Source organism: Pseudomonas sp. LBUM1649 (assembly GCF_059716155.1).
In genome coordinates this window covers 3,935,795-3,993,465 of the sequence record NZ_CP166807.1, presented here as the reverse complement: position 1 = coordinate 3,993,465, position 57,671 = coordinate 3,935,795, and the positions used below count along the sequence as shown (strand labels likewise).

At 60.9% G+C, this 57,671-nt stretch carries 38 protein-coding genes and 3 pseudogenes (2 of these 41 running past the window's edge); 17 read left to right on the top strand and 24 right to left on the bottom strand.

The window, feature by feature from the left end; translation table 11 throughout:
* The 4 genes in view from lexA to ACA058_RS18415 are tightly spaced (at most 7 nt apart) and all read left to right on the top strand, a layout consistent with a single transcriptional unit that may run on beyond the window.
* On the top strand, positions 1-264 hold the final stretch of the coding sequence (lexA, locus tag ACA058_RS18430; RefSeq protein ID WP_497635309.1) for a transcriptional repressor LexA. It extends 354 nt beyond the left edge of the window; 264 of the gene's 618 nt are visible here — the last part of the coding sequence; its start codon lies beyond the left edge, outside the window; the stop codon is at positions 262-264.
* On the top strand, positions 264-881 hold the full coding sequence (imuA, locus tag ACA058_RS18425) for a translesion DNA synthesis-associated protein ImuA (RefSeq protein WP_497635308.1): 618 nt from the start codon (positions 264-266) through the stop codon (positions 879-881). The genes lexA and imuA overlap by 1 nt, the downstream gene beginning before the upstream one ends.
* Before the next feature lie 7 nt (positions 882-888).
* Complete coding sequence (locus ACA058_RS18420) at positions 889-2,304, top strand: Y-family DNA polymerase (protein WP_497635307.1); 1,416 nt, start codon at positions 889-891, stop codon at positions 2,302-2,304.
* Positions 2,280-5,378: an error-prone DNA polymerase gene (locus ACA058_RS18415; RefSeq protein WP_497635306.1), complete on the top strand. Its 3,099-nt coding sequence runs from the start codon at positions 2,280-2,282 to the stop codon at positions 5,376-5,378. Before ACA058_RS18420 ends, ACA058_RS18415 begins: the two co-directional genes overlap by 25 nt.
* Positions 5,379-5,583: 205 nt before the next feature.
* On the opposite strand, the gene ACA058_RS18410 is transcribed toward ACA058_RS18415, so the two are convergent.
* The 7 genes from ACA058_RS18410 to ACA058_RS18380 form a co-directional block, all read right to left on the bottom strand.
* Positions 5,584-6,246, bottom strand: coding sequence for a flavin reductase family protein (locus ACA058_RS18410; RefSeq protein WP_497635305.1), 663 nt, complete (start codon positions 6,244-6,246; stop codon positions 5,584-5,586).
* A gap of 12 nt (positions 6,247-6,258) precedes the next feature.
* Positions 6,259-7,746, bottom strand: a complete 1,488-nt coding sequence (locus tag ACA058_RS18405; RefSeq protein WP_497635304.1) for an amidohydrolase family protein — start codon at positions 7,744-7,746, stop codon at positions 6,259-6,261.
* Positions 7,743-8,939: an amidohydrolase family protein gene (locus ACA058_RS18400; protein ID WP_497635303.1), complete on the bottom strand. Its 1,197-nt coding sequence runs from the start codon at positions 8,937-8,939 to the stop codon at positions 7,743-7,745. Before ACA058_RS18400 ends, ACA058_RS18405 begins: the two co-directional genes overlap by 4 nt.
* A gap of 131 nt (positions 8,940-9,070) precedes the next feature.
* On the bottom strand, positions 9,071-10,132 hold the full coding sequence (locus ACA058_RS18395; RefSeq protein WP_497635302.1) for an extracellular solute-binding protein: 1,062 nt from the start codon (positions 10,130-10,132) through the stop codon (positions 9,071-9,073).
* Between the two features lie 17 nt (positions 10,133-10,149).
* Positions 10,150-10,938, bottom strand: coding sequence for an ABC transporter permease (locus tag ACA058_RS18390; protein WP_020795454.1), 789 nt, complete (start codon positions 10,936-10,938; stop codon positions 10,150-10,152).
* Positions 10,935-11,852, bottom strand: a complete 918-nt coding sequence (locus ACA058_RS18385; protein WP_497635301.1) for an ABC transporter permease — start codon at positions 11,850-11,852, stop codon at positions 10,935-10,937. The genes ACA058_RS18390 and ACA058_RS18385 overlap by 4 nt, the downstream gene beginning before the upstream one ends.
* 1 nt (position 11,853) lies before the next feature.
* A complete protein-coding gene (locus ACA058_RS18380) occupies positions 11,854-12,939 on the bottom strand; it encodes an ABC transporter ATP-binding protein (RefSeq protein WP_497635300.1) in 1,086 nt (361 codons plus the stop codon).
* A 140-nt stretch (positions 12,940-13,079) separates the two neighbouring features.
* Between ACA058_RS18380 and ACA058_RS18375 the strand changes: the two genes are divergently transcribed.
* The 3 genes from ACA058_RS18375 to ACA058_RS18365 all read left to right on the top strand — a co-directional run bounded on the left by ACA058_RS18375 (position 13,080) and on the right by ACA058_RS18365 (position 18,949).
* Positions 13,080-13,769, top strand: a complete 690-nt coding sequence (locus ACA058_RS18375; protein ID WP_497635299.1) for a GntR family transcriptional regulator — start codon at positions 13,080-13,082, stop codon at positions 13,767-13,769.
* A gap of 277 nt (positions 13,770-14,046) precedes the next feature.
* Positions 14,047-16,158 (top strand): hybrid sensor histidine kinase/response regulator, encoded by a 2,112-nt coding sequence (locus ACA058_RS18370; RefSeq protein WP_497635296.1) that lies wholly within the window; start codon positions 14,047-14,049, stop codon positions 16,156-16,158.
* A 145-nt stretch (positions 16,159-16,303) separates the two neighbouring features.
* Complete coding sequence (locus tag ACA058_RS18365) at positions 16,304-18,949, top strand: excinuclease ABC subunit UvrA (RefSeq protein ID WP_497635295.1); 2,646 nt, start codon at positions 16,304-16,306, stop codon at positions 18,947-18,949.
* Positions 18,950-19,052: 103 nt separating this feature from the next.
* Here ACA058_RS18365 and ACA058_RS18360 read toward each other — a convergent pair whose 3' ends face one another.
* The 6 genes and pseudogenes from ACA058_RS18360 to ACA058_RS18335 all read right to left on the bottom strand — a co-directional run bounded on the left by ACA058_RS18360 (position 19,053) and on the right by ACA058_RS18335 (position 24,476).
* Positions 19,053-20,993: a PAS domain-containing hybrid sensor histidine kinase/response regulator gene (locus ACA058_RS18360; RefSeq protein ID WP_497635293.1), complete on the bottom strand. Its 1,941-nt coding sequence runs from the start codon at positions 20,991-20,993 to the stop codon at positions 19,053-19,055.
* Positions 20,983-21,858, bottom strand: coding sequence for a sensor histidine kinase (locus tag ACA058_RS18355; protein WP_497635292.1), 876 nt, complete (start codon positions 21,856-21,858; stop codon positions 20,983-20,985). The genes ACA058_RS18360 and ACA058_RS18355 overlap by 11 nt, the downstream gene beginning before the upstream one ends.
* Positions 21,851-22,861 (bottom strand): ATP-binding protein, encoded by a 1,011-nt coding sequence (locus tag ACA058_RS18350; RefSeq protein ID WP_497639961.1) that lies wholly within the window; start codon positions 22,859-22,861, stop codon positions 21,851-21,853. Before ACA058_RS18350 ends, ACA058_RS18355 begins: the two co-directional genes overlap by 8 nt.
* Positions 22,858-23,262 carry an anti-sigma regulatory factor gene (locus ACA058_RS18345; protein WP_497635291.1) on the bottom strand — a complete coding sequence of 135 codons (405 nt, stop codon included), beginning with the start codon at positions 23,260-23,262 and terminating at the stop codon, positions 22,858-22,860. The genes ACA058_RS18350 and ACA058_RS18345 overlap by 4 nt, the downstream gene beginning before the upstream one ends.
* Positions 23,259-23,621, bottom strand: coding sequence for an STAS domain-containing protein (locus ACA058_RS18340; protein WP_497635290.1), 363 nt, complete (start codon positions 23,619-23,621; stop codon positions 23,259-23,261). The genes ACA058_RS18345 and ACA058_RS18340 overlap by 4 nt, the downstream gene beginning before the upstream one ends.
* A gap of 4 nt (positions 23,622-23,625) precedes the next feature.
* A pseudogene (locus ACA058_RS18335) lies at positions 23,626-24,476 on the bottom strand (STAS domain-containing protein).
* 289 nt (positions 24,477-24,765) lie between these two features.
* Here ACA058_RS18335 and ACA058_RS18330 point away from each other — a divergent pair.
* Positions 24,766-24,960 (top strand): hypothetical protein, encoded by a 195-nt coding sequence (locus ACA058_RS18330; RefSeq protein WP_497635289.1) that lies wholly within the window; start codon positions 24,766-24,768, stop codon positions 24,958-24,960.
* A gap of 57 nt (positions 24,961-25,017) precedes the next feature.
* Here ACA058_RS18330 and ACA058_RS18325 read toward each other — a convergent pair whose 3' ends face one another.
* Positions 25,018-25,539, bottom strand: a complete 522-nt coding sequence (locus ACA058_RS18325; protein ID WP_497635288.1) for a DUF4142 domain-containing protein — start codon at positions 25,537-25,539, stop codon at positions 25,018-25,020.
* Positions 25,540-25,756: 217 nt separating this feature from the next.
* Between ACA058_RS18325 and ACA058_RS18320 the strand changes: the two genes are divergently transcribed.
* A complete protein-coding gene (locus tag ACA058_RS18320) occupies positions 25,757-25,990 on the top strand; it encodes a DUF465 domain-containing protein (RefSeq protein WP_497635287.1) in 234 nt (77 codons plus the stop codon).
* 110 nt (positions 25,991-26,100) lie between these two features.
* On the top strand, positions 26,101-26,343 hold the full coding sequence (locus ACA058_RS18315) for a hypothetical protein (protein WP_497635286.1): 243 nt from the start codon (positions 26,101-26,103) through the stop codon (positions 26,341-26,343).
* A 121-nt stretch (positions 26,344-26,464) separates the two neighbouring features.
* On the opposite strand, the gene ACA058_RS18310 is transcribed toward ACA058_RS18315, so the two are convergent.
* The 7 genes and pseudogenes from ACA058_RS18310 to ACA058_RS18280 all read right to left on the bottom strand — a co-directional run bounded on the left by ACA058_RS18310 (position 26,465) and on the right by ACA058_RS18280 (position 33,495).
* A complete protein-coding gene (locus tag ACA058_RS18310; RefSeq protein ID WP_497635284.1) occupies positions 26,465-27,556 on the bottom strand; it encodes an SMP-30/gluconolactonase/LRE family protein in 1,092 nt (363 codons plus the stop codon).
* A complete protein-coding gene (locus ACA058_RS18305) occupies positions 27,553-28,704 on the bottom strand; it encodes a sterol desaturase/SRPBCC family protein (RefSeq protein WP_497635283.1) in 1,152 nt (383 codons plus the stop codon). The genes ACA058_RS18310 and ACA058_RS18305 overlap by 4 nt, the downstream gene beginning before the upstream one ends.
* A gap of 285 nt (positions 28,705-28,989) precedes the next feature.
* Positions 28,990-29,082, bottom strand: a pseudogene (locus ACA058_RS18300) (outer membrane lipoprotein carrier protein LolA); the annotation flags it as partial.
* 214 nt (positions 29,083-29,296) lie between these two features.
* Positions 29,297-30,160 carry a LysR family transcriptional regulator gene (locus ACA058_RS18295; RefSeq protein ID WP_497635281.1) on the bottom strand — a complete coding sequence of 288 codons (864 nt, stop codon included), beginning with the start codon at positions 30,158-30,160 and terminating at the stop codon, positions 29,297-29,299.
* A gap of 95 nt (positions 30,161-30,255) precedes the next feature.
* Entirely contained in the window at positions 30,256-32,103 is a 1,848-nt protein-coding gene (locus tag ACA058_RS18290) for an amidohydrolase (RefSeq protein WP_497639960.1), read from the bottom strand.
* 294 nt (positions 32,104-32,397) lie between these two features.
* The gene (locus tag ACA058_RS18285) at positions 32,398-32,712 is read right to left on the bottom strand and encodes an SCP2 sterol-binding domain-containing protein (RefSeq protein WP_497635280.1); all 315 of its coding nucleotides are present in this window, start codon (positions 32,710-32,712) and stop codon (positions 32,398-32,400) included.
* Positions 32,713-32,784: 72 nt separating this feature from the next.
* Positions 32,785-33,495, bottom strand: coding sequence for a histidine phosphatase family protein (locus tag ACA058_RS18280; RefSeq protein WP_497635279.1), 711 nt, complete (start codon positions 33,493-33,495; stop codon positions 32,785-32,787).
* A 201-nt stretch (positions 33,496-33,696) separates the two neighbouring features.
* On the opposite strand from ACA058_RS18280, the gene sohB reads away from it, so the two are divergent.
* The 3 genes from sohB (at position 33,697) to ACA058_RS18265 (ending at position 43,577) form a co-directional block, all read left to right on the top strand.
* Complete coding sequence (gene sohB, locus ACA058_RS18275) at positions 33,697-34,719, top strand: protease SohB (RefSeq protein ID WP_497635278.1); 1,023 nt, start codon at positions 33,697-33,699, stop codon at positions 34,717-34,719.
* A 309-nt stretch (positions 34,720-35,028) separates the two neighbouring features.
* Positions 35,029-39,723, top strand: coding sequence for an NEL-type E3 ubiquitin ligase domain-containing protein (locus ACA058_RS18270; RefSeq protein ID WP_497635277.1), 4,695 nt, complete (start codon positions 35,029-35,031; stop codon positions 39,721-39,723).
* Positions 39,720-43,577, top strand: a complete 3,858-nt coding sequence (locus ACA058_RS18265) for a dermonecrotic toxin domain-containing protein (RefSeq protein WP_497635276.1) — start codon at positions 39,720-39,722, stop codon at positions 43,575-43,577. Before ACA058_RS18270 ends, ACA058_RS18265 begins: the two co-directional genes overlap by 4 nt.
* A gap of 35 nt (positions 43,578-43,612) precedes the next feature.
* Here the strand turns inward: ACA058_RS18265 and ACA058_RS18260 are convergent, their stop codons facing one another.
* Positions 43,613-44,107, bottom strand: coding sequence for a DUF934 domain-containing protein (locus tag ACA058_RS18260; RefSeq protein ID WP_497635275.1), 495 nt, complete (start codon positions 44,105-44,107; stop codon positions 43,613-43,615).
* Positions 44,091-45,749, bottom strand: coding sequence for a nitrite/sulfite reductase (locus ACA058_RS18255; protein WP_497635274.1), 1,659 nt, complete (start codon positions 45,747-45,749; stop codon positions 44,091-44,093). Before ACA058_RS18255 ends, ACA058_RS18260 begins: the two co-directional genes overlap by 17 nt.
* Before the next feature lie 428 nt (positions 45,750-46,177).
* On the opposite strand from ACA058_RS18255, the pseudogene ACA058_RS18250 reads away from it, so the two are divergent.
* A pseudogene (locus ACA058_RS18250) lies at positions 46,178-46,344 on the top strand (LacI family transcriptional regulator); the annotation flags it as partial.
* 6 nt (positions 46,345-46,350) lie between these two features.
* Here ACA058_RS18250 and ACA058_RS18245 read toward each other — a convergent pair.
* Positions 46,351-46,572 (bottom strand): DUF2970 domain-containing protein, encoded by a 222-nt coding sequence (locus tag ACA058_RS18245; protein WP_497635272.1) that lies wholly within the window; start codon positions 46,570-46,572, stop codon positions 46,351-46,353.
* Positions 46,573-46,743: 171 nt separating this feature from the next.
* On the opposite strand from ACA058_RS18245, the gene ACA058_RS18240 reads away from it, so the two are divergent.
* From ACA058_RS18240 to ACA058_RS18230, 3 genes are all read left to right on the top strand, one after another.
* Positions 46,744-53,718, top strand: coding sequence for an NEL-type E3 ubiquitin ligase domain-containing protein (locus tag ACA058_RS18240; RefSeq protein WP_497635270.1), 6,975 nt, complete (start codon positions 46,744-46,746; stop codon positions 53,716-53,718).
* Between the two features lie 200 nt (positions 53,719-53,918).
* The gene (locus tag ACA058_RS18235; RefSeq protein ID WP_497635269.1) at positions 53,919-57,284 is read left to right on the top strand and encodes a dermonecrotic toxin domain-containing protein; all 3,366 of its coding nucleotides are present in this window, start codon (positions 53,919-53,921) and stop codon (positions 57,282-57,284) included.
* Positions 57,285-57,307: 23 nt separating this feature from the next.
* Positions 57,308-57,671, top strand: the beginning of a protein-coding gene (locus tag ACA058_RS18230; protein ID WP_497635268.1) for an NEL-type E3 ubiquitin ligase domain-containing protein. It continues 1,838 nt past the right edge of the window; only the first 364 of its 2,202 coding nucleotides appear in the window; its start codon is at positions 57,308-57,310; the stop codon falls past the right edge of the window.

Genomic DNA, 57,671 nt, shown 5'->3' with positions numbered 1-57,671 from the left:
ATGCTGCGGGTTCGCGGCGACTCGATGATCGAGGACGGGATTCTCGACGGCGACCTGGTGGGTGTGCACCGCAGCCCCGAGGCCGTCAACGGCCAGATTGTCGTGGCGCGACTCGACGGCGAAGTCACCATCAAGCGCTTTGAGCGGGGCGGCGAGACGGTCCGCCTGTTACCGCGCAACCCGGCGTACCAGCCGATCATCGTCGAAGCCGATCAAGACCTGGCCATCGAAGGGGTGTTCTGCGGTCTGGTGAGGCAAGGCTGATGGGTGCCGTCGTTGCGCTGGATACGCTGTTCAATGGCGGCCAGGTCTGGAAGGGCCGGCCTGCGCCCCCGGCCGTCAGCCCGCAACCCACCGGGCATGCCGCACTGGATGCGGCGCTGCCCACGGGCGGCTGGCCTGAGGCGGCGCTGACGGAAATCCTCCTGGCCGGGCAGGGCGTGGGCGAGTTGCAACTGGTGTGGCCGGCGCTGGCGCGGCTGTCGTCGGCGGGCGAGCGCATCGTGCTGGTGGCACCGCCCTACGTGCCATACCCCCAGGCCTGGCAGAACGCCGGGGTCGATCTGCGCCAGTTGTCGATCATCCAGGCCAGCGAGCGCGATGCGTTGTGGGCGGCGGAGCAATGCCTGCGTTCGGGCAGTTGTGGCGCGGTGTTGTGCTGGCCGCACAAGGCAGATGACCGCGCCTTGCGCCGCTTGCAGGTGGCGGCGGAAACCGGCTCGACCCTGGCGTTCGCCTATCGTTCGCTTAGCGAAGCGATCAACCCGTCGCCGGCGGCCCTGCGCATCGCCATCGATGCCAAGCCTGCGCAACTGCGGATACTCAAGTGCCGCGGCGGCTTGGCCCGCTCGGGGCCGATTGCCTTCGCCGTGGGGCATTGAGGTTGCCATGCGCTGGGTCTGTATTCTGTTCCCACAATTGGCGCTGGACGCGGTACTGCGTCAGCGCGCCGACCCCGAAGAGCCGCTGGCGCTGCTGACCGGCCCGGCCCAGCGTCGGGTGCTGCAGGCGGTCAACGGCCCGGCGCGGGCGCTGGGTCTGCGTCGCGGCCAGTCCATGAGCGCCGCCCAGGCCTTGAGCAAGGGCTTTGCCACCGCCGAGTACGACGTCACCGACATCGAACACTGGCAGCAATTCCTGGCCGCCTGGGCCTATCGCTTCAGTTCCCAGGTCAGCGTGCATTACCCGCGGGCGCTGGTGTTTGAAATCGAGTCCAGCCTGGGCTTGTTCGGTGCCTGGCCGCAATTTGAGGCGCGACTGCGCAACGAACTCGGCGAACTGGGCTTTCGTCACCGCATCGTCGCCGCGCCCAATCCGGTGGCAGCGCGGATGCTGGCCAACGCCTATGACGGCCTGGTGGTGCCCGACGAGCAAGCCTTGCAGCATCACCTCGGGCAATTGCCCGTCGACCGCATCGGGCTGCAGGCCAGCGTCGCCACGGCATTGTCGCGCATGGGCCTGCGCACCTTGAATCAAGTGCAGGCGTTGCCCCGGAATAGCCTGGCCCGGCGTTTCGAGGCCCAAGTGCTCAAGCACCTGGATGCCTTGCTGGGTACACGACGTCTGGCGCTGGCGTTCTACCTGCCGCCGGACCGTTTCGATGTACGCATCGAGCTCAATTTCGATGTGCAATCTCATCAGGCCTTGCTGTTTCCGTTGCGTCGATTGACGGGGGATCTGTCGGCGTTCCTGTGCGGCCGGGACAGCGGTGTGCAGCGTTTCGACCTGCACCTGGAGCACGCCGGATTGCCGGATACGGTTATCAAGGTCGGCCTGCTCAGCGCCGAGCGTGACCCGGCGATGCTGTTCGAACTGGCTCGGGGGCGGCTGGAGCAAGTCCAGGTCGAGGCCCCGGTGCGCGGTTTTCGTCTGCGCGCCGAAGACTTGCCGAGCTTCGTGCCGCAGTTCCAGGAGCTGTTCGACGATCGCCCGCAGCAGACCTTGCCCTGGGAGCAACTGCGCGAGCGCCTGCGCGCACGGCTGGGGGATGACGCGGTGCATGGCCTGCGCTTTCAGGCCGATCACCGGCCCGAGTGCGCGTGGCAGGCCAGTGCCGACAATCAGCCCTGCGCGCGATTGCCGACCGTGCAGCGCCCGGGCTGGCTGCTGACCGAGCCGCTGGCGGTGCACGAAGGCTCGACGCGCATCCTCATGGGACCGGAACGCATCGAGTCCGGCTGGTGGGACGGCGATGACGTGCGTCGTGATTACTACCTGATCGAAACCCGTGCCGGCCAGCAGGGTTGGGCCTACCGGGTGGTGGGCGATGGTGGTCCGTTGTGGCTGCAGGGCTGGTTCGCATGAACGCCGAATATGCCGAGCTGCACTGCCTGTCGAACTTCAGTTTCCAGCGCGGTGCTTCCAGTGCCCTCGAGTTGTTTCAACGGGCGAAAAAACAGGGCTATCAGGCCCTGGCGATCACCGATGAATGCACCCTGGCCGGTATCGTCCGCGCCTGGCAAGCGGCGAAGTCCGTGGAGCTGCCACTGATCATCGGCAGTGAAGTGCGCATCGAGAATGGCCCAAAACTGGTGTTGCTGGTGGAAAACCTCGAGGGTTACCAGACGCTGTGCCGACTGATCACCCGGGCCCGACGCCGTACGCAGAAAGGTCAGTATCAAGTGCTGCGCGAAGACTTCGGCGAACCGTTGCCAGGGCTGTTGGCGCTGTGGGTGCCGGACGCGGTCAATGACGTTGAACAGGGCCATTGGTTGAAGCACGCCTTTGCCGAACGGCTGTGGCTGACGGTCCAGCTGCATCGCGGTCAGGACGATACCCGGCGACTGGACGATCTCCTGGGGTTGGCCAGGGAACTGCGAATTCCTGCGGTGGCCAGCGGCGATGTGCACATGCATGCGCGCGGGCGCCGTGCCCTGCAGGACACCATGACCGCGATCCGTCATCACTTGCCGGTGGCCGATGCCGGGTTGCGCCTGCACCCCAACGGCGAACGGCACCTGCGCAGCCTCGATGTGTTGCGCGAGCTCTATCCGCCAGCCTTGCTCGACGAAACCCTGAACATAGCCCGGCGCTGCACCTTTGATCTTGGTCAGTTGCGTTATCAGTATCCGCGGGAGCTGGTGCCCGATGGACACAGCGCAGCGTCCTGGCTGAGGGAATTGACCGAGCGTGGCATTCGCGAGCGATGGCCCCAGGGTGCAAGCGAGAAGGTGCGCGGGCTGATCGACAAGGAACTGGGGCTGATCGCCGAGCTGGGCTATGAGAGTTATTTCCTTACCGTTCAGGACATCGTCGCCTTCGCCCGGCGCGAGAAAATTCTCTGTCAGGGCCGAGGTTCGGCGGCGAACTCGGCGGTGTGTTTCGCCTTGGGCATCACCGAGATCGACCCCGACCGGATGAACATGCTGTTCGAGCGCTTTCTTTCCAGGGAGCGCGACGAACCGCCGGATATTGATGTGGACTTCGAGCACGAACGCCGCGAAGAAGTCTTGCAGTACGTGTTCCAGCGCTATGGGCGGACCCGCGCGGCGTTGACCGCCGTGGTCAGCACCTACCACGCAGCCGGTGCCGTGCGCGATGTGGCCAAGGCGTTGGGTTTACCGCCGGACCAGATCAATGCCCTGGCCGATTGCTGTGGTCACTGGAGTGATGAAGCACCGCCCGTGGAGCGCCTGCGTGAAGGCGGTTTCGATCCCGAGAGCCCGGTGCTGCGCCGGTTGTTGAGTTTGACCCGACAACTGATCGGTTTCCCCCGGCACTTGTCCCAGCACCCCGGCGGTTTCGTGATTTCCGAGCATCCCCTGGACAGTCTGGTGCCGGTGGAAAATGCCGCCATGGCCGAGCGCACCATCATCCAGTGGGACAAGGACGATCTGGACGCGGTCGGCCTGCTCAAGGTCGATATCCTCGCGCTGGGCATGCTCAGCGCGATTCGTCGTTGTCTCGATTTGCTGCGTCGTCATCGCAACCTGGACTTGAGTCTGGCGACGATCCCCTCCGAAGACTCGCTGACCTACGACATGATTGGCCGCGCCGACACCATCGGCGTGTTCCAGATCGAGTCCCGGGCACAAATGTCGATGCTGCCCAGGCTCAAACCCCGCGAGTTCTATGACCTGGTGATCGAGGTGGCCATTGTTCGCCCCGGTCCGATTCAGGGCGGCATGGTGCACCCGTACCTGCGGCGCCGAAACAAGGAAGAACTCGAAAGCTATCCCTCCGAAGAGTTGCGCGAGGTGTTGAAACGTACCCTCGGCGTCCCGCTATTCCAGGAGCAAGTGATGCAGATCGCCATCGTCGCCGCCGACTACAGCCCCGGCGAAGCCGATCAGTTGCGCCGCTCCATGGCTGCCTGGAAACGCCATGGTGGACTGGAACCCCATAAGGATCGCCTGGCCGCCGGGATGAAGAAAAAAGGCTACAGCGCGGAATTCGCCGCGCAGATTTTTGAGCAGATCAAAGGCTTTGGCAGCTACGGTTTTCCCGAATCCCATGCCGCCAGTTTTGCCTTGCTGACCTACGCCAGTTGCTGGTTGAAATGCCACGAACCGGCGGCCTTCGCCTGTGCCCTGATCAACAGTTGGCCCATGGGTTTCTACAGCCCGGACCAGATTCTGCAGGACGCGCGCCGTCACCATTTGCAGATTCGCCCGGTAGACGTGCGGGCCAGCGACTGGGATTGCAGCCTCGAACCGATTGCCGGTGCGCAACCGGCGATTCGCATGGGTTTGCGCATGATCAAGGGCTTTCGCGAGGACGATGCCCGGCGCATCGAGGCGGCGCGTTCGAAAGGCGCGTTTGCCGACATCGCCGACCTTGGCGAACGGGCATGCCTGGATGCTCGCGCCCAGGAACAACTGGCCGATGCCGGTGCATTGCGGGGGCTGGCCGGTGACCGGCATCGAGCGCGCTGGGAAGTGGCGGGGGTGCAAAAGCAGCTCGGCCTGTTTGCCGGCCTGCCCCGTCAGGAGGAGAGCGCGGTGGCGCTGCCCAAACCCACGGTCGGTGAGGACCTGCTGGCCGATTACAACAGCCTCGGCACCACTCTCGGGCCGCATCCGCTGGCCTTGTTGCGCGGTGAGTTGAAAGCCCGGCGCTGCCGCAGTTCGAAGGAGTTGCTGGATGTGGAGCATGGGCGACCGGTCAGCGTCGCCGGGCTGGTGACCGGGCGACAACGCCCGAGCACCGCCAGTGGCGTGACCTTCGTCACCCTGGAAGACGAGTTCGGCAACGTCAACGTGGTGGTCTGGCGCGACCTGGCGGAGCGCCAGCGCCAGGTGCTGGTGGGCTCGCAGTTGCTCAAGGTGGATGGGCGCTGGGAGAAGGAGGGGGAGGTGCGGCATTTGATTGCCGGGCGCTTGAGCGACCTGAGCCCGCTACTGGACGGCATCAGTGTGCGCAGTCGCGATTTCCGCTGACCTGTGGCGATGGTGCTATGTGGTGGTGGAGCTTTTTGTGGCGAGGGGATTTATCCCCGCTCGGCGGCGAAGCCGTCGTAAAACCAGTGAATGCAGTTTTTCTGAAACTACTGCGGTAGCAGGTTTTGGGGCCGCTTCGCAGCCCAACGGGGATAAATCCCCTCGCCACATAAGCCCGCTCCCACAGGTTATGTGTGAAGGCGGATTACTTGGCGATTGGCCAAAACCGTTCCCCACCGCCCGGTGCATCCGTCCACGCCTGCAAGGAGCGGGTCGGCAGGTCGAAGTAATCCCGCGTGCGCGCATACCCATGCCCACCCATCCGCCCGATCGCATCAAGCCCCAGCTGATCGATGTACAAAGTCTTCGGGTCGATCAGCTCATCCCGCACATGGGCCATCAACACTTCGCCAAAGATGATCTCCCGCGACTGGCCGATGGACAGCGCCATCATCCGCCGGCATTCCAGGGCCACCGGAGCCTCGCCGATTCGCGGGCATTTTACCGTGGTGCCGGGGATGGCGGTGAGGCCGGCGGCGGTCAGTTCGTCGAAACCCGGGGCGAAGGGTACGGCGCAAACATTCATGGCTTCCACCAGGGCATCGCTGACGATGTTCACCGTGAACTCCTGGTTGAGCTGGATGTTGCGCGTGGTGTCCTTGGGACTCTGGTCGCCGTAGTTCTCCACGCCCAGCGCAAGGATCGGTGGATCGGCCGACAGCGCGTTGAAAAAGCTGAACGGCGCGGCGTTGACGCGGCCTTCAGCGTCGACGGTGGTGACCAGGGCAATCGGCCGTGGCACCACGCTGCCGATCAGAATCTTGTACTTGTCCCGTGGGCTCAGTTGGCTGAAGTCGAAGCTTTGCATGGGCAGAATTCTCTAAAGGAGTGGATCAATGGCGCAGAGCGGCGCTTGTGCGCTGTAGTCGTCGGCGAACGGGATGGCCGGTTGGAACAGGGTCTTCCAGTCCGGTTGGCCGAAGGTCCGGTCGCTGTGGCTGCGCATCAGTTTTTCGAATTGCTGTTGGGCCTGGCGTTGCAGGGCGGGGTAGTCGACCCCCTGAACCTGACCGTCCTGCATCACGCAGCAGCCATCGATGTAACTGGCGATGCAATCGTCACCGCGCCCGGCCAGGACCAGGTTTTTCAGCGGGTCGAACAGCGGCCCCAGGTGCAGGCCGCGCAGGCTGAACACGGTGATGTCGGCTTTGGCCCCCGGCGCCAGGCGCCCGAGATCGTCGCGGCCCAAGGCCTTGGCGCCGCCCAGGGTGGCAGCGTTATACATATCCAATGTGCTGGTGAGTGAATTGCCGCCCTCCATCAAGCGCGCGATGTTCAAACCCTGGCGCATGTTGTCGAGCAAATCCGCCGGCCAGGTGTCGGTGCCCAGGGCGAAGTTGATGCCCTTGGCGCGATAGCGTCCAAACGAATTCAGCGCCTCGCCATCCCGGGCAAACACCACCGGGCAATGCACCAGGCTGGCGCCGCCATCCACCACCCGTTGCAGGTCGTCATCGCCCCGAGTGTAGATGCCATGGGGCAACAGGCTGCGCGGGGTCAGCAGGCCCATATCCTCCAGCCAGCCCAGCGGCGAAAAACCGCGAAGTTGTTCAACCATTGCCACTTCGCCGAGCCCTTGGCAGCAATGCAAGCGCATCGGGGCGTTGAGTTCCCGGCTGAGTGCGGCGGTGCGTTGCAGCAACGCTGGCGTGCAAGTCTGGATGCGATCCGGCAGCAGCGCTCCGCGAATCAACCCTTCATGAGCACCCTCGAAATCCTGGAAAAACCGCTCGGCCGCATCGAGCCCGGCCATGCCCCGGGCTTCGTCCCAGTGATGGGCCAGCGTGCCGTCGGCCCGCCAGTAACTCATGCCGCTCATGTAGCAGGGGCCGAGGTAGGTGCGCAGCCCCAACTCGGCTGCCACATCCGCCACCGCGGCAAATTCATCATAGGTTTCGGCCCACTCGCGGTAGTACATCGAAGTGATCGGTATGGCCGTGGTGATGCCGTTGCGGATCAATTGGGTGAAGGCGTAGCGGTATTTGAAAACTTCTTCTTCGGGGCTGTAACTTTCCCGTGGGCCGCGCGCCAGATACTGCGCCGACCACATCCGGCCCATGTCGCGTTCGTCGCCGTTGTCCAGGGTCAGCACCGTGGAATCGAGATCGCCCAAGGCATCCAGATCGATGAAGCCAGGACCGATCAGCGCATTGCCGTAGTCGATCCACTGATCCACCGGTCCAGCGTAATCACGCCCGACAAACACAATGCGTGAGCCTTCGAACACCACTTCGCCGTCGCGCCAAAGCACGTGCTGCGAGCCGTCGAACCCGACCACGCAGCTGGCCCGCAAGCCGATGCGTTTCACAGGCGGCTTTCCAACAGGCGACCGCCTGCAGCGATCAACCGCCCACCGCGATAAACCTGCCGCACCGGTCTCGAAACCACGGCTTCGCCCAGGGTCTGCACTGGCATCAGCAGGAAGTCCGCTGGCCGGCCAAGTTCCACGCCATAGCTTTCACAACCCAACGCCCGAGCGCCATTGACCGTTGCCGCCTCAAACGCCGCCGCCAGTTCTTCGTCCTTGTTCAAGTCGAAACGAAACGCCAGCAACATCGCCCGTTCCAGCATGTCGCCGTTGCCCATGGGCGACCAGGCGTCGCGGATGCCGTCCGAGCCCAGGCATACATTCACCCCGGCCTCGCGCAGGGCGAGGAACGGCGGCACCGCGCAATCGGCCGGCGCCGAACTCATCAGCGAAATGCCCAGCGCCGCCAGCCGTTCGGCCAGCGGTTTGACCTGGCTCCACGGCAACATGCCCAGGCAATAGGCATGACTGATCATCACCCGGCCTTGAAGCCCGAAGCGCTGGGTGTAGTCGGCGATCAGGGCGATCTGCCACAGGCCCAACTCGCCCTTGTCGTGCAGGTGAATGTCGACGCCACGGTCGAATTCGCTGGCCAGTTTGAACACGAAGTCGAGTTGCGCGATCGGGTCGTTGTCGATGCCGCACGGATCAAGACCACCGACGTTCTCCACGCCCAGGGCCATGGCTTCGCGCATCAGCTCGGCGGTACCGGGGCGGCTGATCAGGCCGGTTTGCGGGAATACCACCAGTTGCAGGTCGATCAGGTCGCGGTAGGTTTCCCGCAGTTGTTGCATGGCTTCGACATGGCGCAGGCCGAATTCCGGGTCGATATCGACGTGACAGCGCAGGGTCAGCGAGCCACGGGCGATGCAGTTTTCCAGCAGGGCACCGGCCCGTTGCGCGATCGGTGCGGTGACTTCACGCAGGATGCGCCGTTCGTTGGCGATGTAGTCCTTGAGGGTTGGCCCGGCACTGTTCGGGCGCCAGGGTTGGCCCCAGAGGGTTTTGTCCAGGTGCACGTGGCTTTCCACCATTGTGCCGGTGAGCAATTGGTTCTGGCCGTCGATGTCGGTGGCCAGCAGCTCGGTGGTCGAGGCGGGGCGACGTTGGGTGAACCGGCCGTTTTCGATCAGCAGGTCTTCGGCGGGGGCGCCGTAGGGGCGCACGTTGCGTAGCCAGCGGGGTTGGGTCATTGCATACCTCAGATTCTGTGTTGTGTGGAAGGGCCTCATCGCGAGCAAGCTTTGCTCCTACAGGATTAACCCAATACCTGTAGGACCAATGCTTGCTCGCGATGGCCGCGACTCGGTTTCAAGTCAGACGATCAGCCCTTGAGCTTCGCCCAGATCCGGTCCTGCAGTTCCCGCGCCTTGTTGCTGCATTCCTTCTCCGGGCGCAGGCGCGAGGCGAATTCGTCGGGCATGTTGATGGCGTCCATCACTCGCCATTTCGCATCGATCAGCTTGTCGCTCTGGATGCCGTTCGCGTAGGCGATGGCGTTGGACACGGCGGCGGCGTTTTCCGGCTTCATCATCCAGTCGATGAAAATCTTCGCGTTGCCGGGGTGCGGCGCACTTTTCGGCACGGCGAAGTTGTCCTGGAACATCGCCAGGCCTTCTTTCGGATACACGTACTTGATGGTGCTCTTCTGCAACGTGGCCCGCGCTGTAGAACCGTTCCAGTTCTGCATCATGATCACTTCACCGGAAGCCATGCGGTCGACGGTGTTGTCCGAGCTGTACATCTTCAGGAAGGGTTTCTGTTTTTGCAGCAGTTCGAGGATGCGCTTGGCGTCCTGTGGGTTTTCCGTACATTCGTCGACGTTCAGGTAATGGCTGGCGGCGTTGATCACGCTGCTGGAGGTGTCGAGCGCCGCCAGTTGGCCTTGCAGTTCCTTGCGCGGTTCGAAGAACTCTTTCCACGAATCGTCCAGTTTGCCGCCGGGTACCCGCGCGCTGTCATAGGAGAACCCGGTGCTACCCCACAGGTACGGCGCCGAGAATTTGCGGCCGGGGTCGAAGCTCGGGTCGCGAAACGCCGGTTTGACGTACTGGAAGTTGGGCAGGGTCGAGGCATCGATTCGCAGCAGCAGGTTCTGGTTGATCAAGGTGCGCATGATCGATTGCGACGGCACGATCACGTCGTACGCCGCGCCACCGGCCTGCAATTTGGCCAGCAGCGTTTCGTTGCTGTCGTAGCCGTCCATGGTGACCTTGATCCCGGTCTCCTTTTCGAACTTGGCCAGCAGGTCGACCGGGTAGTAATCGGTCCAGTTGTAGAAGAACAGTTCCTTGGGCTCGGCGGCTTGTGCGCCGAACGCAGTGAGTGCGGTGAAGCAACTCAAGGCCAGACCGGCAAAGGCGAAACGCAGGCTTTTCACTTTCATGGACGAACACTCCAGGCTCATTGTTGTTTGCCGCGCTGTCCTAGCCAGAAGGCCAGCACCACCAGCACGATGGAAATCACCAGCATCAGGGTCGAGATCGCGTTGATCTCAGGCGTCACGCCGGCCTTGATCGCGGAGAAGATGTACACCGGCAAGGTGGTCGAACCGGGACCGGCGACGAAGAAGGTCATGATGAAATCGTCGAGGCTGACCACGAATGCCAGTACCGAACCGGACAGCACCGCCGGCCACAACAGCGGCAGCGTCACCCGGCGGAACACCTGCCATGGATTGGCGTACAGGTCGTTCGCCGCTTCCAGCAGGCTCTTGTCCAGGTCATTGAGCCGTGCGCGGATCGGCAGGTAAGCGAAAGGAATGCAAAAGCCGATGTGCGCGACGATCACCGTCAGCAATCCAAGCTTGATCCCCAGCGCCATGAACAACAGCAGGGTGGCCACGGCGGTGACGATCTCCGGCAGGATCAGCGGCAGGTTGATCCCGCCTTCGACCATCTTCTGGCCATAGAACGGACGGTAGGTCGCCAGTGCCGCGAGCAGCGCAATCGCCGTGGCGCAGACCGTGGCGATGCCGGCGACGATGATCGAGTTCAGCGCCGCGGTCTGGATCGACGGGTTGGCCAGGATCCGCCCGTACCAGGCGAACGAGAACTCGGTCCACACCGTCGCCGAGCGGTTGGCGTTGAAGCTGTAGGCGATCAGTACGAAGATCGGCAGGTACAGATAGGCCAGGATCAGCAGGCTGACTTCCCGGGTCATTGGCAGCTTTTTCAGGTGCAGGGCGATCATGCGGTGGCTCCCCGACGAAGAGTGTTGGCGGCGCTGCGGCTATAGAGGGCGTAAAGCACCAAGGACAGCAGCAGAATCCCCAGCAACAGGAACGACAGCGAACTACCCAGGGGCCAGTTGCGCGCGGTGCCGAACTGTTGCTGGATCAGGTTGCCGATCATCAGGGTCTTGCCGCCGCCGAGAATCGCCGGAGTGATAAAGGCACCCAGGCTCGGCACGAACACCAGCAGGGAACCGGCAATCACCCCAGGCATCGACAACGGCAGGATGATCCGCCGCAGCGCGTGCCAGCGATTGGCGCCAAGGTCATAGGCGGCCTCTACAAGACGCCAATCGAGTTTTTCCAGGGTCGAGTAGATCGGCAGGATCATGAACGGCAGGAAGCTGTAGACCAGCCCGACGCTGACCGCGAAGTCGTTGTAGAGCAGGGTGATGCCGCCGGACTGGGGAAACAGCGCGTTGAGGCTCTGGGCGACCCAGCCCTGTTCGCGCAGGATGATCAGCCAGGCGTAGTTGCGGATCAGCAGGTTGGTCCAGAACGGGATGGTGATCAGCAACACCATCAGGTTGCGCCGACGCGGGGTCAGGCTCGACATCCACAACGCCACCGGAAAGCCAAACAGGAAACACAGGACCGTGGTGCCACCGGCCTGGAACACCGAGCGGAGCAGCGCCTGGGCGTAGACCCAGTTCAGCTCCATTTCGCCATCGAAACCTTCCTGGAAAAACAGCTGCACGTAGCTTTGCAATTGCCAGTCGGCCTGCCAGTCGACGCCGCCATAGACGTTGCGCGGCAACAGGCTGATGTAGCCCATGATGCCCAGCGGAATGGCGATCAGGGCCAGCAGGGTCAGAACCACCGGGCTGAGCAACAGCGCGCGGGTGAGGGCTGGGGAAGTGCTGCTGACGCTCATCTCAGGCCTCCATCAACAGGCAGGCGTGGGGTGGCAGGTTGACCGCGACACGGTCACCGACCCCGCGATTGCGGTTAAGACCTTCGTTGTTTTCGCGCAGCATGACTTTGATGTCGTTATTCAAGCGGCACTGGTAGAGGGTCGCGGTGCCGACATACAGCACTGCCTCGATCACCCCGCGCAGGTGATGCGGTTGCGCCGGGTCGACCAGTTGCGATCGTTCCGGGCGGAACGCCAGTTGCACCCGCGAGCCCTCGAAGCCTTGGGCCGGGCAGGGGATTTCCACCGGCATGCCGTTGGGCACGAAGAACTTTTCGTTCTGCTGGCCGCGCTTGAGGTGGCCGGGGAGGAAGTTGATGTCGCCGATGAACTGGGCGACGAACTGATGCTGCGGGCGTTCATAGATATCGTTCGGTGTGCCGATCTGCAGGATCTTGCCGGCGGACATCACCGCGATGCGGTCGGACAACGTCAGGGCTTCTTCCTGATCGTGGGTGACGAAAATGAAGGTAATCCCGGCTTCCTTCTGCACGCGCTTGAGTTCGACCTGCATTTCCTTGCGCAGTTTGAGGTCCAGTGCCGACAGCGGTTCGTCGAGCAACAGCACTTTGGGCTTCGGCGCCAGGGCCCGGGCCAGTGCCACGCGCTGTTGCTGGCCACCGGACAACTCCGCCGGTTTGCGCTTGGCCAGGTGTTGCATTTGCACCAGCGCCAGCATCTCATCGACCCGTTGCGCGATCTGCTTGCGATCAAGACCCTGCATCTCGAGGCCGAAGGCGATATTCTGCGCGACACTCATGTGCGGAAACAGCGCGTAGCTCTGGAACACCGTGTTGACCCGACGCTTGAACGGCGGCAGATCGTTGACCGGTTCACCGGCCAGGCGAATCTCGCCCTCGCTGACATGCTCGAAACCGGCGATGGTGCGTAGCAGGGTGGTTTTGCCGCAGCCGGAGGGGCCGAGCAGGGTGAAAAACTCGTTGTCGGCAATGTCGACAGAAACGTTGTCCAGAGCTGGAGCCAGCCCCGGATCGTCGGAATACCGTTTGGAGACGTTAAGCACTTCGATTGCAACTGGACGACCCATAATGGTGCATTCCTCTAATTATTGTATGCAAAATCTGGATGCAATTTAGAAATACCCGGATTAATCTGTTCATGCAACTCCCTTTTGCAAGGCTGTTCATTCGCCTGGGGCGGGTTGCGTAGCGCTGAAGGAGTCATCGAATGGCGGAAAAGAAGCTGGAAACAACGGTCGACCGCGTCTACCAAGGGGTTTACGAGGCGATCAGCAAACGCTCGCTGCGTCCCGGGATGAAGCTGGGCGAGGCTTCGCTGGCTGAACTTTTCAATGTCAGCCGCACGTCGGTTCGTGCCGCCCTCAAGCAATTGGAAGCCGATGGACTGGTCACCACCGAGCCCAATAAAGGTGCGTCGGTGTCGCTGCCGAGCGATGAAGAGATCCGTTCGTTGTTCGAAACCCGGCGCCTGGTTGAGATCGGCATCGTCAGCGAACTGTGTCGCCGGCGCGATACGGCGGTGACCCGGGATTTGCGCGATCACTTGCTGCTTGAGGATGAGGCGCATCGCAGCGGTGACCACGAACGGTTGATTCACCTGCTCGGCGAGTTCCACATCAAGTTGGCCCGCAGCCTGAACAATCCGGTGTTGCTCGACTGGTTCCAGAAGCTGATCTCCCGGGCCTCGCTGTACGCCGCCGCGCTGGATGACGACAGCCATGAAGCCTGCCGCGACGATGAGCACCTGCGTTTGATCGAGTACATCGAGGCGGGTAACCAGAGCGCGGCGATCGAGCTGACCTGCATCCATTTGAACGGTATCGAGAAGGCGATTCTTGATGTCGCCGCAACGTTGAAAACGGGGTATCACCCGCTCAAGCATTTGATCGAGGTGTAACCCCAATTCCCAGGTCGTTGAAGATCAAATTGGGATTGTGTGGCGAGGGGATTTATCGGAATGCCGCACCACCCCGTTCGGCTGCGAAGCAGTCGTCAACCCATTGCATGCAGTTTGACTTGGAACACTGGGGCTGCTTCGCAGCCCGACGGGGATAAATCCCCTCGCCACGTCGGATCTGGGTTCAGGGTGAGAATCAGCTATACCTCTATGAAACCATTGCCATCCGCGAAGCTCGAAACAAACGGGTGCAGTTACCGGGACGCAGAACCAGTCGATGCAGTTTCTAGAAGATAACCACGGGTGTGCCGGCTGGAACGGCGAGATGGCCGGGCGCATTCGTGCGTTCGACTGGAGCGGGACCGAGCTGGGAAGCCTCGAAAGCTGGTCCAGGAGCTTGCGCAGTGCGGTACAGCTGATGCTCGCGTCACCGCTGCCGATGGTGATGCTCTGGGGCCGGGCCGGCTACATGATCTATAACGACGCCTATTCGACATTTGCCGGCGGGCGCCATCCTTATCTGTTGGGTTCTGCGGTGGAGTTGGGCTGGCCGGAAGTCGCCGAATTCAACCGGCATGTGGTCGACACCTGCCTGGCGGGCGGGACCTTGTCCTACCGCAACAAAGTGCTGGTGTTGCTGCGCGACGGGGTTCCCGAAGACGTCTGGCTGGACCTTTACTACAGCCCGGTCGCCGATGATGACGGGCGTCCTGCCGGCGTCATGGCGATGGTGGTCGAAACCACCGAATTCGTGATTTCCGAACGTCTGCGCCAAGCTGCCGAAAATGCCTACCGCGCCGACAACGAGCGGGTTCGCCTGGCACTCAATGCCGGGGCCCTGCTCGGCTCGTTCGTCTGGGATATCAAGGCCAATACCCTCAGCGGCGATGAGCGCTTTGCCCGCACGTTTTCCTTTCCCCCCGGGCAAAGCCTGGACAATTTGCCCCAGGATTTCGCCCAAGCGCATATCCATCCCGATGATCGCAGCTGGGTTGAGGAGCAGGTCAGGCAATCGATTCAGACCGGTGCGCCTTACAACGCCGAATACCGGGTGCTACGTCCCGATGGCAGTTACCTGTGGGTGCTCGCCAGCGGCTGCTGCGAGTTCGATGAGCAGGGCCAGGCTTTTCGTTTTCCCGGGGTGTTGATCGACATCCACGAACGCAAGACCGCCGAAGAGTCCTTGCTCAAGTTTACCCGCAACCTGGAGCAGCGCGTGGCCGATGAAGTCGAAGCGCGACTGGCGGCAGAAGAGCAATTGCGCCAGTCACAGAAGCTTGAAGCCATCGGCGGCCTTACCGGCGGCGTGGCCCACGACTTCAATAATCTGCTGCAGGTGATTGCGGGTAATCTGCACTTGCTCGCCCGTCATGAACCGGACAATGCCAACGTGCAGCGCCGGGTCACTGCGTCTATTGCCGCGGTTGAACGCGGTGCAAAACTGTCCTCGCAATTGCTCGCGTTTGCCCGTCGCCAGCCCTTGTCCCCGGCGATTTGCACGCCACGGCAGATTTTCGACGGCCTGGGCGAACTGTTGCAGCGTGCGCTGGGGGAAACTATTCAGATCCACATGAGTACCCCCGCCGACCCCTGGTCGGTCTTTGTCGATCGCAATCAACTGGAAAACGCCATCCTCAACCTGATGATCAATGCCCGTGATGCCATGGAAGGCGAGGGCACCATCGAGTTGAGTGCCGATAACATCACCCTCGACCGCGGATTCTGCCTGGGCAAGGGCATCGTTGCCGGTGACTACGTGCGGGTCGCTGTTTCGGACAGCGGCCTGGGCATGTCGCCGCAGGTGCTCGGGCAGGCTTTCGAGCCGTTTTTCACCACCAAGCCCGACGGCCAGGGCACGGGGCTGGGCTTGAGCATGGTGTTCGGTTTCGTCAAGCAGAGTGGCGGGCATATCGAGATGTCGAGCGTCGTTGGGCAGGGCACCCGGGTGCAGATGTATTTTCCGCGCAGCCTGCGCTCGATGGACAGTGAAATACCCCGTGCCGATGTGCAGCAACGGGGCGCGAACGAGCGGATCCTGGTGGTCGAGGATAATGAGGCAGTGCGCGTTTCAACCGTGGAGTTGCTGCGCGAAGAGGGCTATCAGGTGCTCACCGCCGCCAATGCCGACGTTGCCATGCAGATGTTGCTGGAGGGGGCGGCGTTGGACCTGATCTTTACCGACGTGGTCATGCCCGGCCTGATAAAAAGCTCGGACCTGGCGGCATGGGCCAAGGTACAGAATCCCCCGGTGGCGGTGTTGTTCACCTCGGGTCACACCCGTGACATTATCTCGCGCAACCACCAGCTCAGCCCGGATACCCATTTGCTGAGCAAACCTTATGGGCCGCAAGCGCTGACCCAGATGATTCGTACCGTACTAAACGGCTAAATACACCGAACCTGTAGGAGCAAAGCTTGCTCGCGATAGCGTACTGCCTGACACACCGCTATCGCGAGCAAGCTTTGCTCCTACGGGTTCGAGTACATTTGCCAGCATCGCGTCACTCCATTGAACCTTCCATTAAAGGCTGCTCATGACTTCAACGCGCACCTCCAACCCTCCCTCAGGCATGGTCAGGGTGCGCGGCGCCCGGGAGCACAACCTCAAGAACATCGATGTCGACATTCCCCGCGATGCCTTGGTGGTGTTCACCGGGGTGTCCGGTTCCGGAAAGTCGTCGCTGGCGTTTTCGACCCTGTACGCCGAAGCACAGCGCCGCTATTTCGAATCCGTGGCGCCTTATGCGCGGCGCCTGATCGATCAGGTGGGCGTGCCGGATGTCGATTCCATCGAGGGCTTGCCGCCAGCGGTGGCCTTGCAGCAACAACGGGGCACGCCGAGCACGCGTTCCTCGGTGGGCAGCGTGACGACCTTGTCGAGCCTGATCCGCATGCTGTATTCCCGCGCCGGCAGTTACCCGGCGGGGCAGCCGATGCTCTACGCCGAAGACTTTTCCCCGAACACCCCCCAGGGCGCGTGCCCGCAATGCCATGGCTTGGGCCGGGTGTACGAGGTCACCGAAGCGCTCATGGTTCCGGACCCGAGCCTGACCATTCGCCAGCGTGCCGTCGCCTCCTGGCCCATGGCCTGGCAAGGCCAGAATCTGCGGGACATCCTTGTGACCCTGGGCTATGACGTCGATGTGCCCTGGCGTGACCTGCCGAAAAAGCAGCGTGACTGGATTCTTTTCACCGAAGAAACCCCGACGGTCCCGGTCTACGCCGGGCTCACACCGCAAGAAACCCGGGTTGCCCTCAAGCGCAAGATGGAACCGAGTTACCAGGGCACCTTCAGCGGCGCACGGCGCTATATCCTGCACACCTTCACCCATTCGCAAAGTGCGCTGATGAAGAAGCGCGTCTCGCGCTTCATGCTCGGCAGCCCTTGCCCGTTGTGCGACGGCAAGCGCCTCAAGCACGAAGCATTGTCGGTGACCTTCGCCGGCTACGACATCGGCGAACTGTCGCAGATGCCATTGCTGCAAGTCGCCGAAGTCCTCAAGCCGGTGGCGGCCCGACACTATTTGGAAGAAGGTGAAGAGCGCGATGAGGCGGGTGAGGTATTGACCCACCTGCAGACCCGCCAGGCCCGTGAACAGCGCGTGGCCCACGGCGCCAGTGGCCACGCCAACGCCCCCGATGTGCGCCACACGCCGAATCTCTCGGTGGAAAAACGCCTCGCCGCGCAACGCATTGCCCAGGACATGCTGGAGCGGGTCAGCACCTTGACCGACCTGGGCCTCGGTTACCTGGCCCTGGAGCGCAGTACGCCGACGCTGTCGTCCGGCGAGTTGCAACGCCTGCGCCTGGCGACGCAACTGGGCTCGCAGTTGTTCGGCGTGATCTATGTGCTCGACGAACCCTCGGCCGGTTTGCACCCGGCCGATGGTGAAGCGCTGTTCGAAGCCCTGCAACGCTTGAAAGCGGCGGGCAATACCTTGTTCGTGGTCGAGCACGACCTGGAAACCATGCGCCGCGCCGACTGGTTGATCGATGTCGGCCCGGCGGCGGGCGAGCATGGCGGTCGGGTGCTGTACAGCGGTGCACCGGCGGGGCTTGCAAAGGTGACGGATTCGCAGACCCGCGCCTACCTGTTCGCCGAACACGTCAGCCAACCCCGCCGCCCGCGCAAGACTCAAGACTGGCTGCGCCTGGAAGGCGTCACGCGCAACAATCTGGACAACCTCAGCGTCGAGTTTCCGTTGGGCTGTTTCACGGCGGTGACCGGTGTGTCGGGTTCGGGTAAATCCAGCCTGGTCAGCCAGGCGTTGCTGGAACTGGTCGGCGCGCATCTCGGGCGCCCGGGTGCCAATAGTGAAGCGCAGGAGCTGAGCCTGGAAGATGAAGCACCGACCGTCAGTGGCGGGCAGGTCACGGCGGGGTTGGTCTCGATCAAGCGGCTGGTGCAGGTCGATCAGAAGCCCATTGGCCGTACACCGCGCTCCAACCTCGCGACCTACACCGGGCTGTTCGACAATGTGCGCAAGCTATACGCCGCAACGCCCGAAGCGCAGGCGGCGGGGTATGACGCCGGGCAGTTTTCCTTCAATGTCGCCAAAGGCCGCTGCCCGACCTGTGAAGGTGAAGGTTTTGTCAGCGTCGAATTGTTGTTCATGCCCAGCGTCTACGCGCCATGCCCGACCTGCCACGGCGCGCGCTACAACCCCGAGACGCTGGCGATCACCTGGCAAGGCCGGACCATCGCCCAGGTGCTGCAACTGACCGTGGATCAGGCCGTGGAGGTGTTCGCCGAACAAGCGGCGGTGCGCCGTTCTCTGGAGGTGCTGCGCGATATCGGCCTGGGTTACTTGCGCCTCGGCCAACCGGCGACCGAGCTGTCCGGTGGTGAAGCCCAGCGCATTAAGCTGGCCACCGAACTGCAACGCAACCAGCGCGGGGCGACGCTCTACGTGCTCGACGAACCCACGACGGGCCTGCACCCGCGTGACGTCGATCGCTTGCTGAAGCAGTTGAACAACCTGGTGACGGCAGGGCACACGGTGATCGTCGTCGAACATGAAATGCGTGTGGTGGCGCAGAGTGACTGGGTGATCGATATCGGCCCGGGAGCGGGGGATCAGGGTGGCAAGGTTGTTGTCGCGGGTGAGCCGCAGAAAGTCGCGAAAAGTAAAAAGAGCCGGACGGCGCCGTTCCTCGCCAGGGTCCTTAATACGCTTTGAATGGTTGGTGAGACTGCTGGCCTCTTCGCGAGCAGGCTCGCTCCCACAGGGGATCTGTGGCGTTCACAATTCCCCTGTGGGAGCGAGCCTGCTCGCGAATCTATCAGGCGCCCTTGAGGGTGCGCCGAACCTTGTCCAGCAGCTCATTGATCTGGAACGGCTTGATCAGTATCTCCATGCCTTCGCCGAGAAACACCTGGCGGTTGATCGCGGTTTCGGCGTAGCCGGTCATGAACAGGATCGGCAGATGATCGCGCCAGCCCCGGGCGATATCGGCAAGTTCGCGGCCGCTCATGCGCGGCAGACCCACATCGGTCAGCAACAGGTCGATGGATTCGTCGTTCTGCAGGCGTTCGAGGGCGCCTTCGATGTCGCCCGCCTGGGTGCAACGGTAGCCGGCATCCACCAGCACTTCGGCCACGAACATGCGCACTGACGGCGTGTCTTCGACGATCAGCACGTGTTCGCCGCCACCCTGGGCGGGTGTCGTCGATTCGATTGCGCCAGCGGTGGGGTGGGCGCTGGCCGGCAACATGATGGTGACTTCGGTACCGCGTCGCGCCACGCTGCGGATGTGCGCATCGCCACCTGACTGGCGGGCAAAACCGTAGATGGTCGACAACCCGAGCCCGGTGCCCTGGCCCAAGGGTTTGGTGGTGAAAAACGGGTCGAACACCTTGTCGATCACGTTGTGTTCGATACCGGTACCGTCGTCGCGCACCGACAGGGCGACATAGGCGCCATCGGCCAGGTTGGGGTCACCGTGGGAATAGGCGGCATAGGTGTTGACCCAGATATTGCCACCCTGGGGCAGGGCATCGCGTGCGTTGATCACCAGATTGAGCACGGCGCTTTCCAGTTGGATCGGATCGACCAGCGCAATGGCGGGTTTGCTCGTCAGTTCAAGCCTGAGGGCAATGCGTTCGCCAATGGTGCGCACCAGCAGTTCCTCGAGGGAACGGATGTGCTCGTTGATGTCCACGGGCCGGGTATCGAGTGGCTGCTGACGGGCGAACGCGAGCAGGCGATGGGTCAGGGAGGCGGCACTCATGGCCGAGTTCAACGCCGCTTCGGCATAGAAGGCCACCTTGTCGGTGCGGGACTCGGCAACGCGCTTCTGGATCAGTTCCAGGCTGGTGATGATGCCGGTGAGCAGGTTGTTGAAATCGTGGGCAATTCCTCCGGTCAGCTTGCCCAGGGCGTCCATTTTCTGCACCTGCAACAGCTGGGCTTCGGTGCGCGCGCGTTCGGCGACTTCATTGGCCAGTTGGGTCGTGGCATCGTCCAGGCGCGCCAGGTGCGAGCGTTCGCGGTGACGGTGTTCGGTGACATCCTCGACGAACACCAGGCTCAATGCCGGTGTGCGGTAAGGTGAAATCTGCCACTCGGTTTCGCGAACTTCACCCTGCACCCGCATGCTCAAGGTGCCTTTCCAGCGCTCGCCATAGGCCAGGCGCAGGCGCAGTTCCTCGATCACGGCGCACTGGTCGTCGGCGAAACACTGGCGCAGGGTATCCGGGTTGCGGTTGTCCTGAATCAGTTGGGCGAAGGCATGGTTGCATTCGTGGACTTTGAGTTCTGCATCCAGCACGGCGATGGGTGCCGACACATTGACGAAAATCTCGCGAAAGCGCGCTTCGCTTTCACGCAGGGCATTCTCGGTTTCACGCACCCGCAGCAAGGTGCGCAAAGTCGCCAGCAGTACGTCCGGGTCCACCGGGTGGATCAGGTAAGCGTCGGCACCGGCGTCGAGACCGGTGATGATGTCGCCGGTCTGGATCGACGCCGCGGACACATGAATCACCGGGAGCAGCGCGGTAGCAGGGTCCGATCGCAGTTTGCGCACGATGTCGAAGCCACTCATGTCCGGCAGGTTGACGTCGAGGATCAAGGCGTCGATCGCCACGCTGGCGATCAATTCCAGGCCTTCACTGCCGGTGCCGGACTCCAGCACTTCATAGCCGTGGCGTTCCAGGCGCCGCCGCAAGGCGTAGCGCGTGGCAACGTTGTCATCGACGATCAGCAAGCGCAGGTCACGTTTCATCGGCAGGCTCCATGGCGATGGCCAGCGGGATGATCACGAAAAAGGTCGAGCCCACGCCCGGCGTGCTCTGTACCCCGACTTCGCCGCCCAGCAGCAGCGCGAAGCGTTTGCACAGCGACAGCCCGAGCCCGGTTCCACGCAGGCGTTTTTGCAGCGGGGAGTCGACTTGGGAGAAGTCTTCGAACAATGCGCCATGTAGCTCCTGAGCGATACCTATTCCGGTATCGCTGACGGCAAAACGCACGTAGTCGCGGTTTTCCAGTTGCGCCGAGACCCGGACTTCCCCCCGGGTGGTGAACTTCAATGAATTGGAAATGAAATTGCGCAGGATCTGCGCGAGTTTCTTGTCGTCGGTGTACAACCGGGGCAGGCCTATTGGCTCCTCGAAGATCAGGTCCACGGCGCTGGTATCGACAATCGGGCGAAACATGCCGCGCAGGGCCGCGAACAGGTCGAACATGTCGAACCAGGCCGGTGAAATGGTGATACGCCCGGCTTCGATTTTCGCCAGGTCGAGCAGGTCGTCGACCATGTCGCTCAGCTCCCGCGCGGCATTGCTGACGAAGGCCACCTGCTTGTGCTGCTCGCTGCTCAGTGGCCCGTCGAGTTCATCTGTCAGCAGGCTGGCGATGCTCAGGATCGAGCCCAATGGCGTGCGAAACTCATGGCTCATGTAGGACAGGAAGCGGCTTTTGAGGTCCGAGGCCTGGCGCAGCTGTTCGGCCTGGGTGTCGAGTTCGGCGTACAGCGCCAAAACGCCCTGGTTGGTTTCATCCAGCTCTTCACGCAGGGCGTTGGTTTCACTTTGCAGCCGTGCAATCAGCGCGGCTTGTTCGTCCATATGACTCATGGGTAATTCAGCCATGGTCTGCCTCCAGAGCAATGACCAACACCGTGACGTCGTCGCTTCCACGACAGAAATCGCGGTGCAGAATGGCGGCAATCACGGCGGGATGGCGGTGCACCAGGCCGGGGTAATCCGTAAGGTTCCAGCGCGACTGCAGGCCATCGCTGTACATGATCAGCAGTTGTCCGCTTACCTGAGCATAGTCAAAGGGCTGCGCCTTTCGAAACTGCCCACCGACGATGCCGGGGTGGGAGGCCAGGCCGCGGGACTTGTCCGGTGCGACCAGACAGGCGCCGATGTTGCCGATGCCGACAAATTTCAACGCGTCGCTGCCAGCGTCGAACTGGGCAATGGCCACCGCACCGCCACGGGTGCCGGTCATGGCGTGATGAATGTCTTCCAGCACCCGCAGTGGTGAGGCGAAAGGCAGCAACGCGTAGGCTTTCTCGCCGGAGCGGGCAGCGCGTTCGGCCTCTTCACCATGGCCCAGGCCATCGATCACCAGGGCGCTGATGCGTTGCCCGTCAAGCGCCAGGTGCCAGGTATCGCCGCAGGCGGGATCGTTGTGCAACGAATGCTGGCTGACGCCGATGCGGCGGTCCGGGGCCTTGTCCGTTCTGGGGTATAACCTTGTGAGTAGAACGGCGCCCCGTGAATCGGCATAGACATCGAACACCTCGGTCTGCCGTGACACAGCGCCCAAGCCGATGCCCTGGGTGCCGCCGGTGGAAAAGCCGTCGGCCAGGCATGCCTGTACATCAAAGCCATGTGCGCGGTCGATGGCGAGCATCTCGATGCCGGCGCCACTCGCACGGGGCAAGACCCTCAGGTGCAATTCGCCACGGCCGGCGTGTTTGAGAATGTTACTGGCAAGTTCGGTGGCGACCAGCGCTACTCGTCCCGCATCCGTGGTGTCAAAGCCGTATTGCTCCGCGAGTTTCTGCGCGGTGCGGCGAGCATGACCGATCTGGCTGTTGTCTTCGATGACCAGCACTTGTGTCATCGAACCGCCAATGTTCATGTCCATCGGGTAATCGTTACGCGAGTACCCTTTCCCGGCGCAGTGTCGAGTTCGAATTCATTGACCAGGCGCTTGGCACCGGTCAGGCCGAGGCCCAGGCCGGACCCGGATGTCCAGCCATCGGTCATTGCCAGTTTGACGTCGGGGATACCCGGCCCTTCGTCACGGAAGACCAGGCGCAGGCCCGTGCGCGGGTTTTCATCGAGGATTTGCCAGTCCATGTCGCCGCCACCGCCGTAGACCATGGTGTTGCGCGCCAGCTCGCTGACCGCGGTCACCAGCTTGGTCAGGTCGATCAGGCGCATGCCGCACTCCTGGGCGAGTTTGCGCGCCAGTTGGCGGGCCAGGACGACGTCCTGCTCGATGTGAATCGGATGAGTGCCGCTGCTGCGCACAGTCATTGGTTGCGTACTCGTTCCTGAAGCAGTTTCATTCCGCGCTCGACATTGAGCGCGGTACTGACGCCGGGCAGGGTCAGGCCAAGCTCCACCAGGGTGATGGCCACCGCAGGCTGCATGCCGACCAGCACGGTCTGGGCATCCATGATTTTCGATAGTCCCGAAATGGTCCCGATCATCCGGCCGATGAATGAGTCCACCATGTCCAGGGCAGAGATATCGATCAAAACGCCGCGTGCGGATGTCCTGCTGATGCGCTCGGACAAGTCGTCTTGCAGCGTCAGCGCAAGCTGGTCATGCATGTCCACCTGGATGGTCACCAGCAGGAAGTCGCCCATTTGCAAGATCGGAATGCGTTCCATCGGCTCAACCCGCCTTGCTGACGGTCAGTCCCAAACGGGTCAGGGCCAGTTTCAGGGCATCGGCCAGGTTGGCCTTGGTGACCACGCCTTGCAGGTCCAGCCCCAGGTGCACGATGGTCTGGGCGATCTGCGGGCGAACACCGCTGATGATGCATCGGCACCCATCAGGCGAATCGCGGTGACAGTCTTGAGCAGGTGCTGGGCCACCAGGGTATCGACGGTCGGTACGCCCGTGATGTCGATGATGGCGATTTCGGAGCCGGTGTCGACGATCCGCTGCAGCAACGATTCCATCACCACCTGGGTACGTTGCGAGTCCAGCGTGCCGATCATCGGCAGGGCCAGGACGCCGTCCCAGAGCTTGACTACCGGGGTCGACAGCTCCAGCAGTTCTTCCTGCTGGCGCTTGATCACCGCCTCGCGGGATTTCTGGAACGTGCGGATGATGTGCATGCCCAAAGCATCGAGCAGCTCGGAGATTTCCCACAGTTGTTCGGCCAGGAGTGCCGGGCTGTCCTGATAATGATTTTGCAGCAGCGCAAACAGCGGGCCCTTCAGCGAAAAGACGAAGCTGGCAGTCTGGTGCGAATCCTGGCCAAGCTGGGCGCGGCTGTGGGAGAGTTTTTCGAGGAACTGGCGAATTTCTTCCCAGCCGGGAGTCGTAATGTTCTGGCCGTTGCCGTTTTCCAGTCCGGAGACGATCAATTGCAGGAACTCTGCCGTCTGTAGCTTGAGATCCTGCTCCTTGAGGTTACGCGCCGCACCGCTGGCTTCGAGGCCGTGGGTCCATTCGGCAAGCAATTTTGACTGGTTTTTTTTCATCGCATCGAGCGTGCTGGATTGCAGTGCCGCCATGAGGTTTGGCTCCTTGCTGGTGGGTGTTGGCTTGCCGAAAAAATGATCGGTCCAAGAGCAGTGACATTTGCCGCATGAAATAGTTGATCGGCGTTCGACAGGAATTTTCATTCGCTGTACATGGACTGTAGGAGCTGGCGCAGCCTGCGATCTTTTTTCACCAAAAAAAAATCAAAAGATCGCAGGCTGCGCGCTTCTCCTACAGAAGCGAAGGGAACGTTGCCTGCTTTGAGGCTTCGAACTGTTATGACCCGACTGTTTCGGCCGCGCAGTAACAACCGAGGTGCCTATGAAAGATGAAAATGGACTAGACGAAAACGCCAAGACCGCAGAGCCGGAAAGTGCCGACAAAGCGGTTGATCAGAAAAATGTACACAGCGACAACGACAACGACAACGAGTTCAGTCCGGGCTTCAAACCCGATCTCGATCGGCCCAAGCCTGGCGATGACACGGACGCCGACATTGACACCGACGGCGGCTAGGCCTGGCGCGAATAAAAAGACCGCATCCATTGATGCGGTCTTTTTGTTTGATCAGGACTATTTGTCCGGATGGGCGGCCTGGAGCTTTTTCGCCATATCCAGGTGTTTTTCCAGCCCCGGCAACATTTTTTGCGCAAAGCCCTTGAGCGCTGTTGCGCCTTTGGTCCTGTCGTCGGTCACAGTGTTGGCTTGTTTCTTGAACAGCTCGATGGTGTCTTCGTGAGCCTTGACCTGGTTGTTGGCATAGGCCGCATCGAAAGACTCGTCACGCATATCGAGGATCTGTTCCTTGGCCTGTTTGACCAGTGTCGTGTTGTCCGGCATTTCAATATCATTTTTTTTCGCGATGGCCGCGAGTTCATCGTTAGCCTTGGAATGGTCGGTGATCATCATGTTGGCGAATGCCTTCACGTCTGCCGATTGGCTTTTTTCCAGCGCCAGTCGGCTGGTCTCGATCTCGGCAATGCCGCCGGCGGCTGCCTTGTCGACAAAATCATTGTCGGTTGCCGCGAAGGCCGCGCCCATGCTGGTGCTCAAGGCGACGGCCAGAGTGAGATGGCGCAGGTTAAATCCGTCCATTGGTTCTTCTCCACACAGTTTTCATGGGCGATCGAATTGATCGTTATGCTGTGGAGGTCGCGGCCGGGGCAAAGGTTTTATCGCATTTGCGACAGGACGACGAACGGGCACCGCTGGTCTGACAGATGGTCGACAGAACCGGCCAACCAAGGCCATTCTGATACTTGGCGAACGCAATCAGTCGCGTTTGCTACCGATTAACAAACGGAGGTGTTCCATGCCGGTGCCACACGACCTTTTTCAGGATTTGAGTTGCACAAAGGAAGAAATCCAGCAGAAACGCACCAAGGATCCGTTACTGGATTCACTGATCAACAAATACTCGCTGGCGGATGCCGAAGTGGTGAAGGCGGAGCAAGCCAAGTCCAGCGATGACGCGGTGACAAAGCTCAAGGCGAAGCGCCTGGAGGTCAAGGACAAGATCGTCAGGCAACTCCAGGCGTCGTCCTGATGCACCGTGATGAGCCACCGACCATCGGTGGCTGAATAATTGGAACGGCGATATTAACCGGCACCTCGAATGTTCAGAGCCCGATGACGCGGCTACATGCGAGGTGCCTCATGTCTGATCCAAAATTTCCCAGCGAAGAGCAGGGTGGCTACGACCCAATTCCCACCCATCCCGAACCCTTGAGTCCCGGACGCACTGCCGTCAATCCGGAGGATGAGCCGGGCATTGATGAGCTGCCGAACAACGAAGGTGCCATCCCCATGGATCAGGATGACGGTACTGACATCGATCCTGAGCGGGTGCGTGAAGAAACCGATAAAGCACATCGCGATGGCGAGCTCGATTCGCGGTAATGCGATGTTCCCAAATCCCTGTGGGAGCGAGCCTGCTCGCGAAGGCGGCGTATCAGTCGCCATTGCTGGTGCCTGACACTCCGCTATCGCGAGCAGGCTCGCTCCCACAGTTTGATCTGCGTTAATTCTGCAACGCCGTACTTAGCGGCAATCGCGCCATGTTTTTCGCTTTCAACGAGCCGAAATACAACCAGTCCCCATACTCACGCACGGTGGTGATCGGCGAATAATTGCCGCTGCTGCCGTCCTGCAGGTTGGCGATCACCTTGCCCTCAAGGTCCAGGCCCAGCACAAAGGCGCGTTTTTCCACCGGCTTGGGTAGAACGATCATCGCTCGCGCGATCATCTTGCGCACGAAAGGGTGTGCTGCGGTTTTGTCGAGCAAGGCGTTGCGCGGCGCATACAGCGCCACCCAGAAACGGTCGCGGCCGTTGAAGGCCAGATTGTCTGGCAACCCCGGCAGGTTGTCGATGAACAGGTCATGGGTGCCGGCTTTCGGCCCGCTCAGCCAGTAGCGACTGATGCGATACGCGCCGGTTTCGTTGACCAGCACAAAGGCATCGTCCGGACCCAGGGTGACGCCATTGGCAAACTCCAGCTTATCCAGCAGCATCGTGGTCTTGCCGGTTTGGAAGTCATAACGCAGCAAGCGTCCGTCGCCGCCATGCTCGATGATTGCCTCGCCATCCTTGCCGTAGCCGAAACGGCTGGAGGCGTCGCTGAAGTAGGCGTAGTGCCCGGGTTTATCGATGGCTACGTCGTCGGTGAAACCCAACGGCACGCCGTTGGCGCTGGTGGTCAAGGCCACCAGGCGACCTTGGGCGTCCAGGGACAACAAGCCCTTGGCGGCGTCGGCGATCACCAGCAAGCCATTGGGGTGGCGGGCCAACCCCAGGGGCCGGCCGCCGGTATCGGTCAATACCTTGGTGTCCTGGCCGTCCAGGCTGGTGCGGATGACCCTGCCATCATGCAACCCGGTGATCAGTGCATTATTTTCCATGAGCAGCGCTTCGGGGCCGTCGATGTCCGCGGCGCCGACGCGTGCCACGCCCTTGAGGCGCTGATTGTCCGCATACAGGCCGCTGCTGAGAGACGGCGCCGGTTGCGGCGTCCAGGCCACGGGGTCGACCTTGGTCGGCATCAATAGCAGGAAGGCGCCGAGGGCAACGATCAGCAGCAATACCCCATGGTGAAACCTGATCGGTCGGCTCACGCACGGACTCCTGACTGCGCCAGGTATTTTTCTGCGGTATCGCGAAGCGCCAGCATCGACGCCGCCGACTCGCGATCGATCCGCCGCTTGAGCAGCAATTGGTTGGCCATTCGCATCGCCAAGCCGCTGAACCGGTATTCCAGCGTGCGCACAAACCGCGTGCCATCGCCCTCGGCCGCGCATTCGTAAGTCAGCAGCAATGACAGGCCATTATCGCCATGGGCCCGGGCAATCCAGCGGCGTCCAGGCAGATACTCATCGACTACCCAACTCAAGTGTCCGTCACGCCCACCGGCGCGGATGTCCTCCTCGAACCGCGCGCCAGCATGCAAAGGTCCATTTTGGCCGTTGATCCGCAGGGACGATGGATGCCATTGCGGCCAGCGGGTCACGGTGCTGGCATAGGCGAGCACGGCAACGGGATTACCGGCGATGTCGATCTGATGCTGCATGCGGGTCATGGGCGTTCTCTTCAGGTGCTCGATGGCCGGTTCCGGTTCCGGTTCCCAGTAGAGGGTGCCGAACAGGTAATCCATCAACGGAAAAACGATGTTGAAATTGCGTTGCTGCATCATCTCGCGGCGGTGATGCACTTCATGCAGGCGACGCATCTGGCGGATCCATGGCAGGCGCGTGACGCGGTTTTGCGGCGGCAGATGCTCGCAGGCATGGAACACTTCATAGGTCAGATACCCCAGGACCAGGCAGCCGCCGACCAGGCCGGCGACGTTGGCGTCCAAGGGCTTGAGCAGCCACCACAGGGGCAGGGTGATCAGCAGCGTGTGCAACACGATCAACCAGGCCGGGAACAGGATCACCCGCCAGTCGCGAGCGCTGTCGTAGGTCATGTTGCCGGGGGCGAAAAAGCTGTGATGGTCGCCGGCATGGCGGGCATAGAACATCCGCGCGAAGCTTTTTTTGTGATGGCCAAGGTGCCGATGCACCATGTACACAACGAAGTTGAAGAACAACAAGGCCACCGGTACCGCCAGCCATTCAAGGGGCTGTACCTGGTGCACGGTACTCCAGAAAACGCCGATCGCCACCAGGCCGAACACCAGCACGAAGGCGCCATGCAGCCAAGGGTTATAGCGGGGATGAATGTCGCGACGGTAACGGGCGCGGAATGCTTCGGTGGTCTGCCTCACTGCAATCACCTGTCGTTATTGTTATCTCCAGCAGATTAGTCGATCCCGGCGATTTGGTTGGCAGCCGACCAGGATTTTTGGTGGTGTGTATATCCATTGCTGCGGTAACGGCTGCTGATTAGTTCCACCCTCACGGCGGGTACAAAACCCTGTGGGAGCTGGCTTGTCGGGTCGCCGCATCGCAGCGATGGCGGCCTGACAGCCGAACATGTTCTTTCAGGTGTACATATCCATTCCTGCGGTAACGGCCACCTATGGTTTCGCTTTTACAGCGAGTCACTTGGAAAAGCCTGTAGGAGCGAGCCTGCTCGCGATGAACCTGAGAGCACCGTGGGGTGTCTGGTGCCCAGCGTCATCGTTGACGACCATCGCGAGCATGCTCGCTCCTACAGGGCCCGCCGCGATGGGCCATCCTTGGCCCAGCGCGGCTAAACCGGCATCCATGCCGGTTTGCCCACTGCGCAGAACCGGAACGAAGCCTCTCGAGGTGGCAAGAAAATCAAGAGCCAAAGCAAGATCAAACGCCAAAGCAAACGCGAGGCGGCCTACCGGCCGGCCTTATCGGGAGCTATGCGCATTTCGTAAAACGGATTCAGCTCAGCGGGTTCCAGCGTTGTGACCAGTCGTCATCGCTCTTGATCACCTCGCGCAGCAGATCGAAGGCCCGTTGCAGCACCACCGAGTCGCGGTCTCGGGAGTAGACCAGATAGGTCGGGTAACTGAATTCCGGGGCCTTGGGTACGGGCTCCAGCATGCCGTTTTCCAGGTAGCTCTGGACCACCCGGGTACGGAAGTAGCCGCTGCCACCGTGTTCGAGGATGTACTGCAAACCCAGGGGGCCAAGGTTGAAACTGAGCGCCGCCTTGGCTTTTTCCGGCAGGGCGGCGTCGTGCTGACGCCGGAAGTGCTGGCCCCAGTCGATGTACACGTAGGGTTCGGGGCGTTCGGGGTGGCGGACGAGGATGAGTTTTTCTTCGAGGATCTGTTCGACTTGCAGGCGCGGCCAGTACTCGGGCTGATAGACCAGCGCCGCATCGAGCACCCCAAGCTCCAGTTGTCGCAGCAGGTTTTCGCCGTCGCGGATTTCCATGCGCAGCGCATGGCCGGGAATCCTGTCGCGCAGTACGCCGGCCCAACTGAGCATCAACGGATTGCACAGACTGACTTCGCCACCGATGTGCAGGACGTCGTGGAACCCCTCGGGCAAGGGCAAGTCCCGGCGCGCGGCTTCCCAGGTTTCCACCAGTTGATTGGCATAGATCACGAAGGCCTCGCCATTGGGCGTCAGGCGGGCTCCGGCACGGTTGCGTACGAACAGCGTGCTGCCCAGATGGCTTTCGAGCTTCTGTACCCGCGCGGTGATCGCGGTCTGGGTGACGTGGAGTTTTTCGGCGGCCGCGGCAAGGCTGCCGTGGCGGACGATTTCCAGGAAGGTGCGGGCGAGATCGATGTCCATGGGGCAGCCGGTGCGGGAGGTGCTCGCATTGTAAGACAAATCAAAAGATCGTCCGAACGCGGCCCGAGCCTTCGGACGATCTTTTGCTCTTCAGGTCAAAACGCAAAGCAGGAACAACCAAACGCCCCCCAGAACCCGCGCAAGTCACTGACCGGCGCATTCGACAAGCGCGCCCGTTCGTGACTGTGCGCATGCACCGCGCAAGCCCCGACGCATTGATGAACCTGAGCCGTCAGCGGTGCCGATGGCTTCCAGTGGCCGGGCACCTTGGCCACCGGCGACCACTCCGGCACCACGGGGATGGGCGGGGGGCCAAGTTTTTCGAACTCGACGCTGGCGTAGACAACCTTGCCATCGACAATGGTCAGCACCGATTCGATACCTTTGATGCCTTCGGTCTCCATATGGAAATAGTCCGCGGACAGCGCAATCAGGTCCGCCAATTGCCCGACCTTGATCTGACCTTTCTTGCCTTGCTCGGACGAGAACCAGGCGCTGCCGTGGGTAAACAGCTCCAACGCGGTGTCACGGCTCAAGCCCTGTGGATACAACGCCAGGCCGCCGACAGTCCGGCCGCTGACCAGCCAGTACAGCGACGTCCAGGGGTTGTAGCTCGACACCCGCGTCGCATCCGTGCCGGCGCCTACCGGTACGCCCTCGGCCAGCATACGTGCAATCGGCGGCGTGTGTTCGGCAGCCTTGGCGCCATAGCGGTCGACGAAGTACTCGCCCTGGAAGGCCATGCGATCCTGGATGGCGATGCCGCCACCCAGCGCCTTGACCCGCTCGATGTTCTGTGGGGTGATGGTTTCGGCGTGGTCGAAAAACCACGGCAAGCCCTCGAACGGAATGTCGCGGTTGACCTTCTCGAACACGTCGAGCATGCGGGTGATGGATTCGTTGTAGGTGGCATGCAGGCGAAACGGCCAGCGTTGCTCCACCAGGTGCCGTACCACCGGTTCCAGGTCTTGCTCCAGGGTGGACGGCAGGTCCGGGCGCGGCTCAAGGAAGTCCTCGAAGTCCGCCGCCGAGAACACCAGCATTTCCCCGGCACCGTTGTGCCGCAGGAAATCGTCGCCCTGACCGTAGCGTGAGGTACTGGTCCAATGCTTGAAATCGGTCAGTTCTTCCTTGGGTCTCTGGGTGAACAGGTTGTAGGCGATGCGCACGGTCAGTTGCTGATCCCTGGCCAACTGCTGGATGACCTGGTAGTCGTCCGGATAATTCTGATAGCCACCGCCAGCGTCGATCGCGCTGGTGACACCCAGGCGATTGAGTTCGCGCATGAATTGCCGGGTCGAATTGACCTGATGCTCCAGCGGCAGCTTCGGCCCCTTGGCCAGGGTTGAGTAGAGGATCATTGCGTTGGGCCGGGCGATCAACATGCCGGTGGGATCGCCCTTGGCATCGCGCTGGATTTCGCCGCCCGGCGGGTTCGGCGTATCGCGGGTATAACCCACCACTTTCAACGCGGCGCGATTGAGCAGCGCACGGTCGTACAGGTGCAGGACGAACACCGGTGTGTCGGGCGCGGCCTTGTTCAGTTCGTCGAGGGTGGGCAGGCGTTTTTCGGCGAACTGGAATTCATTCCAGCCACCGACCACCCGTACCCACTGCGGCGTTGGCGTGCGGTCGGCCTGGTCCTTGAGCAGACGCAAGGCATCGACCAGCGACGGTACGCCTTCCCAGCGTAGTTCGAGGTTGTAGTTGAGGCCGCCACGGATCAGGTGCAAGTGTGAGTCATTGAGGCCGGGAATCACCGTACGCCCGTGCAGGTCGATGACTTGCGTGCCGGGGCCTTGCAGGGCCATGGCCTGGGCGTCGCTGCCGACCACCACGAAGCGCCCGTCCTTGATCGCGACGGCACTGGCCTGGGGTTTCTTGCGATCGACGGTGTGCAGCCGTCCGTTGTAGAGAATGAGGTCGGCGGGTGTCTGCGGCATGGTTTTACTCCCTGCGAACAGCGGGCTGATCCAGGCACCGACGGCACCTGCGCTAAGACCTTGCAGTACATGGCGGCGGTTGACGCCGTTGTAATCCTCAGGTGGGCTCATGTCAGTGCTCTGCGCAACGTGAGTTGAGGGCAAACAGCTGAAGGCAGCCGCATGCGGCCAGAAGGAATATAGACGGCAAATCCACAGGTAGCCGTTTTCAGGCGCCGAAAACGACGAATCCCGCCACAAGGGGCGGGATTCGTTTGCAGCCAGGCGTGCTTGCGAAAGCCGCAAGCGGCGCGTTTAGGCCGGGAACAGCTCGGACAGTTTCATCGCCAGCATCATGTCGCCTTCAGCGCGCAGTTTGCCGCCCATGAATGCTTGCATGCCGTCGGTTTCGCCGCTGACGATGTCTTGCAGGGTTTCGCCGTCCATCACCAGGGTCACCTGGGCGTCCGGGTTTTCGCCTTCCAGCAGTTCGCAGGTGCTGTCCTTGACGACCAGCGAAAAGTTCTTGTCTTCGTCGATGCGGAAACCGAAGACCAGGTCCAGACCGGCAGCAGCGGCTGGGTTGAACTTGGCTTTCATTGCTTGTACGGCATCAGCTACGGAGGTCATGGTTTGATCCTTTTTTTGGTAATTAGAGCAGGGTAATAAGAGCTGGGTGATTACAGTCACAATAGTCCGGACTCAGCGAAACGTGATGAGTTCCGGGGCCTTCAGCAGTTGCAGGTGCGCATGACTGTTGAAGGAAGCCAGGGCCACCTCGCGACCACGGAACTTCAGGTGGTTGAGCGAGGTGTTGACGATTTGCCAGTTCAGTTCAAAAGCCTGTTTTGCCGGCATTTGGGTAATGAGGTGAAGCAGGGCGGTGATGGTGCCGCCGGAGGTGAATACGGCGATTTTCTGGGTGTTGTCGGCTTGTTCGAGGATGCGGTGCAGACCGGCCCGCACGCGCTCGACAAAGCCCAGCCAGCTTTCCAGGCCCGGAGTGTCATAGGTGCCGGCGAGCCAGCGTTCGATGATCAGGGCGAAAATACGCTGGAACTCGGCGCGGTTTTGCGCGGCGTTACGCAGAATGTTCAGCGCTTCGGGCTCGTCTGGCAGCATTGCCGGGAGCAGGGCGCGGATCACCGCGTCGGCGTCGAATTCATTGAATGCCGAATCGGTTTCCAGGATCGGCACCGGCAGGCCCACGGCGGCGTATTGTTCGAGCGCGCTATTGGCCGTATGTTGCTGACGGCGCAGGTCGCCGGAAAGGCACCGATCGAAGCTGATACCGAGTTCGGCCAGGTGCCGGCCGAGGATTTCTGCCTGGCGAATACCGGTGGGCGACAGGACGTCATAGTCGTCTGCACCAAAGGAGGCCTGGCCATGTCGAATCAAATAGATGCTGCCCACGTCCGCGTCATCCCGGTACGTTGAAGGTTTGGCGAGGTTATGGGGATGACGGTGAGCTGTCAATGAAAAAACATACGCTTGTTTGAAATGCCCGTTACAGGCCTGTTGCCAAAGGTTTCACGGCTGGTAGCAGGGGCGGCGCATGGGTATGCTGGTGGTATCCCGCGCGCTTGCATGCCGCGCAACGTTTAAGGAGTCCCTGTGGAGTTTTTGTCCGAGTACGCCGTTTTCCTGGCCAAGACCGTGACCCTGGTGATCGCCATCCTGGTGGTCCTGGCAAGCTTTGCGGCTTTGCGCAGCAAAGGTCGACGCAAGTCGGCCGGCCAGTTGCAGGTCAGCAAACTCAATGATTTCTACAAGGGGCTGCGCGAACGCCTGGAGCAAACCTTGCTCGACAAGGACCAGCTCAAGGCCTTGCGCAAGACCCAGGCCAAGACCGAGAAAAAACAGAAGAAACAGCCCGACGCCAAACCCCGGGTATTCGTGCTGGACTTCAACGGCGACATCAAGGCCTCGGCCACTGAAAGCCTGCGTCACGAAATCACTGCGCTGCTGACCTTGGCAACGCCCAGGGACGAAGTGGTGCTGCGCCTGGAAAGCGGTGGCGGCATGGTGCACAGCTACGGCCTGGCGTCGTCGCAACTGGCGCGCATCCGTGACGCTGGCGTGCCGCTGACGGTGTGCATCGACAAGGTCGCGGCCAGCGGCGGCTATATGATGGCGTGCATCGGCGAGAAGATCATCAGCGCGCCGTTCGCCATTCTTGGCTCGATCGGCGTGGTGGCGCAGTTGCCCAACGTCAATCGCCTGCTGAAAAAACACGACATCGATTTCGAAGTCCTGACCGCCGGTGAATACAAACGCACCTTGACCGTGTTTGGCGAAAATACCGAGAAGGGCCGGGAAAAGTTCCAGGAAGACCTGGACATCACTCATCAGTTGTTCAAGAACTTTGTCTCGCGTTATCGCCCGCAACTGGCCATCGATGAGGTCGCCACGGGTGAGATCTGGCTGGGCATCGCGGCGCTCGACCTGCAACTGGTGGACGAGCTCAAGACCAGCGACGAGTACCTGGCCGATCGGGCGAAAAAATCCGAGTTGTATCACTTGCACTATGCCGAACGTAAAAGCTTGCAGGAACGTATCGGTATGGCGGCCAGCGGTTCGGTCGATCGCCTGCTGCTGAGCTGGTGGAGCCGGTTGACTCAACAACGCTTCTGGTAACAGCGGCAATTAACATTCGGCCCGTTTCATTGTTGCGCAATGAAACGGGCCGTTTTGTTTTTGGCTATACATATGTAGGGCATTTTAAAAAAAAGGCTCGATAAGCTGATGTTCTCCGTCAGTTTCGAGTGATCTATCATGCCTGCTGAACCCGCAACGCCCAACATTCCCGTTTTGACGCCAGATCAAAAGGGTGTTTTTTTTGACCTGATAAAATCCAATGTCCCCGCCTGGTTATTGACCGCATCAAGTGAACTTCGCCGTGAACTCCATGACAGCTTGACCGCCAGCCATGGCTCCAGAAGTGAATTGGCCAATCGCCTGAAGGGACTGCAATCGCCTTCAAGCTTCTGCACTCCGCTACTCGCCAAAGCCATGTCGGACCAGCTGGGCACGCCACTTGAAACAGTGGGCGTGGTGTTCCAGCACGTACGCTCTACCTCCAGCCTGCTGGGATTGCGCAAAAAGCTGGTATTGCCGATTGATCGGGATTTGCTGTCTGCGGCCTGCGAGAATTTCGAACTCAGCGAAACCCTCTCCGCAAACTACAGCGATACATCCACCCTATATATTCCCGAAAAAATCACCGGCAGTGTCAATAAGGTGCTGGCCATCGAACCCCATGAGTTTGCGTTGTTATGCCGCAAACTGGATCTGGGCAAGCAATACCAGGCACATATCAAATCAATGTTTGAGCCTGCCGCCGAGGCGGACGAGTTATCCGGGAAGTATGTTGCGCACGCGAAGAACAGCTTTGACGTGAAGCGGCATGTAGCGCTGATGAACAAGGCCATCAGTGTTGAAATGCACAAGGCCTTGCAGGTCGTCAAATCTCAACAACCGCTCAAATTGGGCAACAATACACTGGGTTACCAGGCGTTGAAGATGTTTGATGTGACTATCAATGGCGCGCTGTTTATCGGGCCTGTAGACGAACACGATGATGACGATAACCGCTGCGTGGTCTATTTGCCGGATGACCCGCTGCACCCGTTGAAGGAATACGCCTCGTTCAGTGATTTTGAGCTGGAGTTGAGTCAGAGATTGAGGGTTAACGATTTCCGCCAACGTTTCATGCGCTACATCAAACTGGGTGAGCGCTCGGCGTTTCTGCAAGACCTTGATAAAGGCCTGGCGTTGCCCAGCGGTTCACCGTTACCTGCGAGCAGTATTTTCGTCAGCGTTTCTGGCGCAGACATCCAGGGTGATCCGTTTCAGGAGATGTTTCGTCAGCACTCCAGTCTGGTGCTTGCGGACTCGCGGCTACTGGTGGTGCCAACGGACGATGAAGACGAAAAAACCCGCCTCGACAGACTTGAGACCTACAAAAACATCGGCCTCAACATTCTTTTGTTTGGTGCCTCTTTCGTACCGGTGGTTGGCCACATTCTATTGGCTCTGACCGCCCTGCAGACGCTGTCAGAGGTGTATGAGGGAATCGCCAGTTGGGCCAGGGGCGAGCAGGAACAGGCGACCGATTGCCTGTTTGACACCTTGGAAAACCTGATTCTGATGGCGGCTCTCGCGGCAGGTACGGCGGCCGCTGGCAGAACCTTCAAATCCATCAGGACCTCGGTTTTCGTCGAGCGCCTGCGGGAGATCCCCGGCAAGAACTCCCGGGGGCGCCTGTGGAATCCCGATCTGGCGGTATATCAGCAGAGCCTGCGCCTGCCCAGGACACTGGCAGCGGACGCCAGGGGCCTGCACTGGCTGGGCGGCCAGGCCTACCTGCCAATCGATACCGGCCTGTATGCCGTTCGCCCGAAAGCCGCCACGGATCTATGGGAAGTGCTGCCCCCGGTGGAAAGCGACGAGGCCTATTCACCTTTGCTTGAAACCAACGATATGGGTGCATGGCGCCATGACTCGGAGCTGCCGCAAGAATGGGACCGGCTCAAATTGTTCCGCCGTTTCGGTTACAGCCGCGATGAGCTGTCCGATACCACGGCCCGGCAAATACTTTCCGTGTGCGCCATCGATGATTCTGTGTTACGTCAGGCCCACGTCGACCGCAGTCAACCTCCGGCATTGCTGGTCGATACGGTGCAACGATTTCGCGACGACGCCGCAGTCACGGACTTTATCGAGCAGATCAACGACCCGTCCAGGGCTTCCCAGGCAGACCCGGACCTGCAATTGCACCTGCTCACTGCTTCCAGCCATTGGCCGGGCATCTACGCAGTAAAGGTGGTCAATGCTGCCGGTCGGCAAGTCGATCTTCATGGCACGATCACTGCCGGGGCGGGGAAAATCATCACGCTCAATCAGGACGTGTTGCGCAGGGGGCAACTCCAGGCCTCGTTGCTGTCGGCCCTGGACAAGACGCGTCGAGAAAGTCTTCTGGGCACCAACTCTACGGACGCGACAGTCCAGAAAACGGCCTTGGCCAGGATCATCGCCGAACAGGCTGAAAGTCACAAGCCACAGCTGTTCGAGCGCATCTACCAGCGCGGCGAAGTGACCAGTGATGCCCGGATAACGCTGTTGATGGGGCAATTTACCCCTCTACCCCGGGCCATTGCCGAGGAACTGCTGAGATATGCCGAAGCGGGTGAACTGGAAACTCTGGAGGCTGGCAACGTACCTTTGCGGCTGGCTGAGGAGGCGCGCCGCTATCTGCAGGTGACGCATCTGAGTCGGGCTTATGAAGGGTTGTACCTGGGCTCGACGGGAGGCTTGTCCACGGACCAGTTGGTCCTCGATACCCTCAAGCAACTTCCGGGTTGGACCAACGATGCGTGGGTGCGGATAAGCGAGTCATCAGGTGCAGTGAACCGGTCAATCAGTATTGGCTCGGCACAAGCTGCGCAGAAGGTGCGAGTCGACGTTCTGGCTGATGGGTACCGGGTCTCGGTTGATGCCGAGACAACTTCCACAACATTTCTCAAACGTACGCGCGAGCGCTATTTCGAGGCCCTATGGCACGGACTCTCGGTCCAACGCAAGAAAGCGTTGGGAGTGAGCTCCAAGGACGCCGGCGCCGCATTGCGCCAGAAAATAACCCAGTTGGCCTTGACCCGGCGAACAGCCATTGCGCAAGTCGTCGATGCCTTGCCGCTATGGTCGGGCTATACGTCTCCCATGAGACTGGCCGACCGACCTGTTACCGGACTTGGAGCCGGCAGACCGGACCCTATGCTCATCAATACCAGCAACGATGTCGTGGTACGTCGGGCGCTGGAGCTGTATCCGCTGCATTCCCCGGCAAAGATTGATGCACTGGTGAATGCCCTGGGGACCAACGTGATTGCAGTGTTGGCCAGGCTGGAAGCGTTGCGGCTGGAATTTCAAACGATCCGGCAGGTACTGAGCCAGTGGGTTGCGCGCAAAACCTGGCACCAACAGCCCGATGGCTCAAGGGAGGAGGTCGCAAGAATCGGCAAATATCGCACCGCCCAGACGATCATTCGCTGCTGGCGCAAAGAGCCCGAATTCACCGAGTCCGGCGATAGGCTCCTTTCCACGCTGATGTTTGATGCCCAGCCCCTGGGCGATTTGCCGGTCATTGTCGGCGACTTCAGTCATGTCGGCCGCCTGGTGATGAACGGCGTTGGTGCCAGCGCCGGTTTGAACGCCTTTTTGCACAACTTTCGCAATCTTCGCCACTTGTCATTGCGCGGCAATCACTTGACCAGGTTGCCGCTGGCCGTGGGTGACATGTCCAGGTTGGTGCAGCTGGACCTGAGCGATAACCTGATCCAGCTGACCACCGAGTCGGTGACGCTGTTGGCAGGTATGACCCGTCTGGAGTCGATAGATCTGTCGTTCAATGCGCCACTGACCAGGGTCCCCGATGTCAGCCGACTGCAACACCTGGAACAAATGAACCTGCGGGGGACCGGGATCACCCAGTGGCCTGCGGGAGTCTCGAAACTGCTGCAGCTGCGCGAACTCGACTTGCGCGACAACCAGATAGAGACCCTGCCGGATGAGGCGTTCAAGGGTAACGCGTTGCAGAACAGGGGAATCAATATTCATGGCAACCCGTTGTCCGCCGACTCCCTGAACAAGGTCGCCGAGCACCAGCGCAAAACCGGCGTGAGTCTGGGAATCATTGCCTCCGAGTACCGCAGGCCCGGAACATATAGCCCGACCCGGGCGCAGAGCCTGGACTGGCTGGTGGGACTTGGCTCGGTTGAGGCGCAGCGCAGGCAAAGGCTGTGGGATTCATTGCAGGCCTACCCTGATTCAACGCGCTTTTTCGACGTGCTGGCCCGGCTGTCCAACACTGCCGATTTCACCCATGTCTACAGCCACTTCAGTGCGCGGGTCTGGAATGTCATGGAGGCCGCTGCCACCGATGATCGGCTGCGACGTTCGCTGTTTCGCCAGGCTCAGGTCGGCCGGTTCAGCGCCGATGGTTACTCGGCCATCTTCAGCGAGATGGAGGTGCAAGTGTTGTGCTACCGGGCCATGGTGGCGGCCACCACCGGCATCGAGTCGCTGGAGCAGCAACTCATTACTCTGCTCCGGGGCTTGTTCAGGCTGCAGGAAGTTGAAGGGATAGCGCTGGCGGATATCAATGCGCGGCCCGGCTCGGCGTCTGCTACCTACGCCCACGCCCTGGAAATCAGCCTGGCCTATCGCGTGGGCCTGGCCGAACGCCTGGCGTTGCCATCTCAGCCCCGGGCGATTCTGTCACGATGGAGCGTTGAAGTTTCCCCGGCGACCCTGGAGCAGGCTTATCAGAGCGTGCTGACCGCCGAAGGCACCAGCGCGTTGCAGGAATGGATGCTCACGCAGAGATTTTGGACGGAGTATCTGCAAGCGTCTCACCCGGATCAGTTCCTGGCGATCACCGACCGGGCGGCGCTGGGCTTTGCGCAAATCGAGGAACAGCCTCAGCTGTCCCGAGAGGTGTCTACCCAGCGCACAAATGCCGTTGTCGAAAATTTCAAGAATGATCGACGGACATTGTTCGGGCAGCTGACTTCCCAGGCGTTGACTCGTCATCCCGCACCCGTGGTCCCCGGTGTCAGCGCTGAGTCGGAGGCCGCGTCATGACCGCTCTATCTGAAGGCAACGCGAATGCGCCGAGCTCGCCGGGCCTGCGTGACGCATTGAAAGCCGCACTCGACATGACCTTGCCGCAAACCCCTGGGGAATTTGCCGAGCGTCTGATCAAGAACAAGTGGGGGGCGGACATCAATCCGCCCACGGCCTTGCTGGTGACCCTGGATTACCACTTCAAAGGTCATCCTGCACTGGACGGTGTCGAGCAGGGCCGTGTGGCCAGTTCCCGATCATTACTGCAGACGCTGCTGTCCAACTATCAAACCGTGGGTGACGGCCGTTTCGCTGAGAACGCCTTCGGTTTGTACTCGCCGCCCGATGTCGGGCCAGCCGTACGCATCGTGGACAAGGTCGATGAGATTGCCGACCACGGCAGCGGCAATCACCAGACCTATGAAGGCATCTATCGCCAAACCACGCCGCAAGTGTATGGGCCGCTGACGCAGATCGATCTGAGGCCTGCGGATTTCAAAAAGTGGGTCTGGGAACTGGACTTGAAGTTCCTGTATGCGACGTACCTTGATCAGGCCTGGCCTGACGATGAAGTACCCGTCGCCCCCCAACCCTGTGGCCTGAGAACCTCGGTCAAGGCAGCGTTTGTCATGGCGGCGTGGCTGCAGCGGCAGGAGCAACGCCTGAGCCCGGAGGGCCTGGAACTGGCGCTGCGGGCGGCAGGCTTGCAACCTGATCAGCGCTGGGAATCGTTGACTCTCGAACAACTGCAAGCACCGACCCTGGCGCCATCGACGGTGAAATTCGGCTTGCTGAAACTCTACCGTTATAGCGCCACCGATATCTGGGCTTGGCGCGACGCCTCCAGCCCCCGGATGCTGGTGTACATCCCGGGCAACTCTTCGCCGTTGCATGAGTTCGCCGATGCCAGCGCCTTGCACCAGTGGGTGGTCGCGCAGGGCAGGGTGAGTGAAAACAGGCAGGCGTTGGCATCACACTTTACCGAAGACGATCGTGAGGACGGAACCTTTCATGCCGGTGTCGTGACGGCGCTGGAGGGCATGTCGCTTTACCCCGCCAAACACTGGCTGAGCAACAACGCCGGCTTTTTCAACAACGACGGTTATTGGGACCCGAGCGAATACATCGGCTTTGACGACCCTGCACCAGACACCGATCCTTTTGCGCAACTGGTGCTGTCCATGAAGCGGGCCGCCCGGGCCAGCGTCGACAGCATTCGCGATGACGCACAGGTCAACCGTGACAACCTGAGTTCAGTCGTCGAGCCGGTCGTGCAGTGGGTCAACCGGTTTGGGCCGCTTGCCTTGTTCGTTCCTGGAGGCGAAGGGGTGCTGGCGTTGGCTGGACTGATTGACGCCGGATATGGTCTGGACCAGGCAATCAATGGCCAAACCCGCGGCGAACGCTCCGAAGGCATTACTCGTACGGTGTTTGGCTTGCTTAACGCGCTTCCTGTAATGGGGGCGGCGCTGGAGGGAGAAATCAGCGGCATCACCCAGCGGGGCCCTGGGCGTGAGGCTCCGGCGCTGGAGCTGACCGACGGGCCGCCACCGCAACCCGTCACTACACCCGCAACCGCCAGCCCTGCGCCGCTGCCCCGGGTGCAATTGCTGCGTGGCCTCGGCTCCCCGGTGGCGTCCCTCAGTGATGAAGCGCTGGCACAGATCGCCAAGGTCTGCGCAGTGGATGACGACATGCTGCGGCTGATGCAGACGGGCCGCCGGCCGACTCCGTTACTGGCCGACACCATCAGCCGTTTCAAGCTCGAACAGGAACTCGGACAGTCCGCCAGCCCGGCGCTGTTCAACAGCCGTTACGCGGCGCTGCAAGAGTCGGAGCATGAGTGGGTCCGGCTGTTCCAGCAGCAATACCCCGGGCTGCCGAAAAGCGCGATCGAACAAATGCTCGACCGCCACGGTGTCGATATCCAGCGATTACCCGATGCAATGGAGAGCCGCCAGGTGTTGGCACGTCTGGATAGCAAGGCGCGCCAGTATCAACTGCATGTGCGACAAAATCGCGCCTACGAAGGTTTGTTCCTGCGGTCCGCAGCGACATCCGACTCGGACAAGCTGGCGTTGCACTCCCTGAAAAACCTCCCCGGCTGGCCGAGTGATCTGCGGGTCGAGATCCTCGACGGTCCATCTTCCGCTCGGGTAGTTGATCGATGTGGACCCCTGGATGCCGCTCACTGCCGTCAGATCATCAAGGTGGATGACCGCTACCTGCGCAACGAGCAGCCCACGGACTTCTTCGATGCCATGCTTGGCGTGCTGACGGATGAGGAGCGTTCGGCACTGCAGCTCTCTACGTCCGATGGCGCCAGTGGTCTGCGGATCAAACTCGGCGACCGGGCCATTTCCCGCTCTGAAACACTGCTCGGCCTGCAAAGGATGGACGCGGGCATGACCTTCGAGCCAGAAGGACTGCGCGGTGGTGGCTACCCGTCCACAGAGCAGGGGCAAGCACTGCAACTACGGATGAGCAAGCTGCAGCTGAGGAATGTCTACCCGGACATCAGTGAGGCCGACATGGATCAGTTGATCCAGAACGCCGGGGAATTCTTGCAGACGTACATCGATCGGCTGAACCTGGAACTCCAGCAGATCAACATTGACCTGAGCTACTGGATCGACCAGGTGACGCAGGATATCCAGCACATGGATATCACCGTACTGGAGATGGGTGATGAAGCGGCCGCAGGCATGAACGAGGCGCAAATTGCCCAACAAAACGCCAATATCATGCAAATCGCTGCAGAACAGGAACGCGCGGTCAGAAGAGAGCTTGCCGAAGAATTGGTTGCCATCTGGCAAAAGCGTGGCCCCGTGCAGGATCGCCTGTATGTAGACGGGCAACTCTGCGGGGTCAGGTTGGTGCTTGATTTCGAGGAATATCATCGATTACCCAGCATGAACATCAGGTTCAACGATGTGATCGACTTGTCGCTGCGCGGTTTTCACCTGAACGTGCCGGAAAGTCTCAATGGATTTCTCGAGAGCTTTCCAAACCTCCAGGTATTGAACCTGGAAATGGTTGATTTGCGTCGTTACTTCGTGGCAAGTGAAGGGCGCTCCTTGCCACCGGTCATTGGCCAGTTGAAACAACTGACTTCACTGAACTTGCGCGCCACCCGGCTGGTATTCAATGAGCGCGCGGCTTCACAACTGTGTGAGCTGAGCAACTTGCAGAGCCTCGACCTGAGTGACAATCCATTGGCAGTACCGCCTGTGCTGCTGGGCATGAACAACCTGCGTAGGCTCAGCTTGAGGAATACCCGAATTACCCGTTGTCCGGTAGGAATACCGGATGAGCCGTACTTCACTTTCCTCGATTTAAGTCATAACCAGATAACCCGTATTCCTCGGGCGGTATTGAACCAGGCCGTCGCCAGGGATCGGGTGATGTTGTGGAGCAACCCGCTCACTGATCAGGACACTTTGCAGCGCCTGGTGGTACATCGTGAGCGCACCGGCATCAATTTGTGGTTGATGAATGTTCCGGCCAACCACTATTCAGATCCAGCAGCCTGGCTGCAGGGAGTTGAAGCGGCACAGCGCGATGCGCAGCTGCAGATCTGGCAGCGAACGGCGCTCAAGCCTGCCGGTGCGCGACTGTTGGGCACCATGCACACACTCAGTCTTACCCCGGAATTTCAGGTCCGCTACCAGGACCTGCAGGCTCGTGTCTGGCAATTACTGAGCGAAGCCGATGCGTCGCCTGAGTTTTGGGGACGATTGACTCAGGACATGCCCTTGGGGCGAGCGTCACTCGACAGTCCAATGGCAGTTCTCAGTGCGTTGGAAGACCGGGCGAGGCTGTTCAACGATTGGGTGGCGCTGGGGCGACCGTTTCCGATCGGGGAGAATTGATGCATGACCCCGGTCGGGGTCATGACTTTTTGTTGTCAGCGGCGACGGAACAGCGGCAGCGGTTCGTCGGTGGCAGCCTGGTAAGTCACGGAGAAGTCCTTGAGACCTTCCAGGGCGTCGTACGGGTCCTTGTCGGCGCGAATCGCGAACGCATCGAAACCGCAGCGGTGCAGGTAGAACAACTGGTCGCGCAGTACGTCGCCAATGGCCCGCAGTTCGCCTTTGAAACCGTAACGGTCACGCAGCAAACGGGCGTTGGAGTAGTTGCGGCCATCGGTGAAGGCCGGGAAATTCAGGGCGATGACCTGGAACTGGCCCACGTCTTCACCGATTTCTTCTGCTTCCTCATCTGCATCCAGCCACACGCCAAGGCCGCCATCGCGGGCCTTGAGCATACGAGCGTGTTCGCGCCACAGCTGCAGCGGGACGATCAGGTCGTCGCAGTTGCTGATTTCGTCGATGTTGAAGTCCTTGGGCAGCAGGTGCCAGGTTTCGTCGACGACTTCGTTGTTCTTAATGATTCGCTGCATAGACGCGCTCCTTGAAGAGGTCGATGCCAATACGCTGGTAGGTGTCGATGAAGCGTTCGTCTTCGGTACGTTGTTCGATGTACACGTCGATCAGCTTCTCGATCACGTCAGGCATGGCTTCCTGGGCAAAGGACGGGCCGAGGATCTTGCCCAGGCTGGCGTCGCGGCTGGCGCTGCCGCCGAGGGAAACCTGGTAGAACTCTTCGCCTTTCTTGTCCACCCCGAGGATGCCGATGTGGCCGACGTGGTGGTGGCCACAGGCGTTCATGCAGCCGGAGATGTTCAGGTCCAGTTCACCAATGTCGAACAGGTAGTCCAGGTCGTCGAAACGGCGCTGGATCGATTCGGCGATCGGGATCGACTTGGCGTTGGCCAGGGAGCAGAAATCGCCGCCCGGGCAGCAGATGATGTCGGTCAGCAGGCCGATGTTCGGCGTGGCGAAACCTTGCTCGCGCAACTCGCCCCACAGGGCGAACAGCTTGGCCTGCTCGACGTCGGCCAGGATGATGTTCTGCTCGTGGGAAGTGCGCAGTTGACCGTAGCTGTAACGTTCGGCCAGATCGGCCACGGCGTCGAGCTGCTTGTCGGTGATGTCGCCCGGCGCGACGCCGGTTGGCTTCAGGGACAGGGTCACGGCTACATAACCAGGCTTCTTATGCGCCAGGGTGTTGCGCGTGCGCCAGCGGGCGAAACCTGGGTGTTCCTTGTCGAGGTCAGCCAGTGCTTGCGCCTGGTTGTCCAGAGACTGGTAGTCCGGATCAACGAAATGTTTGGCCACGCGATGCACTTCGGCTTCGGTCAACGTGGTCTGGCCACCGCGCAGGTGTTCCATTTCCGCGTCGACTTTCTGGGCGAAGACTTCAGGGGTCAGCGCCTTGACCAGAATCTTGATCCGCGCCTTGTACTTGTTGTCGCGACGGCCATAGCGGTTGTAAACCCGCAAGATGGCGTCGAGGTAGCTCAACAGGTCTTGCCACGGCAAGAATTCATTGATGAACGCGCCCACCACCGGGGTACGGCCCAGGCCACCGCCCACCAGCACGCGGAAACCCAGTTCGCCAGCGGCGTTGTGCACGGGCTCCAAGCCAATGTCATGGACTTCGATGGCGGCACGGTCGGAGGTCGAGCCGTTGACGGCGATCTTGAACTTGCGCGGCAGGTAGGCGAATTCCGGGTGGAAGGTGGTCCACTGGCGGACGATTTCGCACCACGGGCGCGGGTCGATCAATTCATCGGCAGCGACACCGGCGAACTGGTCGGTGGTGACGTTGCGCAGGCAGTTGCCGCTGGTCTGGATCGCGTGCATCTGCACGGTGGCCAGTTCAGCCAGGATGTCCGGGATGTCTTCCACGGCCGGCCAGTTGAACTGCACGTTCTGCCGGGTGCTGATGTGGGCGTAGCCCTTGTCGTAGTCACGGGCAATCTTGGCCATCATTCGCGTCTGGCGCGAAGTCAGTTGGCCGTAAGGCACCGCCACCCGCAACATCGGCGCGAAGCGCTGGATATAAAGGCCATTTTGCAGGCGCAGGGGGCGGAATTCTTCTTCGCTCAGCTCGCCTGCCAGATAGCGTCGGGTCTGATCACGGAACTGCTTGACGCGGTCCTCGATGATCCGCTGATCGTATTCGTCGTATACGTACATATAAGTCCTGTTCTCAGGCTTGGGCCGGTCGGTTCCAGCTGCTTTTTTGGCTTGCTGAAGCCGATACTGCCTCGGCAATTCTGCGCGCACGGCCGCGCACTCCCAACGGAGCCGGGGGCAAGATACCAGTTTGCAGTTATGCGCAAAAGTGATGTTTGAGTATATGTAAAGAACCAAAACGACTAACGAGAATCGTTGTTGCCAAACCCGTGTTTGTGGTGTGGGCAATCATCGGCTTTACTGTGAGCGTATCTTCCTGCAATCACCGATAAAACCGACAAGAGGCGATGCAATGAGCAACTCTACCAAAGCTTCAAAGCCCGATAGCACGGTGGATGCCTGGGCCATTTTGTTCCTGATCATCCTGGTCGTTGGAACTGCCGTTTTCTGGGTCAGCCATCAGTAACCGGCCTCGTCCGGGCCTGATTCGCGACCGGCAGATTCCACTGCTGCAAGTGGTCGACAGGCCCAGGCCAGGCGTTTGCTGGCCATGAAGATTTCGTCGGACTACCGGGTGGATTTCCGGCGTCTGTCGGCCAAGGGCCGCCCGGCGCCTTACCGCTACCCGTTCACCTTGTACATGCCGATGCGCTGAACCGCGTCAGCTAACTGCCAGAAGCAGCACCAACTGTACGATGCCGTAGAGCGTCAGGGCGAACACCGCCGTAAACAGAATCCCCAGAATCACAAAGTGACTCGGTTTGCCGTGGGTGAAATCGCGCGCCCGATTTTTCCCGCTCTGCACGCCGAATGCCGCCGCCATGACGCTGTGCAACATCTGCCAGAAGGTCGGCGGTTTGTTGTTGTCGACTGGATCGTCCATAAACCCCTCGTCATCCCGGTGTGAGCTGTAAGCATAGTCAAATAACCGCGCAGGTGAGCGCAGCCTTCGGCAGCTGCTATGGGTTCGTCCCCGCCATAACTATGTACCGCCATGCGCCTTGAGGGCCGTGATTTCCTGATGGTCTATCTAACAGTCATCAGGACTTACCTAATGCCCGAGCTCTCCAAACCCGTCGACCATGGATTTCATGTTCCGTTTATCAAGCACCGTCTGCCCGACTGGATTCAACACCTCGCGCCCGCGCATATTGCCAGCCTGGCCAAGCCCCTGGATCCCGCCCAGGTGTTCGCCAAAAACTACCCGCAGCTGTACGCCGAGGCTTCGCCCGCGATGCGCCTGGCGTTGTACAACAGCCAGGTCAGCAGCAACCGCTCCACCCGGGCGTTGGCCAAGAGCCTGAAAGACTTCAAGGGCATTACCGAGTTCGCCAAGCCATTGCTGGCAGAGGCCATGAACAAGACCTTCGGCCAGTCGCCTGATGTGACCAAGACCATGCTGTATCACCTGCGCGCGCCCAACCTGGCCGACGAGCAGACCTTGCTGCAGGCCGCTTTACGCAACTTCGAGGCGGACGAGCCGTTTGATGAAGTCTCCCTGCAGGAAACCAGTGCGCTGGCTCCGGCCGGGGCGATGGAGAACGAACTTTACGATAAACGTGACAGTTACCCGTTCTGGAGTACGCGCTACAAGATCCGCGACAAAATGTCGATCAAACCCGGGGAGTTCGCCAGCCTGTGCCGGCAACTGGACCTGGGCCAGCAGTACCAGGATCATCTGAGCGCCGTGTTCGATGCGCCTGGCACCAGCTCGACAGTGCGCGAGCAGACGATCACCGCGAACAAAGACATGATGCGACTGCAGGCACATATCGCGCGGATGAAATCGGATCTGAGTGAATCGGCGTACGCCACGTTGCTGGCAGTTCTCGATGGCAGCCCCGATCCCAAGATCGACGGGCGAGCGGTGGCCTGCAGTCAACTGACAGCATTGGGCTCGCAGTTGAGCGATGTGCTGATCATCGGCCCGGTGACCCGCAAACCCACTTCGACGCTGGAGGACATCTCCGAGGTGTTTTTACCGGTATCCGTCTGGAGTATGGGGCTGGAGCCGAATGCGCGAATCATCGTCTGCATGCCGGGTGACCCGCGGCAGCCAGTGAAGGAATTCTCGTCACTCGCCGCGTTTGCCAAAGACCTGGCGATCCGCCTGCGTTCGCGAACCTTCCAGCGCTTCATCGCCGGTTTGCTGCCGCAGGACGAGTCGCCGAGGTTTTTCCGCCGGCTCAAGGCCCAGCTCAAAACCCATCGCTGGAACCCGAACCCGGTTTATCCAGGCCCGCCTTACAACCCCGCAGCCTTTGCCAATGGCATGTACGAAGAGGTCTGGAACGATGACGTCAACCTGGCCCTGAGCGAAACATTCTTCGACGTCGAAGTGTTCGGGGCGCGCTACGAAGCGCATCTGGTCAGGGTCAAGTCCAATGCCCGGTTGCTGGCGATTCCAACTGCCGCAGTCGACCACCAGGCCTGGATCGAACGCCTCGAACACTTGGCCGAGTGGGGCCTGAATGTACTCAACGTCGCCGCCTTTTTCGTTCCCGGCCTGGGCGAAGCGATGCTGCTGGTGACCGTCGTGCAATTGGGTTACGAGGTCTATCAAGGTGTCGAAGCCTGGAAGGAGGGCGATGCCGAGGAGGCTTGGGGTCACCTCAAGTCGGTCATGGCAAACGTGGCCTTCATGGCTGTCCTCGGCGCGCTGGCAAGCAAGGCGCCACCGATCACTGCATCGCGATTCGTCGACGGGATGCGCACAATTTCCACGCCATTTGGTGAGCCGCGTCTGTGGAATCCAGAGCTCACGGCCTACGAGAGCGCAGTCGCCCTTGATGGTGTGACGCCAAACGCCTTGGGGCAATACGAGGTGCGGGGCAAGACTTACATCAAGCTGGAGGGGAAAACCTACGAGAAGACCTACGATCCGGCGCTGGACCAGTGGCGGATCAAGCACCCCACCGACCCCGGGGCCTACCAGCCAGTCTTGCAGCACAATCAGCTCGGCGCCTGGCGCCACCTCCATGAGCGGCCACTGGAGTGGGATCGCGTGACGTTGTTGCGCCGTATCGGCCCACAGATGGATGCCTTCTCTGATGCCCAGCTGCAGCAACTGGCGGATGTCAGTGGGGTCAGCGACGATGCCCTGCGGCAGATGCACATCGATTATCAGGCACCGCCGCCGCGCCTGGCAGAGGCGATTGCGGCGTTCAGGGCCGATCAGCAAGTGGACGAATTGATCGTCGGTCTGCGCAATGGTACCCGCCTCAATAGCGCATCCGAGCTTGTCGTTTCTCTGGTTGTGGAGCTGCCGGACTGGCCCATTGAAGAAGTCCTGGAGGTTTTCGAGGGCTCGGAACACTGGGGCGCCTCCCAGCGTTACAGTTCTGCCGCGGCGCAGCACAGTGCAATACCGACCATCAAGATCACTCGAGCCGAGATACGCGCCGGGAAACTGCCGGAAACCGTGGTCGCAGCGCTCAATGAAGAGCAAAGGATCCAGTTGCTGGGTGCACGTAGCGCGCAAGCAGGTTCGAACCCGGTACAGATGCTCAGGAACCGCTTGGCCAATGAGGTGTTGACCAGGAAAAAATCCCTGTTCGAGCGTCTGAATACCCCGCAGCAGTCATCGAATGCAGATGTCCTGCGGCTGCAGCGTAGTTTTCCAACGTTGTCGTCCGAGGCTGCGCAGGAAGTCCTGAACGGCTCCAGTCCGAGCGAGTTGGCCCGGTTGCGCAGCAGTGGAAAAATGTCGCTGCGCCAGGCCAAGGCGATTCGTCTGCATATTCAGCAAGGCGCCTTGAACCGCGCCCTATGTGGAATGCGCCTGGAAAGCATGGCGTCGGTAGCCAGCGATCGGCTGGCAGTGCACAACCTGCAGCACTTGCCAGGCTGGTCGGGGCAAATGCGCGTGGAAATCCGTGCCGGCTTTATCAGGGGACCGTTGCTGGACGTTGTCGGAAGCGAGAACGCGACGATTCGTCATTATCTGGTCAAGAGTCAAGGTAGCTATCGCGCGTTTGACGCCCAGGGCGGGGCGCTCAACAGCATCCCTGCCCACGGTCGCAATCTGTTCGAATCGCTGGTGGAGGTGGCACCACAAGCTACCCGGCAGAGTTTGCAGGGTAACCCGGGCCAGGCCCTGCAACAGGAACTGGCCAGCTATGCCAGCGCTCATCGCGAGGAAATGTCGCGGGTGCTGAATCAACGTCCCATCGACGGCCCCGGCCCATTCCTGCGCCTGCCCTCCGGCCAGCCGGGTTACCTGGCCAGCGGCCGCGGAGTCGGCTTCCCCGATGCGGGGCTGGTTACCAGGGTGCGAGACCTCTACCCGAACATTTCCGATGCGCAAGCCAGTCAATTTGTCAGGAGTCGTCTGAGCGCCGGGGATAGCCATCAGCAGGTGTTCAATCTACTGAACAACCGCCAGCGGGAATTCGCGGCGCTGGACCAACAGTTGAACGCCTGGATCGGCACTGGTGCAGGCCAGGCTGCGCGCAGGTTGCAAGCAGAAAAGATACTGCGGTGCTGGCGCAACGGCCTGTATCGAGGGCAGGAGCCCGCCTTCGAGCTGGACTTGCGCGGGGCTGACGCATTGCCGGAATGGACTGCCGATTTCAGCCATGTACGCACGGTCCGAGTCAATAGTAGCCAGCTTACCGGTGCTTCCGGAGTGACGGTCCTGGAAAAATTCGCGCAGGTGAAAAAACTCGAAATCACCGTGCACGGCCAGGACATTGCTGCCCTGGCCGGGAAGCTCGGTGAGTTGACCGCTATAACCGAATTGAATCTCAACGGCATTGCTCAGGTTTATACATCCGAGTTCCTGCAGGCGCTTGAGGGCATGACGCAGCTGGAAACCCTGGCGCTTGAAGGCGATGGGGCCGCGATGGACTTCAGCAAACTGACGAGCCTGCGCTCCCTGCGATTGGCAGGCCAACCGGACAGATGGCCCACTGGCGTATTGAACCTGCCCAGGCTTGAAGCCCTGGACTTGCAGGCCGTTCCAATTCAGGAGCTGCCTGCCGGGCTGTACAGCGGACATGAAGCGCTGTGGCGTGGCTTGAAAATGAACTGGGGTGCCATGGAGCCGCAAGCTTTCCGCAAGGCCTACAACTATGTCCACGACCACCCGGCCCATTTGGTTCAGGAACCGCAGATGGTTGACCACTACTGTCGTGCGCGCCTGTCATCACTGATGCCGGATGATTACTCTTTCGCTTCCCAGGCGTTAGCCCGGTTAAATGGCGAAGGAGTAATGGGCGTAGCATTGCTGGATCAGGTTGATGCATTGCACCGACAGCGAAGCGCGTTGAATCTGGCGCTGGACGCGTGGCAGAACACGCCTGTCAGGGTGGGTGCCGAAGAGGTGCAACTGCACCATCGTGAACTGGTTGCCGAGAGAGTTCGCGAATGCGCGCGCAACGGGTTGCGCGCCGAGTATGCACCACGCGAACCCGTGGCAGGACCATCGTGGGCAGCTCCCCTGTATGGGAGCGAAGCGCTGGACCTGACCGGGCTTGGGGCATTAGGGGATCTACCCGAGCTGGGCGATACGATATTTGCCCATATCCGACGCTTGAACCTGCGCGGCATGGGCGTATCGACCAGGCAAGCCAGCGATTTTCTGTTGGGTTTCCCCAAGCTGACAACTCTGGAACTCAGCTCCAACCGACTGACCGAAATCCCCCAGGCGTTCAGTACGCTTACGGAATTGACCGCGCTCGATCTCTCGTTCAACGAACTGACGATCACGCCGTTGGCCCAGTCCCGGTTGAACCGCTTGACGTCGTTGAAGACGCTGAACCTTGCCTACAACCGTGTCGGCGCCCTGGACGTCAGCGCGATGACCAACCTGCAGAGCCTGCACCTGGGGCATACCCGCCTGACGAGATGGCCCGAAGGCGTAATGTCACTGCCGCAACTTCATCGCCTGGCCCTCAATCACAGTGCGATCACTGACATCCCGGTGGCCGCGTTGACCGGTCATGATCGACTGCTGGGGGTGACCTCGCTGCAAGGTTGCCGGCTGAGCCCGCAAGGTTTGGCGGCAGTGCGCGCCTACGCGCAACGCACGCCCTCCGAAACCCCGATGGGGATTACCCGGACGCAACTGGCGGCCGGTCGAACCGGTGGCGATCCCGAGTTCTTTCCGGTGGAAGCGTCGGAACGGCCGGACCTTTTATTGCCGCTGGAGCTGACGCCCGGTGAAGCGCCGGATAAAGTGCCCGGGACATCGGCTGCCCGACTGCAACGCCTTGATCCTCAACTGACCGAGGACGAGGCCGTCGGGCTTATCGATGGATGGCTCGACCGAGGACTGGGCGCGCTTGAAATTGAAAACCGCATCGTCGAATGGGAAGAGCAACACACTCAATTGCTCAAAAGCCTGAATGACTGGATCGATGTCCCGGCTTCGCGTCACGGGCGCACCTGGATCAATGCGCTGGACCGCCGCCGTGCGGCTGATAAATTGCTGGAAAGCTGGCGCAGCACGTTACGGAATGCCCCTGAGGGCGAGGGCGCACCGCCAGGTACCGTTATTGATTTTACCGGCCTGATCATCGGCGAACTGCCGGCCATGCCGTTCACTTTCAATCATGTCGTCGAGCTGGACCTGACAAGGGTTGGGCTCTCGACCCATTCGGATGCGTTCCTGCGCTCATTTCCCCGTCTGCGCAGTCTTACACTCGACCACAACGGTCTGGGCAGCTTGCCGGAAGCGGTCACGCGCTGTGAAGATCTCACCCGGTTAAGCGTCGTTTATTGCGATATCCGCGCCAGTGCGCCGTTGCAGCGCCAGCTACGCTCACTGCCGCGCTTGCAGTGGCTGAACCTGGGTGAGAACCCGTTGTGGGAGTTCGATATGACCGGCCTCGACCAACTGCATACCCTGGATATGCATAGCAACAATCTACGGGAGTGGCCGACGGGGGTGCTGGAAGCACCAGCACTGACAACGCTGGACCTGGCGGGCAACCAGATCACGACCATACCTGCAGCGGCATTGCGGCCGGAACATGCAAACTTGATGGCCGGTACCAGCCTGCTCGATAACACACTGGAGCCAGACGAATTCATCCGCTTGCAGGATTACCTTGGCGAAACCGGACGAGGGTTGGGGTTCACCTCCGGGGAAATCGACGACCTGCTGGCCGGTTTCGATTCGACAGAATCATCGAACGCAGGCGAGGGCGATGCGCATCCCGATCGAGAGTCACCCGAGGCGCAGAAAAACCGCTGGTTCAACGGCGTGGCGGCTGATTCGGAAAAGCACGCGATGTGGACGGCCGTGATGGAGCAGGACACCACCGAGGACTTTGCCTACATCCTTTCGCAACTGCGGCACACCCAGGACTTCCACTTGGATCGCCTGGGCCTGACGCAACGGGTCTGGCGTGTTCTCGAATCCGCTTATGGCGATGAGGCGCTGAGTCAACGCCTGATGGGGCTGGCGAAGGCGCTGCGGCATCGGGTGACCTGTGGTGATGGCCGAATCCTGTTGTTCAACGAGCTGGAAGTCGAGGTCTTTGAATACGAAGCCCTGAAATCGATTGCTCCGGAACACAAAGGTCGCGAGCTGCTCAAACTGTCCAGGCGCCTGTTTCGCCTGGCTCAAGTCGAGGAGGTCGCACGGACCAGGATCGAGGTCCACCCAAATATCGACCCGGCGGAAATTCGCCTGGCCTATCGCATCGGACTGGCGCAACGCCTTGACCTGCCCAGCCAACCGCAAGGCATGCTCTATGCCAACCTGGCGCAGGTGACCGCTGCAGATCTTGACCAGGCGTACACCAGGATCATTGCCGAGGAGCAGACACCCGCGTTTAACGAGCAACTGATGGCGCGCAAGTACTGGAGGGATTTCCTCGAGGAAAAATACCCGGCCGAGTTCACCCGGGTGCAGGAAGACTTCCAGGCCAAAGTTACTGCGTTCGAGGACAAGTATTCGGAGTTCAATCAGGCGTACTTCCAGGAAGTGCAAACCCTCGAAGCGGCCAACAGGGTCGATCGTCAGAACCTGCTGAGCGAACTCACTTCCCGTGAGTTGGCCCAGCAGGCCACACTGAGCTGATCTTCAGCTGACAAGACTCTGGAGTCGACTCAGGTCGACTCCAGAGCTCACTGGATCAGTTGTCGTAACCGAGGTTAGGCGCCAGCCAGCGTTCGGTGATGCTCAATTCCTCGCTACTGTCCTCCATAACTATGTACCGCCATGCCCGCGAATGGCCGTGATTACCTGACCCTTCAACCACAGTGATCAGGATGCACGTCATGCCCGAGCTTTCTCCACCCATGGATCATGGATTTCATGTTCCGTTCATCAAGAAACGCCTGCCCGACTGGACTCAACACCTCGCACCCGCACATATCACCAACCTCACCCGGGCCAGGGATCCGGCCGAAGCGTTCGCCAGGAACCATCCGCAGCTATACGCCGCGGCGTCGCCCGAGCTGCGCCTGGCGCTGTATGACAGTCAGGTGCGCAGCAACCGCTCCACCCAGGCGTTGGCCAAAACCCTCAAGGACTTCAAGGGCATCACTGAATTTGCCAAGCCGTTGCTGGCTGAGGCCATGAACAAGACCTTTGGCCAATCCCCCGATCCGACCAAAACCATGCTTTATCACCTGCGGGCGCCCAACCGGGCCGATGAGCAGACACTGCTGCAGGCCGCATTGCGCAATTTCGAGGTCGATGAGCCCTTTGATGAAGTCGCCCTGCAGGAGACCAGTGCGCTGGCTCCCGCCGGAGCACTGCAGAACGAGCTTTACGATCGGCGCGAGCGCTACCCGTTCTGGAGTACGCGCTACAAGATCCGCGACAAGCTGTCGATCAAGCCTTCGGAGTTCGCCACACTGTGCCGGCAACTGGACCTGGGCCAGCAGTACCAGGCTCACCTGAGTACCGTGTTCGATGCGCCGGGCACCAGCGCTACCGTGCGCGAGCGGACGATCACGGCCAACAAGGACCTGATGCGCCTGCATGTACACGTTGCGCGAATGAAGTCGCACGTCAGTGAATCGGCGTATGCGACCCTGCTGTCGGTACTCGACGGCAGCCCGGAGCCCAAAATCGATGGACGGGCAGTGGCGTATAGCCAGCTGACGGCGCTGGGTTCGCAGTTGAGCGATGTATTGAACATCGGTCCGATGTCCCGCAAGCCCGCCTCGACCCTTGAGGATATCGCCGATCTGTTCGTGCCGGTAAAGGTCTGGAGGGCGGCAATCAACGCGCAGGCGCGGATCATCGTCTACATCCCGGGCGACCCGAAGCACCCGGTCAAGGAATTCACATCGCTGGCCGCATTTGCCAAAGACTTTGCCGTCCGATTGCGCTCGCGAAGTTTTCAGCGCTTTATCGCCGCAATGCTGCCCCAGGACGAGTCACCGCGGTTTTTTCGCAGGCTCAAAGCCCAGCTCAAAACCTGGCGGTGGAATCCGAACCCGGTCTGGCCGGGACCACCCTATAACCCCAAAGTCTACCAGGGCGGCATGTATGAAGAGGTGTGGAACGACGAGGTCAACCTGGTCCTGAGCGAAACCTTCATCGACGCTGAAGTGTTCGGTGCGCGGTATGCAGCGCACCTGGCGAGGATCAAGTCCAACGCCAGGCTGTTGGCGGTGCCTACGGCGGCCGTTGACCACCAGGCCTGGATCGAACGCCTCGAACATCTGGCCGAATGGGGCTTGAACATCCTCAACGTCGGCGCGTTCTTCGTTCCCGGGCTTGGCGAAGTGATGCTGCTGGTGACCGCGGTGCAATTGGGCCGTGAGGTGTATCAGGGCGTGGAGGCCTGGAAGGAGGGCGATGCCGAAGAGGCCTGGGGGCACCTCACGTCAGTCATGCAGAACGTGGCTTTCATGGCGGTGCTGGGCGCGGTGGCCAGTAAGGCACCACCGATCATGGCGTCGCGGTTCGTCGATGGCATGCGCAAAATCAGCACACCGTTCGGCGAGCCACGCCTGTGGAACCCTGACCTGGTGGCATACAAAAGCAGTATTGCACTCGATGGCGTGACACCTAACGCCCTGGGGCAATATGAGGTGGGGGGCAAGACCTACATCAAGCTCGAGGGCAATGCCTTTGAGAAGACCTACGATCCGGCGCTCAAACAGTGGCGCATCAAGCACCCCACCGACCCTGAAGCCTTTCAGCCGATCCTGCAGCACAACCAACTGGGCGCCTGGCGCCACCTCGACGAGCGGCCGCTGGAGTGGGATCGCCTGACGCTGTTGCGTCGCATCGGCTCGCAGATGGACGGCTTCTCCAATGCGCAGTTACAGCAAATCTCGGAGGTCAGCGGGGTCAGTGATGATGCCCTGCGCCAGATGCACATTGATCATCAGGCACCGCCGCCGCGCTTGGCGCAGACTATCGCTGCGTTCAGCGCCGATCAGCGGGCGGATGAGTTCATCATGGGGCTGCGTCGCGGCACTCGCCTGAACAGTGCCGCCGAGTTCGCCGTACCCCTGACTCTGGAGCTGCCCAACTGGCCTGTTGAGGAAGTATTGGAAGTCTTCGAGGGCACTGAGCATTGGGGCGCCTCCCAGCGCTACGGCGCGCAGGCGGCGCAGCACAGTGCCCGGCCGACGATCAAGATCACCCGGGCCGAAGTTCGCGCCGGGAAGCTGCCGAATATCGTTTTGGCGGCGCTCGACGAACAACAACAGATTCAGTTGCTGGGTGCGCACAGTGCAAGACCTGGCGCGGACCCGGTGCAGATGTTCAGGGACCGTCTTGCCCATCGGGCAAAGACTCGCAGACAGTCATTGTTCGAACGTCTGCACTCCCCAGAACCGACAACGAATCCCGACATTCAGCGCTTGCAGCGCAGTTTCCCGACGCTGTCGGCCGAGTCCGCCCAGGAAGTGCTCAATGGCTCCCGTGCCAGCGATTTGTCCCGGTTGCGCAGTAGTGGCAAAATGTCCTTGCGCCAGGCCAAGGCGATTCGTCTGCATATTCAGCAAGCCGCCCTTAACCGCGCGCTCTGCGGGTTGCACCTGGACAGCATGGCCTCGGCGGCCAGCGACCGTTTGGCGCTGCACAGCCTGCGGCACTTGCCCGGCTGGACCGCGCAGATGCGCGTGGAAGTGCGCGCAGGCTCCATTCTGGGCCCGCTGCTGGACAGCATCGGCAGCGCCACCGCGAGGCCGAGCTACTACATGGTTAAAAGCCTGGACACTTACCGGGCGTTCGATGCTCAGGGCGTGGCGCTCAATAGCATCCCCGGCCACGGGCGCAATCTGTTCGAGTCGCTGGTGGAAATATCGCCGCAAGCAGCCCGGGATAACTTGCTAGGTCATCATACTCAGGCGCTGCGTCAGGAACTGGCCGCCTATGCCAGCACCCACCGCGAGGAGATGGCGCGCGTACTTAATCAACATCCCGTCGATGGCCCGGGGCCGTCCCTGCGCCTGACTTCAGGCCAGCTCGGTTATCTGGCCAGCGGTCGCGGGGCCGGTTTCTCCGACTTGCCCGATGCCGGATTGATTACCAGGGTACGAGTACTCTACCCGAACATTTCCGATGAACAAGCCAGCCAGTTCATCAGCAGCCGCCTGAGCGCCGGGGACAGCCATCAGCAGGTATTCAACCTGCTGAACAATCGCCAGCGCGAATTCGAAGGGTTAACCGGATAGGCACACTGGACGTCAGTTCGCTGATGAACCTGGAGAGCCTGTACCTGGGGCATACACGCGTAACACGCTGGCCCGACGGTGCGCTTTCGTTACCCCGATTGCGCCGCCTGGCCCTCAATCACAGCGCCATCACCGACATCCCGGTAGAGGCATTGACCGGTCATGATCGACTGCTGAGTGCGACCTTGCTGCAAGGTTGCCGACTCAGCCCGCATGGCCTGGCGGCAGTGCGCGCCTTCGCTGAACGCACGCCGTCCCAAACACCGATGGGCATCACCCGGGCGCACCTGGCGGCCGGTCGAACAGGTGGGGATCCCGAGTTTTTCCCGGTCGAGGTGTCGGAGCAGCCCAATCTTCTGTTGCCGCAGAACCTCGCGCCCGTTGACG

Coding starts and splice junctions, on each gene's coding strand:
- ACA058_RS18265 (WP_497635276.1), top strand. CDS start 39,720: ATGACCGCTCTATCTGAAGGCAACGCGAATGCGCCGAGCTCGCCGGGC.
- ACA058_RS18255 (WP_497635274.1), bottom strand. CDS start 45,749: ATGTACGTATACGACGAATACGATCAGCGGATCATCGAGGACCGCGTC.
- ACA058_RS18240 (WP_497635270.1), top strand. CDS start 46,744: ATGCCCGAGCTCTCCAAACCCGTCGACCATGGATTTCATGTTCCGTTT.
- imuA (WP_497635308.1), top strand. CDS start 264: ATGGGTGCCGTCGTTGCGCTGGATACGCTGTTCAATGGCGGCCAGGTC.
- ACA058_RS18345 (WP_497635291.1), bottom strand. CDS start 23,262: ATGACTGTGCGCAGCAGCGGCACTCATCCGATTCACATCGAGCAGGAC.
- ACA058_RS18235 (WP_497635269.1), top strand. CDS start 53,919: ATGCCCGAGCTTTCTCCACCCATGGATCATGGATTTCATGTTCCGTTC.
- ACA058_RS18330 (WP_497635289.1), top strand. CDS start 24,766: ATGAAAGATGAAAATGGACTAGACGAAAACGCCAAGACCGCAGAGCCG.
- ACA058_RS18365 (WP_497635295.1), top strand. CDS start 16,304: ATGACTTCAACGCGCACCTCCAACCCTCCCTCAGGCATGGTCAGGGTG.
- ACA058_RS18390 (WP_020795454.1), bottom strand. CDS start 10,938: ATGATCGCCCTGCACCTGAAAAAGCTGCCAATGACCCGGGAAGTCAGC.
- ACA058_RS18245 (WP_497635272.1), bottom strand. CDS start 46,572: ATGGACGATCCAGTCGACAACAACAAACCGCCGACCTTCTGGCAGATG.
- ACA058_RS18370 (WP_497635296.1), top strand. CDS start 14,047: ATGCAGTTTCTAGAAGATAACCACGGGTGTGCCGGCTGGAACGGCGAG.
- ACA058_RS18285 (WP_497635280.1), bottom strand. CDS start 32,712: ATGACCTCCGTAGCTGATGCCGTACAAGCAATGAAAGCCAAGTTCAAC.
- ACA058_RS18320 (WP_497635287.1), top strand. CDS start 25,757: ATGCCGGTGCCACACGACCTTTTTCAGGATTTGAGTTGCACAAAGGAA.
- ACA058_RS18325 (WP_497635288.1), bottom strand. CDS start 25,539: ATGGACGGATTTAACCTGCGCCATCTCACTCTGGCCGTCGCCTTGAGC.
- ACA058_RS18340 (WP_497635290.1), bottom strand. CDS start 23,621: ATGGAACGCATTCCGATCTTGCAAATGGGCGACTTCCTGCTGGTGACC.
- ACA058_RS18375 (WP_497635299.1), top strand. CDS start 13,080: ATGGCGGAAAAGAAGCTGGAAACAACGGTCGACCGCGTCTACCAAGGG.
- ACA058_RS18380 (WP_497635300.1), bottom strand. CDS start 12,939: ATGGGTCGTCCAGTTGCAATCGAAGTGCTTAACGTCTCCAAACGGTAT.
- ACA058_RS18295 (WP_497635281.1), bottom strand. CDS start 30,160: ATGGACATCGATCTCGCCCGCACCTTCCTGGAAATCGTCCGCCACGGC.
- ACA058_RS18360 (WP_497635293.1), bottom strand. CDS start 20,993: ATGAAACGTGACCTGCGCTTGCTGATCGTCGATGACAACGTTGCCACG.
- ACA058_RS18400 (WP_497635303.1), bottom strand. CDS start 8,939: ATGACCCAACCCCGCTGGCTACGCAACGTGCGCCCCTACGGCGCCCCC.
- ACA058_RS18350 (WP_497639961.1), bottom strand. CDS start 22,861: ATGAACATTGGCGGTTCGATGACACAAGTGCTGGTCATCGAAGACAAC.
- ACA058_RS18410 (WP_497635305.1), bottom strand. CDS start 6,246: ATGCAAAGCTTCGACTTCAGCCAACTGAGCCCACGGGACAAGTACAAG.
- ACA058_RS18315 (WP_497635286.1), top strand. CDS start 26,101: ATGTCTGATCCAAAATTTCCCAGCGAAGAGCAGGGTGGCTACGACCCA.
- ACA058_RS18395 (WP_497635302.1), bottom strand. CDS start 10,132: ATGAAAGTGAAAAGCCTGCGTTTCGCCTTTGCCGGTCTGGCCTTGAGT.
- ACA058_RS18355 (WP_497635292.1), bottom strand. CDS start 21,858: ATGGCTGAATTACCCATGAGTCATATGGACGAACAAGCCGCGCTGATT.
- ACA058_RS18385 (WP_497635301.1), bottom strand. CDS start 11,852: ATGAGCGTCAGCAGCACTTCCCCAGCCCTCACCCGCGCGCTGTTGCTC.
- ACA058_RS18290 (WP_497639960.1), bottom strand. CDS start 32,103: ATGCCGCAGACACCCGCCGACCTCATTCTCTACAACGGACGGCTGCAC.
- ACA058_RS18260 (WP_497635275.1), bottom strand. CDS start 44,107: ATGCAGCGAATCATTAAGAACAACGAAGTCGTCGACGAAACCTGGCAC.
- ACA058_RS18420 (WP_497635307.1), top strand. CDS start 889: ATGCGCTGGGTCTGTATTCTGTTCCCACAATTGGCGCTGGACGCGGTA.